This window comes from Streptomyces sp. NPDC079141 (genome assembly GCF_040686775.1).
Lineage (GTDB): Bacteria > Actinomycetota > Actinomycetes > Streptomycetales > Streptomycetaceae > Streptomyces.
The window spans coordinates 115,344-167,953 of sequence record NZ_JBFBLP010000018.1 but is presented as its reverse complement, the minus strand read 5'-3'; the positions used below and the strand labels follow the sequence as shown (position 1 = coordinate 167,953).

The following is a 52,610-nucleotide window of genomic DNA, read 5'->3' as shown; positions in this document are numbered from 1 at the left end:
TCCGAATAGTCCTTCATCGCCATCGGCGGTCTTCTCGCTTCCTCCGGATCAAGCAGATCCAGTATCAGCGTGTCCACCACTCAGGGGGAGGCCCCTGGTGCTCATCTTCTGAGCCCGCCACACACAAGCTTCTTCACACCGGCACCTTGAGCTGGACCGGCTCGGGTGCTCCGACCAGTCAATTCCCTCCATGGAAAGGTAGGACCCTCTCATGCGTGGTGCAGTGATTCACGCCCCGGGCGACATCCGCTTCGAGACCCTTGCGGACCCGAAGATCCTCAAGCCCACCGACGCGATCATCCGGACCGCGGTGACGTGTGTGTGCGGTTCGGACCTGTGGCCGTATCGGGGTGCGGAGCCGACCGAGCAGGCGCATCCGATGGGGCATGAGTACGTCGGCTTCGTGGAGGAAGTGGGGTCCGAGGTCACCGCGGTCAAGCCCGGCCAGTTCGTCGTCGGCTCCTTCGCGACCTCGGACAGCACCTGCGCGAACTGCCGCAACGGCTTCCCGTCGACTGCTTGAACCGCGAGTTCATGTCCACTTGCCAGGCCGACTACGTCCGTATCCCCAACGCCCAGGGCACCCTGGTCGCCACCGACGAGATCCCTGACGAGCGGTTCTGGCCCGGTCTGCTGGCCGTCTCGGATGTGATGGGCACGGGCTGGTGGGCTGCCGAGGCCGCCGAGGTCACGCCCGGCTCGACCGCCGTGGTGGTCGGTGACGGTGCGGTCGGCCTGTGCGGTGTGATCGCCGCGAAGGAAATGGGTGCCGAGCGCATCATCGCCATGTCGCGCCACGAGAGCCGGCAGAAGCTCGCCCGCGAGTTCGGCGCCACCGACATCGTCACCGAGCGCGGCGAGGAGGGCGTCGCCCGGATCAAGGAGCTGACCGGCGGCATCGGCGCCGACTCCGTCCTGGAGTGCGTCGGCACCGCCCAGGCCATGAGCCAGGCGCTGCACTCCACCCGGCCCGGCGGCAACGTCGGCTTCGTCGGTGTCCCCCACGAGGTCGCGATCGACGGCCAGGAACTGTTCTTCTCCCACGTCGGCCTGCGCGGCGGCCCTGCCCCCGTCCGCCGCTACCTGCCCGACCTCATCCAGCGCGTCCTGACCGGCGCCATCGACCCCGGCAAGGTCTTCGACCTCACCCTGCCCCTCGATCAGGTCGCCGCCGGCTACAAGGCCATGGACGAACGCCGGGCCATCAAAACCCTCCTCACCCCCTGACCCGACCACGCCGTGTCGACCTGAATCGGCTGACGGAGGGGCGACTTGCCCGCCTACCTGCGGCTCGGCGTGACCAGCTGGGAGCGCCTCCCTCGCCCCCACACGGAACAAGCCGCAACGAGCGAGGGACGGAGCCGAGTGCGGCGAGCACCGCGTTGTCGTATGACGCGCGAGGGGGATGCCACCTGGTGCCGTGGGGCTGGCCTCGGCCCGCTCCCGGCTCTTCAGACGTCCTTGATCTGTACGCGGTCCCCGCACAGTTTTGACCAGTCGTCACGGTCCGAGGTCAGTACGAGGACGGGCGCCGGGGAGCGGAGCGCCATCGCGGCGACGAGGGCGTCGATGGCGTACTTGTGACCGTGCAGGCCACCGGCGTCGCTCAGCAGCTGCACCGCGGTGAGGCTGTCCGCCTGGGTGACGTCCTGGACCTGGAGCCGGGAGAGCATCCAGTGCAGCCGGGCGGTATCCGTCTTTCCGTAGACGGCCTCCACCACCGTCAGAGCCGATACGAGGACCGGCACCCCTACGCGCCGAGCGGCCTCGATCCGGGTGATCATCTGGCGGTCGTTGCGCAGGAGCAGCGACAGTGCCTGGGAGTCGAGCACCAGGGACCTGGCCGCGGGCTCTTTCATGCGGCGCTGTCGTTCGACGCGTAGGGCGCCGGTGCGTCACCGAACAGTTCGCGCTGCGCCGCCTGGACTTCGGCCTCGTTCAGCAGCTCGTGCTCGGCTTCGTAGGCGGCCACGATCTCGGCGAGGCCGTCCATGGCGAGTTGATGCCGGACCGCTGCCGTCACGTACGCGGACACGCCGCGCTTGCCGGTACGCGTGCGCAGAGCACCGAGGAGTTCCGAGGGCATCGAGACGGAGATGTTCTCCGTGCCGCCAGGGCGTGGTGACTTCATGAGGACCAGTCTAGTACAGGAACTATTACATCGGGTGGAATGCTGTGCAGCCCGCATCCGGCGGCGTAGTCTCGGCGCCATTGGATCTTCTTGTACTTTGTCGCGGCTCCCGTGCTGGGATGGTGCTGGGATGCGCCTATGAACCTGCAGGTCAGGGCCTTGTGGCCGAGTTCCGCTTCAACGTCTGACGGGCTGACGCCGTGATCGGCTGAGGTGCTGGTCAGGCAGTAAACCCCAGGTCAGGGGCCAAGATCTTAGGGTCTGGCCCCTTCCTGTTTTCTCCGGCGAACTAGGGGCGCACCTGCGGCCCGGCCGGCGACCGCTACCCGGGCGGCTCGTTCGGCCTGCGGTCCGACACCGCACGGCCACGCTGCTGCACCGAATCCCCTCCGCAACAACGGAAACAGAGGCACCGGACATCGGCTGTGCCCGGCTCAGGAAGGTCCTCCTCGGCTTCCTCGCGCAAGGAACAGTCGTATGGGGAGCCCTCGTCGGCCATGTCGCCCCGTTTCCCGACGGCACGACCATGGACCTCGCCCTGGTCATCGGGGCCGACGGCGCGTGGTCGAGCACTCGACGGGCCCTCTTGGACGTCGTACCCGTCCACCTCGGGACGGCGTTCGTCGACTCGTACATCATTCACGCGGGCCCATGCCCGTACGGACAGGTCCCCCGGCGGTCGGGGGCCCGGCGGCGGGTGCTCGTGGGAGCGGCTCAGTCGGGCTGGGCGGGGGCGCGTAGTTCGACCTGGTAACCGCCCTGCGGGGTGGGTTCGGCGGTGAGGGTGCCATTGAGCAGTTCGGCGCGTTCCTTCAGGCCGATGAGGCCGTGGCAGGCGCTGGGCAGGGCGACGGACGGGCGGGTGGGGGCGGTGTTGGTGACGGTGACGCCGAAGTGGTGCGCGTCGTGCCGCAGGCGTACTTCTGCGTGGGCTCCGGGGGCGTGCTTGCGCACGTTGGTGAGGGCTTCCTGGATCGTGCGGTAGACGGTGCGCTGGGCGGTCGTGCTGATGCCGGGAGGAAGCTCTCCGGTCAGGGTCGTCTCGATGCCGCTGTTGGCGATGAGCTGCTGGAGGCCGGCAAGGGTGGGCTGGGGTGCGAGTTCGGTCTCCTTGCCGCCGGAGGCGCGGAGCAGGGTGACCATGTGGCGGAGTTCGTCGAGGGTGTCCACGCTCAGAGTGCGGATGGTGCGGGCGGCCTGGCGGGCGTCGGGGTCCTTGGCGGCGATCTGGAGGGCTCCGGCCTGTACGGCGATGAGGCTGACCTGGTGGGAGACGACGTCGTGCATCTCGCGGGCCAGCTGGGCCCGTTCGCGGGCGAGGACGGTCTGGGCGTGCAGGGTGCGTTCGTGTTCCCGGGCCTCCTCGACTTCGGCCAGCTGGCGGGCCACGTCGTGTCCGGCCTGCACGAGCTGGCCGAACAGCACGGGGGCCATGGCCGTGGCCAGCGTGTAGACGAACTGGACCAGCGTCCAGGTCCGGTCGCTGGTGAACGCGTCGGACAGGGGCCAGGCGAGGGTGCCTCCCGCCGCGTTCAGCAGGGCGCAGCCAGCCAACAGCGAGCGGTTGCGGGTGGACGCGGCCAGTGTGTACAGGGCGGTGATCGGGGCGACCGCGACGTCCATGAACAGGGTCATGGGCAGGGTCAGCAGGAAGACGGCCAGGGGAAAGCGCCTGCGCAGGAACATTGCCGCGCTGCCGAGGGCTACGCAGGCCCACACCAGGGGGGTTCCCTCGTCGTAGAGGATGATCCAGGCGTCGAGCAGGGCGAGTGCGACGAGGCCCGCGTCGACGGCCCAGGGCGGCACCCGCCGCCACGGTGCCCGGCCCGTGCTCATCGTCCGTTGTCCCGTGCCGCGTCGTCACGCCTCTCGGTGAGCAGTCCGGCCCGCTCGGCGAGCAGTGCGGCCTGGACTCGGCTGGAGACCCGCAGTTTGGTCAGGATTGAGCTGACGTGGTCCTTGACGGTGCCCGCGCTCAGATGGATGCGGGTGCCGATGTCGGCGTTGGACAGTCCTTCCGCGACCAGGACGAGGACGTCGCGCTCCCGGTCGCTGAGCAGGTTCACCCGTGCCACGTCCGCGTCCTGGGGTGCTCCCGCCCCCGGGTGACTGCGCAGCAGTGCGCGTGAGGCTTTCGGGGACATCACCACCCCGCCCGCGGCCAAGGTTCGGACCAGCTGGGCGAGTTGCTCGGGCTCGGTGTCCTTGAGCAGGAAGCCGGCGGCTCCCGAGCGCAGTGCGGTCAGGATGTACTCGTCGGTGTCGAAGGTGGTCAGCATGGCCACGTGCGGCGGTGCGGGCAGAGTCTGGATCTGCCGCAGGACGGTCAAGCCGTCCATGTCCGGCATACGGATGTCGAGGAGTACGACGTCCGGCTGCTCGCGCCGGATCACGTCGGCCGCTTGCGCCCCTTCCGCGGTCGCCACGACCTCGATGCCGTCGGACGCGTTCAGGATCATCCGGAAACCGGACCGCACCAGGGCTTCGTCGTCCACCACCACTACCCGGATCACCGGCGTCCCGCCTCACACTCGTCTGCTCTGTCCTGCATCTCGGCGGCCCGTACATCCCGCATCGGGAGCATCCGCGCTCTGTACGGTGATCGCCTGCCGCCGACGGTACGTCCGGCAGGGTACGTGGTGGCGCGATCACCAGGGACTGTGGACACCTGGCGGGCAGGCTCCAGCCGTTCGGGGGGCTCTCCGGCCCATCGGCAAGCTCCGCGCCGCTGTGCGGCGCGGCCTCATGTGCTGTTCGGGGGTGTGTACGGGGCGGTGCCGGCCGGCTCCATGGCCAGGCCCGCTGACCGGCCGGGGCGCTGGTCAGCCGGTCGGCGGGGTGGTCCCGGCCGGTCGGCGGGGGTGTCAACGCGGTCTGCCGGATGGTCCGCCTCCTGACGGCGCCGCGAGATTGTCCGTATGACACAGATACAGCCGCCGCAGGAAACTTCGGCCCCGCAGGAGAACTCGCCTCCACGGCCCGCGACCTCGCCCCCGTCCGCCGGGAAGGTCGCGGGCGGTCCCTCGACGGGACGTCTGGTCGGGGTGGATCTGGCTCGCGCGTTGGCGGTGTTCGGCATGTACATCGTGCACATCGGTCCGGCGCTGTCGGCCACGGACGGTGTCGGCACCTGGGTGCGGTATCTGGCCGACGGTCACTCGTCGGTCCTGTTCGCCACCCTCGCCGGGTTCTCGCTGATGCTGATCGCCGGCCGCCGTCAACCGAAGACCGGCCTGGCCGGCCGGCAGGCGAAGGCCCGGATCGCGATCCGCGCCCTGGTCCTGCTGGCGTTGGGCACCGTGCTGGCGATGGAGTACGGCGGTGTGATCATCCTCGGCTTCTACGGTGTGTACTTCCTCCTCGCCCTGCCCCTGCTGCGGCTGCGGGCAAGGACACTGGCGATCATCGCGGCGGGGCTCGCGCTCGTCACGCCGCAGCTGGCGTTCGTCCTGAACTCGCTGCTCAGCGAGTCCGTCCAGCAGAGCATCAACGCCTACGACCCCCTCAAGAAGCTCAGCGAGGTCGGTGTGCTCGATCTGCTGCTCACCGGCTTCTACCCGACGATCACGTGGATGTCGTTCGTGGTCGCCGGCATGGCCCTGGCCCGCCTCGACCTGTCGGCAGTCTCCGTCCAGCGGCGCCTGGCCGCGCTCGGTGCCGCCCTGACCGTCGGCGCGTACGGCCTGTCCCTGCTCCTTGCGGGCAAGGACGCGCTCAGGAGCATGGCGGAGGACGGGAAGTCGTCCGCCGGGTTCGAGAAGGCATCGTCCTTCGGCAGCGGGTCCTTCGAGCCCTACCTGTCGGCCCCGGACCTGTTGTCCGCCGGGCCGCACAGCGGCACCACGTTCGACATCATCGGCAGCGTGGGCGTCGCGATCCTCGTGATCGTGGGCGCGACGGTGCTGATGGACCGCCTGCCGCGCCTGCGCCGCCTGACGGCACCGGTCATCGCGGTGGGCACCATGTCCCTGACGGCCTACGTCGGCCACTTCGTCGTGCAGTCCATGCTCGGCGTATCGGCCGGTGAGAGCACCCAGACGTCCTGGGTGCCCGTGCTCATGTTCATCCTCGGGGCGATCGTGTTCGCCGCGGTCTGGTCCCGCTTCCTCCGCCGCGGACCGCTGGAGGCTCTGCTCAACGCCGCCACCAAGCCGGCGAAGTACGTCCGATGAGGCCCGGGCCGAGGCGGTCGGCCGTGCGGGCCGACGCCGAACGGGCCTTGTCCTCAGGCCTGATGCCGTCCTTGAGGACCGGTGCTGCGCCTGACGACGAGTTCGACCGGGACGACGGCGGAGGCCGGCGGTTCGGTGGTGCCGTCGATGCGGTCGAGGAGCAGCCGCAGGGCGAGATGGCCGATCTCGGGGAAGTCGGTTCGCACCGTACTCAGTGGCGGGAGCATGTGCGCGGCCTCGGGGATGTCGTCGTAGCCGATGACACTGACGTCGTCGGGGATGCGGCGCCCGGCCTCGTGGAAGGCGCGCAGCACCCCGAGAGCCATTTGGTCGTTGGAGACGAACACGGCGGTGACGTCCGGGTCGTGGGCCAGGGTGCGGCCGAGGGCGTAGCCGGAGTCGGCGCTCCAGTCGCCGAAGAGCGGCTCGGGAACGGGCGCCCCCGCATCGTCGAGTGTCTGCCGCCAGCTCTCCAGGCGGCGGTCGGCGGGCGTCCAGCCGGCCGGGCCTGCGATGTGGCGGACCGTGCGGTGGCCGAGGTGCAGCAGATACTCGGTGGCCATGCGGGCCCCGGCTGCGGAGTCCGCGGCAACCCAGGGGGTGCCGTCGCCGAGGTCGTTCTCCAGGACGACCAGCGGGGTGTCGATCTCGGCCTGTGCCAGCGCCCTGCCGACGCGTTCCTGCGGGGCGATGGCGATGACACCGTCGGCGCTCTCCGCGCTGAGCCGGTCGACGGCGCGCAGCACCGTGTCCCGGTCGGCGGTGTCGAGGGCGATGGAGCTGACGAGGTAACCAGCCTCCTGGGCCGCCGAGTTGATCGCGGTGAGGATGGAGGCGGGGCCGAAGCGGGCCGCGTCGAAGGAGATCACGCCGAGCATCCGGGTGCGGCCGCTGGCCAGCGAGCGCGCGCTGCGGCTGGGCCGGTAGCCGAGGGTGCGCATGGCGGCCAGGACTGCCTCACGCGTCGCGGGCCGGACCGCCGGGTGGTTGTTGAGCACCCGGGAAACCGTCTGCTTGGACACGCCCGCCAGCTTGGCCACGTCGTCCATCACCGGCCGGGTCCCGGCGAAACTGCGGCGGCTGCGCCCCCTGGCGGACGCCGTGCCGTCGGCGGGGCTTGGGGTCATGGCGGGGGAGTCCTTCGAACTTTCGGCCTGGCCTGGTCGGAGAGGCGATGTGCGCGGTCACAGGATAGGTGGTGCGGGGTGGGCCGACATGGTGGGGCCGCCCCACCCCGCACCGGCATCACGCCACGTTGATCGCCCAGGTGCGGGGCAGGACCCATTGTGCGTCGGTGACGGACACCGTCCCGGCGCCGGCGGCGGACCGTTCGGGCAGGTGGACGCGGGCGCCGGCCGGGAGCGGCAGGATCCGCAGCCGGAGGCCGTCGGTCCGGTCGACGGGCAGCCGGTCGAGGGCGATGTCCCAGGGCCGGTCGGCCTGGAACTGGTCGGCGATCACGGTGCCGTCGGCGTAGGCGCGAGCCACGTCGCCGCTCCAGCGCAGCCGCAGCAGTGCCCCGGCGGGCAGTGCCTCCGGTACATCGACTCGGTACTCGGCGGCTACGGCGTCGTACGCCTCGTCGGCGGGGGCGCTCGCGCGGTCCAGGACACCGGTCGTGGGGGCGGGGGCCGGTCCCGCGTGGCGTACGAGGGTGATGTGCGGGGCGGCGGGGGCGCCGGGTTCGGTGTCGGCCACGACGGTGTACCAGGTGAACACGCCGTCCGACGTCTGCCCGAGCTCCGCGCCCTGCACGCTCAACTGCCGTCGCGGTGCGGGAAGTACGGCGAACGAGGGCCGGGTTCCCGTCGTGTGCACCCGTACCTCGTCGTGGTCGAGGACCACGGCGCCGTCGCCGCACAGTACGAGGCGTTCGGCACCCCAGGCCCGCCCCCGGTACGCGGTGCGCGCCGTCGCGGCGTCCAGGACCAGCAGGCCGATCCGCTCCCCGCCGGCCGTGTCCACCTCGACGAGGGCGTCGGTGCCGGGGCGCAGGCCGGTCACGAGGATGCGGCCGCCCACGGTGACGATCTCGCCGGACGGTGCGCTCACCGAGGTCACCGTGTCGGCCCGCAGGGCGAGTTCGGGGGCAATGCCGTCCGTCGCGGCCAGGACCAGGACCGTACGGCCGTCGTCGTCGACGGTGCACACCGGTTGCGCGGTGGCCCACTCCAGATGCGCGCCCGCCACGTCCAGGTGCAGCGGCCAGCAGAAGTACGCGCCTGAGGGGATCGTGAGCGGGACGCTGGGCAGGTTCAGCTCCGGTGCGTCGTCGAACTCGACGGTGAAGGTCGTGTCCGGGTGGGCGGGGAGCTGTTCGTGCGGCTGGTGGTTGGTGACGAACAGGAAGCCGGAGGTCCCGTCCCCGCGCACCGCCCAGCGCAGCGTGTCCCGGTCGTGCTGGCCGGCGGGCTGTTCCTTCGGCAGGACCGACTCCATGGGGGCGATGCGCTCGCCGAAGTCCGCCAGCATCAGGTGCTGCAGGCGCAGTTCATGGTACGAGGGCCGGACCTGGCCGAACTCGCCCAGCGGGGCCTGGAAGTCATAGGTGAGCCGGGGCAGGTCGTTGGGGTAGCCGGTGGCGTGGGACTCCTGGAGGGTGGTCAGTTCGCCCGCCGGGTTGGTGCCGCCGTGGAACATGTAGTAGCCCTGCCAGACCGAGCCGCAGCCGATCTTGGTGAGGCCCAGGGCGCCGATGTCGGCGGCCTCGACGCGGGGGCGGCGGTGGTAGGCCACGGCCATGCCGCCGCCCAGCTCGCAGGTGGCCCAGGGAAACCGGTCCCGGTACAGGTCCGGGTCGGCGCCGCGCACGGTGGTGGGGCGCAGATCGGCGCCGATGCCCTCGTCGTCGCGTTGGTGGGTGAAGAAGTAGTGCTTGCGGCAGGTGTCGGGCCAGCCGCCGTCCGCCTCGGTCCAGAACGTCTCCGGGTAGCCGCCGTACAGCGGCAGCAGCTCGTCGCCGGGCAGCTGGACGCCGCCCCATGCCGTGGAGGTCCACAACGGCGCGCTCAGTCCCGCGTCCTGCGCCATCCTCTTCAGGGTGCGCAGATGTCCCGGCTGGTCGTACAGCTCGTTCTCGATCTGGATCGCGACGATCGGGCCGCCGTGCGCCCGGTCCAGGCCGCGCAGCTGCTCGGCGATCGCCGCGAACCAGATGCGCACGGGCTCCAGATATGCGGGGTCGTCGGTGCGGGGTGTGCAGTCGCGGGCGAGCAGCCAGTCGGGCAGGCCGCCGTTGCGTACCTCGGCGTGCGACCAGGGGCCGACGCGGGGGATGAAGTCCAGGCCGTGCCGGGAGCACAGTTCGGCGAACCGGCGCAGGTCGCGGTCGCCGTCGAACCGGATGCGGCCCTCGATCTCCTCGTGGTGGATCCAGATGAGGTAACTGGCGACGGCCGTCACGCCGCCCGCCTTCATCTTCAGCAGCTCCTCCTCCCAACGCTCCACCGGGTAACGGGAGTAGTGGAACTCGCCGGAGACCGGGAACCAAGGGCGGCCGCCTCGCGTGAGGTAGCGGCTGGTCACCTCGATCGGGTCCGTGGCTTCGGTGGCGTCGGCGAACGGCAGATGGCCGGTCAGCGGCGGTGCGGCGGGCGCGGGGACGCGCAGGTGGTGGGGAGCGGTGGGCATCAGGACTTCTCCGGTCCGAGGTCGGGGGTGGCGGTCAGGTGTGTCCGGGGGCTGGTGGAACCGTGCAGTTCGAGCAGGACGAGGTCGTTGCGGCCCGGACGCAGGACGGGAGCGGGAACGTACAGGGTGCGCTGGGGGCCTCGGCGCCAGTAGCGGCCCAGATGGAAGCCGTTGATCCAGGCCTGCCCCTTGGTCCAGCCGGGCAGGGAGAGGAACGTGTCGGCCGGGTCGGTCACGTGGAAGGTGCCGTGGTGAAAGGCCGGACCGGTGGTGGCCTCGCCGGTTGCCGAGGAGAGGTCGGGCAGCGTGTCGAGGGGCAGCGGGAGGCAGGTCCAGTTCCGCAGCGCCGCGCCGTCGAACGAGACCGGGCCGAGCAGTCCCTTGGGTGAGCCGATGTTTGGGCCGTAGTTGACGCCGCCCATGTTCTCGACGAGGACGTCGAGGGTGGCGCCGGGGCGGGGCACGCGAACGGGCAGGACCTCGTCGTCGCGCTCGCGTTCGAGTACGCCGACGGGTGCGCCGTCCAGGAACACCTGGGCCCGGTCGGCCACGCCGCCCGCGAAGTGGAGCAGCCCGTCGCCGCCGGCCGGCACCGTGGTGCGGTACAGCGTGAATCCGTGGGCCGCGCCCAACTCGTGCATTGTCAGAGGCAGTTCGCTGTGCCGTGGTGACTCCGCGAAGGCGCGGGCGTGGGGCAGCAGCGGCATGCGGCGGTCCAGCTCCACGACGGTTTCCGGGAGTTTGGCCGACGGCGGCGGGACGGGCTCGTCGGGCACGGGCGCGTACCGGGCGATGACCTCGCGGAAGGCCTGGTACTTGGGTCCTGGGTCGCCGTGCTCGGGCAGCGGGGCGTCGTAGTCGTACGACGTCACCGTCGGGGCGTAGGCGTGGCCGTGGTTGGCTCCGTTGGTGAAGGCGAAGTTGGTGCCGCCGTGGAACATGTAGAGGTTCACCGAGGCACCGGCGGCCAGTAGTTCGTCGAGCATGGCGGCGGCCTCGGCCGCGTCCCGCACATGATGCGGGCCGCCCCAGTGGTCGAACCAACCGATCCAGAACTCGGCACACATCAACGGCGCGTCGGGCTGGTGGGCGCTCAGGGTGGCCAGCGCGTCGGACACCTTGCCGCCGAAGGTGCCGGTGGTGAGCACGCCGGGCAGACTGCCGGCGGCCAGGTGCCCGGGATTGGCCTGGTCGCAGGTGAACAGCAGCTCCTCGACGCCCCGGGTGCGCAGCGCCTGCTCCAGGTGCTTGAGATAGGCGGTGTCGTCGCCGTACGCCCCGTACTCGTTCTCCACCTGCACGGCGATCACCGGGCCGCCGGACGCGGCCATGTGCGGCAGTAGTGGCGGCAGCAGCCGGTCCAGGTACCGGTCCACGGCGCCGGTGAAGCGCGGGTCGCTGCTGCGCAGCCGGATGTCCGGGTCGGCGGTGAGCCAGCCCGGCAGCCCGCCGCCGTCCCATTCCGCGCAGATGTAGGGGCCGGGGCGCAGCAGTACGTACAGCCCCTCCTCCTTGGCCAGGCGCAGGAAGCGCGGCAGGTCCAGGAGGCCGTCGAACACCACGGGGCTGTCGGGCTCGGGCTGGTGGAGATTCCACGGGATGTACGTCTCCACCGCGTTGAGGCCCATCAGGCGGGCCTTGTGCAGCCGGTCCGCCCACTGGTCGGGGTGGACGCGGAAGTAGTGCAGGGCGCCGGAGATGATCCGGAACTGCTCGCCGTGCAGCAGGAAGCCGTCGGACGTCGTCGTCAGAGCGGGCATGCGGGGCCTTCCTCCGGTTCGGGGGTGCGGGTACGGGTTACGGGATCAGCGGGGCCGGGTGGCGCGGATCAGCCAGAGCGTGGCAGCCAGGCACAGCGCCGAGACGACGCCCAGCAGCAGCGGTACGGCCCGGACGCCGGACCACTCGATGGCCTTGCCCAGCGCCGGTCCGGCCACGACACCGCCCACCATGGAGGCGGCGATGACCAGGGCTCCGGCCCTGCGGGCGCGCGGGGCGGCCCGGTTCAGCCAGGGCAGCCCGGTCGGGAAGATCGGCGCGATGAACAGGCCCACGCCCGCGTACGCGTACGGGGCCAGGTCCGGCACGGCGGCGAGGAGCAGGCACACGGTCATGCCCGCGCAGGAGACGGTGATGATGGCCTGCGCCGAAAAGCGCAGCGCGAGCGGGGCCACGAGGAACCGGCCCGCCGTCATCATCAGCCAGTACACCGACGTGGCGGTCGCGGCCACCCCGGCGCCGTAGCCCACGGTCTCCAGGTGGGTCGGCTCCCAGCCGCCGACTCCCGCCTCGATGCCCACGTGCAGCACGTACAGGGCGACGAACATGGTGAGCACCGACGCCAGGCTGCGCCCCAACGCCGACTGCCCTTCGGGCAACTGATCGTCGGAGAGGGGAGTCGGCACCCGGTCGCGAACGCCGCGCAGGAACAGCAGTAGCGGCAGATTGGCGGCGGCGAACGCGAGGAACACCGCTGGATAGTGTTCGGCGCCGACCGCGCCGATCAGAGCCGGGCCGAGGATGGCGCCGATGCCGAAGTGCGCGTTGAGGATGTTCAGCATGGCCGCCGAGCGGCGCCCGAAGCCGACGGCGAACAACTGGTTGAGGCCGTAGTCGATACCGCCGAAGCCGAGCCCCGCCAGCAGCGCCATGACCAGGGCCAGCGGCCAGTTCGGGGCGAACGCGAATCCGACGGCACCGATCGCCATCAACAGATAGGAGCTGCCGAGGATCTTCCGGTTGCCGATCCGGCCGTAGAGCCGGTCGAACAGCAGCACTCCGGCCACGCCGCCGACGAAGTGTGCGCTCAGGCCGAGCCCCGCTGTCGAGGGCGACAGGCCGAACTCGCGGCGCAGCGCCGGGATCGCGGGTCCGTACAGCGCCTGCAGTGCGCCGATGAGGACGAACCCGACGCATGAGGCGACCACAGCGGTCAGGCTGAAGGCGGCAGCCTCGGCCGGGACTTGGTTGCGTGAGGTATGAGTGGCCGACTGGCTCACGCCGCCTCCAGATGACGGCCCGCGATCTCGCGGGCAAAGGACATGATCGTGCCCTGCGGGCTGATGCCGGGGGCGCCCGGCAGCACGCTGGCGTCGCACAGGCGCAGGTTGGAGAAGCCGTGCGGACGGCCCGACTCGTCGCAGACGCCGCCGCGCTCGGGCCGTGCGATGGGGGCGCTGCCCATGCCGTGCACCGACACCAGCTCCCAGTCGGCGGCGCGTACCCGGTCGCAGTAGGCGTCCACGTCCGCCGGACCCCGTAGTGCCTGGACGCTGCTGGTGGGCGGCAGGAGCTCCACCGCGCCCGCGGCGAAGAGCAGTCGGGCCGTGCGCTTGAACGCCAGACGCAGGGCATGGTGGTCGGCGGGCGTCATGGCGTGACGCAGCACTGGTGTGCCGCGTACGACGGCGGCGATGGCCGCGCTGCCCTGCATGCGCACCTGCGTGGTGAACATGCCCAGGTGGTTGCGGTCCGCGAGGAGCCGGTCGACCTCGGCCGGGGCGCGGCCGGCCAGCGCGGCGCCCAGACCGCCGGGCGTCAGATTGGAGGGCATGACGAGGATGCCGAGTTTCGAGTGCTCCTGAACCTGGGCGGTGAACATGGTGCCGCGCACCGCGTCGACAGGGCGCGGGAAGCGGGCGACGGTGCGCAGGTTGAGGTGCAGGGCCAGGCGCCGTCCGGCCGTGCGAGCGTGGATGTTGCTGCGGCGCAGCAGCACCGGCGTGCCGATGGGGCCCGCCGCCAGGAACACGTCGCGCGGACGGTAGCGCACCCGGCGACCCGCACGGTCCACCGTCTCCACGGCGCGCACTGTCCCCCGGTGGTGGGCGATCCGCTCGACGCGCGTCTCGGGGACGATGTGCGCGCCCAGGGCCTCGGCCCGTGGCAGATACGACTCGGCCATGCTCTGCTTGGCCCCGCTGGGGCAACCCGTGGCGCACTGGTTGCGGTGCGCGCAGTCGCGCACCACGCGCTGCGGGTGCTGCCAGCGCCAGCCCAGGGACTCGGCGGCCCGCGCGAGCAGCCGGGAGTCCTCGTTGCCGTCCCCGTGCTCCTGCACGATCATGCCCAACTCCCGTTGGATCACGGCGAAGTGGCGTTCCACGGTGGGTGAGCGGTACCCGTCGTACCCGGACCAGGACGCCCAGCGGTCGAGGACGGTGGCCGACGGCTCCCAGAACAGCCCTCCGTTGACCACGGTGGTGCCGCCCACGACCCGGGCCTCGCCGTACGCGATGTTCGGTGTCCCGAACACGGCGGTCGCGCCCGCGTTGCGGTACAGGCGGCGCATCGACTCGGCGGGGCTCGCCTGTGCCAGCTCGGCGGTGGTCACCCGCGGCCCCTCCTCCAGCACGGTCACCGACCGTCCCGCGCGGGCCAGTTCGAGCGCGGCGACACTGCCGCCCGCCCCGGATCCGACGACCAGCGCGTCGCATTCGACGTCGGCGACGGGGCGTTTGAGGCGGCTCATCGCGTCACCTCCGCCGCGCGCGGCACCGCCCGGCGCAAGACGCGGGCGCCGTCGAGGGCCCCGTACAGGGCCAGCGCCGTGGTGGCCCGCAGCAGTTCGCCGTATCCGGGCCAGGTGCGCAGCCGGGCCAGCGCCGCGCGGGCGTCCTCGGCGGACGCGGCGCTCGGGTGGCGGCCCGTGGCGGCACGGAAGGCCGCCGGGAACAGCCGCAGGGCGGCGGCCGTGCCCCAGCGGTAGCCCGCCGGCATCCGGTTCAGGCTGTCGACGGTGTGCCGCACCGCCCGGTGCAGCGCGTCGGCGGGGCGCAGCGCCTCGTACAGGTGCGCCCAGCACTCCGGCAGCCCCGAGTCGTACAGGGCGCGGTCGGTGAGCTTCACGCGGTCACCTTCTCCTTGACCAGGCCCGACAGCAGGTGGGCCGGACCCTGGTCGAGCACCTCGTCCAGGGCGTTCACGAACAGGTCGACCTCGTCGTCCTGCGCCACCAGGGGTGGCGACACGATGAGCGCGATGAGGCGGTTGGAGCCGAAGAACGTGAGGATGTTGTGGTCCCGGTACAGGGCGGCGATCACGGCGCCGGTCAGGAGCTTGGACACCACCTGCGGGTCCTTCGCGGCCGCCGTGGGCAGCTTCTGCCGTACGGCGTCCGGGAGTTGCGGGCCGGGCGTGAGGAAGACCCCGTGCAGGGCTCCGCGGCCCGCGACCTGCCGCACCAGCTTCCGGTGGCGGGCCGCCACCCGCGCGAGCCCGTCGTCGAGGCGCTGCCCGAGCGCACGGGCACGGCCGGGGAAGTCCTCCTCCACGGCGATCGCCACCGCCTCCAGGGCGGTTGCGGTCTCCTCGCCGAAGCCGTAGTAGGTGGTGCTGTGCAGGGTGGCATCGGCCAGGTTGTCGTACGCCGCCCGGAAGATCGGCTCGCGCGCGATGTAGCCGGAGATGGATGCCTTGCCGCCGCCGAAGGACTTGGAGGTGGTCACGATGTCCGGGACGAGCCCCGGGTGGTGCATGAAGTGGAAGAGCGCACCGGTCTTGCCCCAGCCCGTGTACACCTCGTCGAAGATCAGCACGATGTCGCGCTCGGTGCAGATCCGGCGCACCTCGCGCAGGAATCCGGGGGAGCACTCGCGCAGGCTGGACGCGCTGAACGGCTCCAGGACGACGGCGTACACGTCGCACTCACCGGCGGAACCGGTGTGCCGGTCCAGGGCGAGCAGGAACGAGTCCAGGTCGTCGTAGCCGAAGGTGTCCGTGCCCGGGATCTGCGGGTACGGGAAGTGGATCTCGGGGGACGCGGTCAGGCTGCCCGCGCCGAGCAGCTTGCCGTGGAAGGCGATGTCCGTGTGCAGGACGGTGCCACGCCGGCCGCGGTGGTACTTGTAGGCGAGCTTGACGGCCCCCTCCACCGCCTCCGCACCGGAGTTGGGGAAGTAGCTGATGTTGAGGTCCCCGGGCAGCAGCTGTGCCAGGTTGTGGCTGAGCGCGGCGACGTAGGGGGAGAAGTAGTTCTTGTGCACCTCCATGCGGCGCTGCTGCTGGAAGCGGCGGCGGGCGGCGAGGATGCGGGGATGGTTGTGGCCGTGGCTGAGGACGCCGACACCACCGGTGAAGTCCAGGACGCGGCGGCCGTCGCGCAGGTGGATCCACGCCCCCTCGGCGTGGTCGACCAGGTCCCGGCCGAAGCCGAAGGAGCCGATGAGGGAGACCTGGCTGCGGCTGACGTACCTGCGGTACAGGTCGTGGACCTGCTCGGTGGTCAGCGCTTCCGCCTGGTCCAGGGTCATGAGGTCAGACATCGCCGGTGCTCCCCGCGGTCGTGGCGGACGGGGCGGCGGCGATGCGGTCGGCGACGAGCCGTCCGGCCCGGCGGCCCGCGCGCACCGCGTAGTTGGTGCCGCGGTCCTCGGGGAAGACCTGCGCCATGCCGGAGAGGTAGAGGCCGCGCACCCGCGACTCCAGGGACGGCATGGTGCGCGTGTAGTTCGGCGTGATCACCGGCTGCGCGTACTCGGCACGCCACACGTGGAAGCGTTCCACCCAGCCGCGGTCGAAGGCCGGGAACATCCGCTGGATGTGCGGCAGGCTGTACTCGAAGACCTCCTCGTCGGTCATCCGGTACAGCTCGGAGTCCGTCGGCAGGTACTTGGAGAGGTAGACGACGTGCTTGCCGTCGTAGCGTTCCGGCCGGTCGAGGTTGGTGTGCTCGATGACACCGACGTAGGGGAAGTCGGGGTCGTTGACGTTGAGCCAGTACGTGTCGGACAGCTTGCGCCGGTTCTCCAGGACCAGGCACACGTTGCCGAGGTAGTCGACGGACGACCAGCGGCGCAGCAGCTCCGGCACCGCCGGGTGTGCGGCGTCCTCGTGGTCGATCAGTCCGGCCGCGACCTGCGGCGCGGTGGTGATCAGCACATGCCGGGCCGGGTGGAACTCGCCGCCGGCGCGGACCCCGCTGACCGAGGCGCCGTCGGTGTGCACGGCTTCGGCCTCGACTCCGGTACGGATGTCGACGCCCAGGGACTCCAGACGGCGCCGCAGCGCATCCAGCAGTGCCTCGCTGCCGCCCCTGATGTAGTACAGGGTCTCCTTGCCGGACTTGGTGCGGCTGCCGCCGCGCAGATGCAGCTTCGTCCACATCCAGGTGGCGCCGACCTGGCCCGCGTACTTGCCGAACTTGCCTTCGAGCAGCGGACGCCACACGACCTCGTACACGCGTCGCCCGCCGAGCGAGACGAGCCACTCCTCGGCCGTGCGGGACTCCAACTCCTTCCAGTGCTTGACCTTTTGGGCACGCAGGGCCAGCAGGCCGAGGCGGATCCGGTCCAGCGGCGCGAGCGGCGCGAAGCGCAGGACGTCGAGCGGAGCGGACAGCCGGTAGACGGAGTTGGCGTAGTACACGCCGGTGCGGGTCTCGTGGGCCTCCAGCAGATGGGAGATGCCGAGGCGCTCGCACAGCCGGATCATCTCGGTGTCGGAGGAGAACCAGTGGTGATAGAAGCGTTCGAGCCGCTTGCCGTCCCCGATGTCGAAGCTCGCGGCGAGCCCGCCGACGAGGTCCTCCCGCTCAAGAATGCGCACGCTGCGCCCTTCGGAGGCCAGTTCGAGTGCGGCGGACAGGCCGGTGAAGCCGGCGCCGACGACAAGGACGTCGACGGGGTCGGCCGTAGGGGCGGACGCGGGTGCCTGCGTGGTCACAGGAGGACACGCTCCTTTTCGGAAAGGTCGGAGGAGGGGACGGGGGAGAGGTCGTCGGCGGCGCCGAGCCGCTGCTCGACGACGTAGTCGGGACGGGCCTGGACCTGCCGGAACACCGCGTGCAGGTACTCGCCGACGATGCCGAGGGCCAGCGCGTGGGCGCCGAAGGCTCCGGGGCGGGCCAGCAGGCGCGGATCACGCCGTACGGCCGCGGCGGCGATCCCGCCGGCGAGGACGGCGGTGCCCAGATAGGTCGACAGACGCAGCGGCGCCACGGACCCCGCCAGCAGCCCGCGACGGGACAGGGCGAGCATCTTGCCCAGGGTGTACTTCGATTCCCCCGCGTGCCGTGCGTCGCGGTCGTAGCCGACGCGGGCCTCGGGAAACCCGAACCAGCTGACCGCGCCGCGCAGATACAGGTTCTTGTCCCCGCTCGCGGTGAGCAGCGCCACGACCTCCCGGTCGAGGAGCCGGAAGTCGCCGGTGTCCAGGGCGAGGGTGTGGTCGGACAGGAAGTTGAGCAGACGGTAGAAGCCGTAGGCGGTGGCCTTCTTGAACACGGTCTCGCCGTCGCGGCTGCGGCGCTGCGCGGAGACGACGGACCACCCTTCGCGCCACAGGGCCGCCATGTCGGGGATCAACTCGGGCGGGTCCTGCAGATCGGCGTCGATCACGACGACCGCGTCCCCGTCGGCCTCGCGCAGCCCGGCGAGACAGGCCGCCTGGTGGCCGAAGTTGCGGCTCAGTTTGACCGCTCGCACACAACGTGTGTTCTTCGCGAGGGAGTTGATCAGGTCCCAGGTGCCGTCGCTGCTTCCGTCATCGACGTAGATCAGTTCGCAGTCGAACGTGGCCAATGAGTCGGTGACACGGGTCAGGCGGGCATGGGTGTGGGCGAGTACTTCCTCCTCGTTGTAGCAGGGGACGACCACGCTGAGCTTGGGGCGTCCGTCGTTGAAGACTCGTATGTTCCGCGGCACAGCACACCTTTCGCGCAAGGCACACGTAGGGGATCGAACTGGTGGTACGCGGTACGCCGAAATCGCTTGCTGCGTTTCGGCGCGGCTGATTGTTACCGGTAACAATCAGCCGCGTCAAGATCCTTACAGGTGTGCGGGAGGGGGCGGTCAGGTCCGCAAAGCGCCGAGCGGTACAGGGAGTTGGGCAAGAGGAAAGCAGGTCAGCGGCCTGTGCATGACGCCGGTCCGGGAAGAGGGGTCGGCTGCCCGCGAGCCGGCGATTCAGTGGCGCGGTCGCCACCCGTGCCGACCGGCAGGCAGTCAGCGCGTTATGGCGAACGTTCCGCCGCAACGCCTGACATCACCCCACAGCCGTCAGCGCCCCCTCGGCCGCAGCCACCACCGTGCGCGCCTGATGTGCCACCTGGTGCTCCACCGGCACCCAGCGCAGGCGCAGGGACTTCTCGAAGTCCTCGCACCAGGTGAGGAAGAGGGCGTCGAGTTCGCGGTGGAGCGCCGGGGCGGCGGGGGCGTCCGCCGCCGTCAGCAGTCGCAGGAGGAGGCCCGCCGCGCGCAGTGGCTGGCGGCGGGCCACTATGTCGAGGGCGCAGACGTGGGCCGTCGTCAACCGCTGGGGGTGCCGGCGGGCGAGGGGTTCCCAGGAGTCGGCGACCAGGTCGTAGAGGTCGTCGGCCATCCACTCCAGGACGCGTACGAGCGGGCAGTCCTCGGGTGAGGGCAGGAATCCGCGCGCCTTGTCGAGGACGGCCGTCACCTGTCGTCCGCCGTCCCGTACCAGCCGGGAGAGGTCGCGCAGCGCCTGGGCGGGCTGTGGGTGCGGGGACAGGTCCTCGGCCATGTCCGTTGCCCACAGGGGCACTTCGATGATCGCCGTGACGCCGCCGTAGCGCATCGGTGCGCACCAGGTGGACAGGCCGATGTTCTCGGAGCCGGCCGCCAGCCGGGCGGTGCTGTCCGGTGGGGGCAGGACATGGATCCCCGGGCTCGGGCTCTCCCAGTACAGGGCGTCGTAGGTGCCGTGCTGGACCGGGATGCCGAGGCTGTCCGCCGACGCCTGGAAGGGGGCGGCCAGTTCGGGCAGTGCGCCGGTCAACTGGACCCAGCTGCCGCCCGCGTCGACGCTGTGCAGGGAGCACTGGAGGAACGGCCGCAGTTCGTCGATCACATCGAACAGGGCCTGGCTCTCCGGGAGTTGCCGCGACTCGATCGGCGCCCACTCCGGCTGTTCGGCCGCGACCGGGCGGAAGGCGGTGCGGAAGTACCTCGCCGGTGTGTGGTCGGGACCGGCCGTCGCCTCCTCGATGCCCTTGCTCAGTGCGGCGCCGTCCGGGTCCAGGCACAGGATGATGTTCCAGGTGACGAGGGCGGGGTCGGTCGCCGCGGACGGCCCGTCGCCCCGGGCCACCTGCTCCGCCAGCGCGATCGCGGTCGCGCCGCCGACCGGCTCGTCGGAGTGCGGCCGGGCGACCACCAGGACGTGGCGCGGCCCGTGTCCCACGGACAGCATCAGGATCGGACGACCCGCGCGGGAGGTCCCGATCCGGCGCAGACGGCCGGCCCCCGGAAACCGGGAGACCAGCCGCCGCGCCGACTCGGTGACGTCCGCGACCGTGGGGTAGCGGTCCATCAATGTGCGTCCGGTCAGCCGCCGCCGTTGCCACCGCTGTCGCCGGTGGTCTCCTTCTTGTCCAGCGGACGGATCTCGATCTTGTTCGGCATGCCGTGTCCTCCTGATGGTGACTGTGGCGTGCAGTGATTGTTGTGCTCTTGCAAGAGTTCGTTGATCGGGTCACTGTTGTCAATGTCGGTTGTGGGCGGGGCAGTTGGGGCTGACGAGATTGGCGCGAAGATGACGGTGCACGCGATGCGGCGGCCTCGGATCAAGCCGGAGCACCGCGCCTACCGGACCGTGGACGGCCACATAAGGATCGGCAGCGTCGTCTACGGCATCGGCTCCGAGGTCAAGGACCCCGACGGCTGGGTGTGGACCCTGGTCGAGGCCATGGACGGCACGCGCAGCGCCGCGGACGTCGTCGCCGAAGTGGCCCGCCGCCACCCGGGACTGAGACTGCCGGCCCCGGACATCGCCCAGGCGATGACGGACCTGACCGAGGCCGGGTACGTGGAGGACGCCGGGGCCGCGCCGCCCGCGGAGCTGTCCGAGCGGGAACGCGAGCGGTACAGCAGGGGCATGACGCTGATGCGCTGGATGGACCTCCGGCCGCGGGAGAGCCCCTGGGAGCCGCAGCTGCGGCTGCGCCGCGCCCGGGTTCTGCTGGTCGGGGTGGGCGGTACGGGCGGCGCCGCGGCGCGCGACCTGGTGGCCTCCGGCGTGGGGCGGCTGCACTGCGTCGAACCGGACGTCGTCGAACTGTCCAACCTCAACCGGCAGACCCTCTTCCGCGAGCGCGACCTCGGTACGCCCAAGATCGACGCGGCGGTGGCGGCGTTACGGGCGCTGAATTCGGACACGACGGTCACGGGTGAGAGGCGGGAGGTGCGGGGGCCGACGGATCTGGAGGAGCTGCTGGCCGCCGGGGCGTCGTACGACCTGCTCCTCCTCGGCGCCGACCGCCCCGCCGTGATCCGCAGATGGGCCAACCAGGTCTGCCTGGCCACCCGCACGCCGTGGGCCGAAGCCGGTTACCGCGGGCCCCTGGTGAGCGTCGGCGTGTTCACGCCCGGCCGGGGCGCGTGCTGGGAGTGCCTGCGCGCCGCCGAGATCGAGCGCCGCGATCTGCGGCTCGCGCCCGGCCAGGACGAGGAGGCCGCCTCCCCGCGTATGCCGTGGAACCCGGTCAACGCCGTCACCGCGGGCCTGTCGGGCAGTCTGCTGGCCCATGCCGCCCTCATGCTGCTGTGCGGCATCCCGCAGATCGACCCGGGATGCCGGTTCGGCCTCAACCTCATGGTGCCCGGCGACCCGATCATGCAGCGCGCGGACCGCCGCCCCGACTGCCCCGCCTGTGGAACGGAACCGGGGCCGGGGAACCTGCCGTGACGGACGTCGCGGCCGAGGACCGTCCCCGGATCGAACCGTCGACCCGCGTCCTCCTGCACGACCTGGCGGTGCGGCGGGACCGCGACGAGTGGATCGTGGGCCGTATGACGACCCGGACCTTCGTCGCCCTGCCGGAGGCCGGGGCGCGCGCGGTGGAGCTCCTGGGCGAGGGGCTGAGCGTGGCCCGCACGGCGGAGACACTGCGCGCGGAGACCGGCGAGGAGTTCGAGATTACGGACTTCGTCAGGGACCTGGCCGCTCTGGGGTTCGTGGCACGGATCGGGGACAGCCCGGTCCCGGACGCCGAGCCGCCGCGCCCGTCACTGCCGTGGCTGCGCCCCCGCCATGTCCGTATCGCCCTGCACCCGGTCCTTCCCGTGCTCGTCGGAGTGCTGCTGACGGCTGCCGTCGTCGTGCTGTTCCGCCGTCCCGACCTGCTGCCCGGCTATCGCGACCTGCTGTGGAGCCCGCACGGCAGCCTGGTCCTGGTCACCGGGGCGGCGGCCGGGTGGACGCTGCTGCTGGCCCATGAGCTGGCACACCTGGTCACCGCCCGCGCCGTGGGTGTGCCGGCGAAGATGTCGCTGGGCACCCGGCTGCAGTTCCTCGTCATGCAGACCGACATCAGCGGCATCGAGCTCGCGCCCCGCCGCCACCGGCTGACCGCCTACCTGGCCGGTATCGCCCTCAACCTGTCCGTCGCGTCCGTCCTGCTGCTGATTCTTGCCCTGACGGACCCCGGGCCGACGGCCCACCGGCTGCTGGCCGCGGCCCTGCTGCTGGCGCTGCTGCCGGTGCCCTTCCAGTTCATGGTGTTCACCCGCACGGACCTGTACTTCGTCCTCCAGGACCTCACCGGCTGCCGGAACCTGTACGGCGACGGCCTCGCCTACGCCCGGTACCTCTTCCGGCGGACGGTGCGCCCCGGCAAGACCGCCAAGTCCGGTGACCCGAGCACCCGGTTGCCCCCGCACGAGCGCCGCGCCGTCCGCCTCTACAGCGCCGTCCTCGTGGTCGGCACGCTGGCCTGCCTGACCTTCATGGCCGCCGTCACCCTCCCCGTCGACATCGCCCTGCTGGTCCGCGCGGCCCGGGGCCTGGGACCGGAGCACGGCCTCGCGGGCAATGCCGACGCGGCCGCGGTGCTGGTCACCCTGGGCGGGGTCAACGTCCTGTGGCTGGTCACATGGTGGCGTACGCGCCGGGCACGCAGGTCGGAACGGTTTCGCTAGGCGAAGAGCGGCTCGTACGGCAGGTGGTCGTCGTCCGGCACGCGCGGCACGTAGTCCGGGGCCGTGCGCGCGGCCACGGCCAGCAGCCGGGTGGCGGCCTCCTCCTCGGATACGGGGGCGAGCCCGAGGTCCTGGAGGAGCTGATCGCGCTCGGCGTCGAAGTCCGGGTGGTCGGACCGGACTTCCGCGCCCAGCGCGGCGACTGTGAAGCCCGTGGCCAGGTCCTGCCAGAGGGGCAGTACGGCGATGAGAGTGACGGCCTCGACGAGGTCGGCGCCGATCAGTGTGGCCTGGCCCTCGGAGTCGGCGTACAGGACCGGCCGTTCCTCGTCCCCGGCCTCCCCGCAGAGGAAGTACGTGCCGCCGGCGCCGCATCCGGCTATCGGGTGCAGCGGCCTGCCCGAGGGGAGGACGACGTCCTCGACGGGGTCCCGGAGTTCGATGTCGAAGTCGCCCGGCCAGGCCAGTGCGGCAGCGAGCGACGGGTTCTGCTCGATGCGGCGGAGCACGGCGTCTGATGCGGTCATGGAGGGAAGCTAACAGCGCTCACTGACAACCCAGGCGTCGGACGTCCGTCGGTGCCCGGGCCATGGCCACCGGAACCTGAGTGTCAGTGCCGCCTGCCATGATCCCCCCATGCTCGACGTGAGGGGGGACGCACGATGGACCTGGCCGACCGGCTGATGCGCGCGCTGACCGAACCGGACCTCGAACTGGAGGATTCGGCACCGGACTTGTCGCAGCTGTCCGACGTGGAACTCGGCAGCCTGTACGTGACGGCCTACGGCATGGACGCCTCCTCGTACGCGACGGTGACGTCGAGGCTCGGCCTCAGGATCGTGAACGCGGCGCGCGAGCGGCAGCCGCGCTACACGCCCGACGCGTGCCGCCGGTTGTTCGAGGTGCTCGCCGGGAAGGCGCAGGACGGCTGGACCGATCTCACGCCGGCCCTGGACGCGCTGGAGCGCTGCACGGGCCCGCTGCCCGACGTGTCCGGCCCGGGCGGCGCCCTGGTCGAACTGCTGCTGGCGCAGGACACGGTGCGCCAGCCGTACCCGCTGCTCGCGGTTGCCCGGCACGCGGGGGAGAAGGCGCTGCGCGCGGCCGTGGAGCGGCTCTCCCGGGACGAGGGACCCGTCGTGGCCGACGAGATCGCCGTGGTCGCCGGGCTCGGCCCGGCCGAACATGCCCTGCTGGCCCGGGTCGACCGGGACCACCGGTTCGTCGAGCGTCTCCCGGCGGACGCCTGGCGCGGAGCGGCCGGCATACCGGCCTACGCCGCGTTCGCCCGCCGCGCCCTGGAGGCCGCGGCCGACCGCACCGACGCCATCCGGGCGGGCGAGATCCCCTACGTGGCCGACAAGGCGTTCACGGACCGGGAGGTGCTCACGCTCGGGCAGGCCGCACGGGTGGCGCTGCTGCGCGACGAGCCGTGGCTGCCGGAACTGTTCGACCGGCTGCTGCCCGGCATCGCCCTCGCCCCCACGTCCGCCAGAACCCTCCCGTCACAGGCCCTGCTCTACGAACTCGTCCGCGCCGCCCAGGACTTCCCGACGCCCGAGCTGGTCACCGCGATACGCACCGTACGCCGGACCGTCCGGCACGCCGGGGTGCCCAAGCAGCTGGACAAGATGCTCAAGAAGGTCGAGGCCGCGCTGGCCGAGCGCACCGATGTGGCGCTGCGCCTGCCGAGGCTGGACTTCGCCGACGACGGCGTCCTGCGCAGGGAGGCGGGCGAGTACACGGCCGTCGTCACGGTCACCGACACGGCCGCGCTGATCTGGGAGAAGGACGGCCGCCCGCTGCGCAGCACCCCGGCGCCGGTCCGCCGCGACCACCCGGCGCTGGTCAAGGAGCTGCGCGAGCTGGTGAAGCGGGTGGACGCCCAACTCGTCACCCTGGCACGCGCGTTGGAGGGCGGCTTCACCGTGGACGCCGTCCACGCCTACGGCTGGTGGCGCGCCGAGCTGGCCGGGCATCCGCTCGCCCGGACCGCCGTACGCCGGCTGATCTGGGAGATCGAGGAGGCACCCGGCCAGTGGCGGGCCGTCCTGCCCGAGGCCGAGGAGCACCTGCCCGACGCGCCCGACGACGCCGCCGTACGGCTGTGGCATCCCCTGCGCGCCGAGCCCGCGGCCGTGCGGGCCTGGCGGGATCTGCTCGCCGAGCGGCGCATCCGGCAGCCGTTCAAGCAGGCCTTCCGTGAGATCTACCGGCTCACCCCGGCCGAGGAGGAGACCCGCGTCCACTCCAACCGCTTCGCCGCGCATCTCGTCCACTACCGGCGGATGTTCGCGCTGTTCCGGGCCCGGGGCTGGACGAGCAGGCTGCTCGGCCCCTGGGACGCCGGCGATGGTGACGCGGCCGAGCGCACGCTGGCGGCGGGGGAGTGGCAGGTGTACTTCTTCCACACCTGGGCCGACCAGCCCGGCGGCGACGAACTGGCCTCGACCGACCAGGTGCGCTTCGCCCGCCGGACCGGGGGCGCCTGGCGCGAGACGCCGCTCGCCGAGGTGCCGCCGCTGGTGTTCAGCGAGGCGATGCGCGACATCGACCTCTTCGTCGGCGTGACCTCGATCGCCGCCGACCCGGACTGGACCGACGCCGGCCCCGAACGGCACTACTGGGAACGGGCCTTCGCCACCGACCTGACCGCGAGCGCCGAGGCGCGCCGCGACGCCCTGGAACGCATCCTGCCCCGCCTGAGGATCGCCGACCGATGCACTCTCGACGGCCGCTACCTGATCGTCCGCGGCGATCTGCGCACGTACCGGATCCACCTCGGTTCGGCCAACATCCTGATGGAGCCGGACGGCGCCTACCTGTGCATCGTCCCGACCCGGCGCAAGGGCGACAGCACGGTGTTCCTGCCGTTCGAGGACGACCGGCTCTCCCTGATCCTCAGCAAGGCGATCCTGCTCGCCGACGACACCGGGATCACCGACCCGTCCATCCGCACACAGATCGAGAGAGCTGCCTGACGGGTGCCCCTGGCCGGGCCGAAAGCGCTTCCACCACACCTTGAGCCCGCCTCGCGTGGGGTGCCCATGCTCGGAAGAGACATCCGCGAAGCCCCGTGGAAGAAGCGGCGGCGGCAGCCGCCGCCCATCGGACGGCACCGCCAAGTCGTCCCACACGTGAAGGGAACCGCTCCATGCTCGGGCTTTCCGTGACAGATCTTCCCGACCACACCGACGTCCTCGTCGTCGGCGCCGGCCCCACCGGGCTGGTGCTGGGCTGCGTCCTCGCCTCGGCCAACATCCCCTTCGTCCTCGTCGACAGGGTGACCGAGGGCGGCAACTACTCCCGCGCGGTCGGCACCCTGCCCCGCTCGCTGGAGATGCTCGACCAGGTGAAATTAGGCAAGCGGCTGGCAGACGCAGGAAACCACGCCCGCCGCATCAAACTGTTCTCCGGCGACCGCAACCGGCGGATCGCCGCACTCCAGCTCCACCGGCTGCCCACGGACTACCCCTACGCGACCGTGATGCCGCAGCACCACGCCGAGGAGATCATCCTCACCCGGCTCAGGGAGCTGGGCGCCGACGTCCACCGCCCGGTGACCCTCAGCGGCCTCACCCAGGACGCCGCGGGCGCCACGGCGGTGCTGCGCGGCCCCGAGGGCGAGGAGCGCACCGTACGCGCCAAGTACGTGGTGGGCGCGGACGGTTCGCGCAGCGACGTACGCGAGCAGGCCGGGATCGACTTCCCCGGCACGACCTTCCGCCAGTCGTTCGTCCTCGCCGACATGCGCCTGACGGACGGGCCGCCGGCCAACGAGATCCATCTGTTCTTCTCCCGCCACGGCGCCGTCGTGATGGGGCACATGCCGGACGACGCGTACCGGGTGTGCATCTCCGTCGACCACTGGCCGGGCTCCCAGCTCACCGGCGACCAGGCGCGGGAGCTGCTGGAGCAGCGCAGCCCGAACCGGTACCGGCCCACGATCATCCAGGTGCTGAACAGCTCCCGCACCCTGGTCCACCACCGGATCGCGACCCGGTTCCGCAGCGGCCGTGTCCTGCTGGCCGGCGACGCCGCCCACACCAACAGCCCGATCATCGGCCAGGGCATGAATCTGGGCATGCAGGACGGCATCACCCTCGGCAACGCCCTGGTGGACACCCTGAGTTCGGGTGTGGACTCGCTCGACGCCTACGAACGGGTGCGCCGCCCGATCGCCCGGGAGGCGGTGGGCATCACCCGGCTGATCAACCGCATCGGCACCGAGCGCAACCGGGTGGTCGGCCTGGTCCGGGACTCCCTGCTGCCGATATCGGGCCTGCCCCCGGTCAACCGGCAGATGACCAACCGCCTGTCCCGCCTGGTCGACCGCTGACCCCGGCCGGACGCTCAACTCCGTCCGGCCGCCCGCCCGCACGCCTCCGCATACCCCCGCACCAGCGGTCGCCGCCCGTCCTCCCGGCGCCAGGCCAGGACGTACTGGCTGGGGCCGAGGCCGCGGACCGGGCGGGTCGTGACGCCGCCCAGGCTGATCAGCGGAGCGTTCCCGGTGGCGACCAGGCAGATGCCGAGGCCGGCGACGAGGGCCTCGTAGGTCTCCTCCGTGCCGGCGATCTCGGCGCCGATGCGGGGCGGCCGGCCGGCGCGCTCGTCCAGGGCCAGCCAGAAGTCGCGCAGCGGGCCCGCGGACTGCGGCAGAGCCAGGAACGGCTCGTCCAGCAGGTCCGTGAAGTCCAGTTCCTCGCGCGCGGCGAGCGGGTGGGTGTCGGGCAGGGCGACCAGGCGGGGCTCCTCGGCGACCGCCGTCCAGGCATAGCGGCCGGCGTCGGGGAGCGGCAGCCAGACGAAGGCGACGTCGGCCTCGCCGTCCGCCAGGCCCGCCGTGGGGTCCTCCCAGCTCACCTGGCGCAGGCGCACGGCGGCGTCCGGATGGGCGGCGGTGAAGCGGGAGCGGATCGCGGGCAGCAGGCCGCCGCGCCCCGGGCTCGTGCTCATGCCCACCACCAGCGTGCTGCGGGCCGCCTCGATCGCCCCCGCTCCTTTCGCCCAGGCTGCGAGTACCTGTCTGGCGTGCGGCAGCAGAGCCGCACCGGCCTCCGTCAGCGTCACGCCCCGCGGGCCGCGCCGGAACAGCTCCGCGTCCAGCTGCCGCTCCAGTGCCCGGATCTGCTTGCTGAGCGCGGGCTGGGAGACGTACAACCGCTCGGCCGCGCGCGTGAAGTGCAGTTCTTCCGCCACTGTGACGAAGTAGCGCAGGTCTCGTACATGGACGTCCGTCGTCATAGCCATCGGTTATCACCGTAGGTCTTGGACCGGCGACTCGCCCACGAGACAGGCTTGTTCGCACAAGGTGACGACGAGGAGCTGTGATGAACAAGGTGTGGCTGATCACGGGTGCGAGCAGCGGGTTCGGCCGGGCTCTCGCGGAGGCCGCGCTCGCCGACGGCGATGTGGTGGTCGGTGCGGTGCGGCGGCCCGAGGGCCTCGACGACCTCGTGGCCGCCCACCCCGACCAGGTGGAGGCGCTGCGCCTGGACGTCGCCGACACGGCCGCCGCCGAGGCCGCCGTACAGGATGTCGTCGCCCGGCACGGGCGGATCGACGTGCTGGTCAACAACGCGGGCCGGACCCATGTGGGGGCCTGGGAGGAGACCACCGAGCAGGAGCTGCGCGAGCTGTTCGACCTGCATCTCTTCGGCCCCGCGGCCCTCACGCGCGCGGTGCTGCCGCACATGCGGGAGCGGCGCTCGGGGGCGATCGTGCAGATGAGCAGCATGGGCGGCCAGATGTCCTTCGCGGGGTTCTCGGCGTACAGCGGGACCAAGTTCGCGCTGGAGGGCATGTCGGAGGCGCTCGCGGACGAGGTCGCCGAGTTCGGCATCAAGGTGCTGATCGTCGAGCCGGGCGCCTTCCGCACCTCCCTGTTCGCGGCCGGCCGGGCCGGCGCCAGCCCCGACAGCGGGCTCTACCCCAAGGTGAGCCGGACCCGCGGTTTCGTCTCCGGCGGTGACGGCGGCCAGCCCGGCGACCCGGCGAAGGCGGCGGCCGTGATCCGTGCCGCCCTGGTGGCCGAGGACGCCCCGCTGCGGCTGCCGCTGGGCGAGGACGCCGTCACCGCCGTCCTCGGCCACCTCGACCAGGTGCGCGAGGAGGTCGTGGCCTGGGAGAAGCGCACCCGGGCGACGAACTTCGACGACTGACGGCTGAAAACGGCTGTTGCGCAAGGGCCTTGTGTCGGTGCAGGGCCCTTGTGCAATTCCTGTGGAGGCCTCAATCTTTCCGCTGGCACACAGAGTCCGCACAGCAGCGCCCCAGGTTTTGACATGATCACGTCCACCCTGGGGTGGACTTCGTCGTGCCTGCACCACCCCCCACCAGCGCACCACCGATTGAGGAGGACCCCTCAGATGGCAGTGATGCGTCCTACCCGGCGAAGAATGGCCGCGATCAGCGCGGCGGCCACCGCGGTGCTCACCGCGGGCCTCGTCTCCGCCCTCCCCGCAGGTGCCGCCCCGGCCGCCGACGACGGCCGAGTCCAGTACGCGGGCGCGGCGAACGCCGTGGCCGACAGCTACATCGTGACCCTCAAGCCCGAGGCGGCCCGCGCCGGTTCGGCCGAGGGCCGCGCGCTCGCCCAGAAGTACGGGGCCGACATCGAGCGCACCTACAAGAAGGCGCTCAACGGCTACGCGGTCGAGGCCTCCGCGGCCGAGGCGAAGCAGTTCGCCGCCGACCCGGCCGTCGCCTCCGTCGTGCAGAACCGCACCTTCAGCATCGCCACCACCCAGCCCAGCCCGCCCTCCTGGGGCCTGGACCGGGTCGACCAGCGCAACCTCCCGCTCAACAGCTCGTACACCTACCCGGACTCCGCCGGGACCGGCGTGACGGCGTACGTCATCGACACCGGCGTCCGCATCAGCCACGGCGACTTCGGCGGCCGGGCCTCCTACGGCTACGACGCCGTCGACAACGACAACACCGCCCAGGACGGCCACGGCCACGGCACGCACGTCGCCGGCACCGTCGCCGGCACCTCCTACGGCGTCGCCAAGAAGGCGCGGGTCGTCGGCGTCCGGGTGCTCAACAACAGCGGTCAGGGCACCACCGCACAGGTCGTCGCCGGTATCGACTGGGTCGCCCAGAACGCGGTCAAGCCGGCCGTCGCCAACATGTCCCTCGGCGGCGGCGCCGACACCGCGATCGACACCGCCGTACGCAACGCCATCGCCTCCGGCGTCACCTTCGCCGTGGCGGCCGGCAACGAGTCCACCAACGCCTCGACCAGGTCTCCCGCGCGCGTGACGGAGGCCATCACGGTCGGCGCCACGACCTCGTCGGACGCGAAGGCCAGCTACTCCAACTACGGCTCGGTCCTTGACCTGTTCGCACCGGGCTCGTCGATCACCTCCGCGTGGAACACGAGCGACTCCGCCACGAACACCATCTCCGGTACGTCCATGGCGACGCCGCACGTGGCCGGCGCGGCCGCGCTCTACCTGGCCGACAACCCGACGGCCACGCCCGCGCAGGTCTCCTCGGCGCTGACGACGGCGGCCACCCCGAACGTCGTCACCAGCCCGGGCACCGGCTCGCCCAACCGGCTGCTGTACGTCGGCGGTGGTACGACCACCCCGCCCGGACCGCGCTTCGAGAACACCGGCGACTACGCGATCAGCGACAACTCCACGGTCGAGTCCCCGGTGACGGTGTCCGGCGTCTCCGGCAACGCGCCCTCCGCGCTGGCGGTCGAGGTCCACATCGTCCACACGTACATCGGTGACCTCCAGGTCCAGCTGATCGCCCCCGACGGCTCGGCCTACACGCTCAAGGGCTATGGCACCGGCGGCAGTTCGGACAACATCAACACCACGTACTCGGTGAACGCCTCCTCCGAGGTCGCCAACGGCACGTGGAAGCTCCGGGTCAGCGACAACGCGGCGCTGGACACCGGGCGGATCGACGCGTGGGCGTTGCAGTTCTGACGCCCATCGGCTGACCGGAGGCTCTTCGGACCCTCCGGTCAGTCGTACTCGTCCTCGCCGTAGGGCCTGGGGTCGGTCACCCAGCCGGCGGCGAGGACGAGCCGCGAGTGGCGGTGCAGGGCCAGGAAGCCGAAGGGGCGGTCGAAGCAGGCCTCGACCTTCGTGATCAGCCAGCGGAGTTGAGGGACTCCGGACGCGGCCATCGGCATGGCCGTCACCGCGGCGGCCTCGAAGCCCCGCGCGCCGAACCGGGCCATCGCCGACTGCCGGGCCGCCTCGACGCACAGCGGGAACGCGCTCACCCCGGGGAAGTGGCCGGGCACACGCGTGCTCGCCGTCGTCAGCCCGAACAGCCCGTGCTGCTCCAGCAGATCGTGGTTCGCCCGCACCTCGTAGGCCACCGTTCTGACCTGGAGGGTCGGCGGCGCGGGCCGCACGGAACGCTCCCGCACCACGCGCAGGCCGGGGCCCACGTCGCCGTGGGGGAGCTGAGAGCCCGGCACGACCCGGTGCCGGCCGGCCAGCAGGTCCACGCCCGCGCCGAGCACCTGACCGGGGGTCATGCCCTCCTCGCCGAGCAGGAGATGGACGTCGAGGGCGTTGTTCCCGAGCACCTTCAGCTCGGTGACATGGCCGGCAGAAGTGTCCGCCACCCCGACCCGGTCCAGCAGCTCGCTCCTCCGCTCCAGGCCCAGCACCACGCGCTCGCCCCACGGCCCGCCCTCCGGCTGCCACGGGTTCTCGCGGAAGGGGCGCAGCCACCGCGTCCGCATCGCCAGCGCACTGGCCAGGACCATCACGGTGCTCTCCGACACCTCCACCGGCATCCGCTCGATCAGCCCGCCCGTCCGCTTGGCGGCCCAGGCGTCGAGCGCCTTCCGGTCGGCGGCCCCGTCGCCCGTGAGCACCCCGCGCGCGTCCGCGGGCAACCCCGCCTCCCACCGCTCGCTCAGTTCCAGCGCCCGGCTGGTCCACATCCCGAGCGCGGCGTCCAGGCCGCGCGTCGAGCCCAGACCGGCGAGCAACTCCCGTGCGGCTCCCGCCGTCCGGTCCGCGGGCAGGCCCACCGCTTCCGCCAGCTCCGCCCGCGCCCGGCCCGCCGCGCCGTCCGCGAGGAAGGCCAGCAGCGGCCAGACCCCGGCCGCGGAGAAGACCGTGTTGTCCTCGGCGGCCCCGGCCCACCGCGCGGTCAGCGCGTTCACCGCCCGGATCGTCGCGTTTGCCACCCGCATTCCGCCCCCACCCGCACCGCGCTTACCATGCCGCGTGCGCTCAGTCGTACGTCAGTTCTGGCTTGTCCCGGCGCCGCCGGCCGAAACAGGAGCACGGTACTCGTGTCCACACCCCCGCCCCCAGGGCCCCACCAGCCGCAAGGACCGCAGGGGCCGTACGGACCGCCGGCGCCTCAAGGCCCGTACGCCCAGGGCCCGTACCCGCCGCCCTACTTCCCGTACGGCTACGGCCTCCCCGTGCCCCCTCCCGTCAACGGCGTCGCCATCGCCGCCCTGGTCCTCGGCATCCTCTGCTTCCTGCCCGCGGTGGGACTCGTCCTCGGTCTGATCGCGCTGCGGCAGATCAAGAAGAAGGGCGAGCGTGGCAAGGGGATGGCCGTGGCCGGATCCGTGCTGTCCACCCTTGGGCTCGCCCTGTGGACGGTGTCCCTGTCCACCGGCTTCGCCTCCGACGTCTGGGGCGGCCTGAAGGACGCCGCGAACGAGGACGGCACCGCCTACGCGCTCGCCAAGGGCGACTGCTTCGACTCGCCGTCCGGCTCCCTGGAGGGCGCCACCTACGACGTCGACGAGGTGTCCTGTGCCGGCCGGCACGACGGCGAGGTGTTCGCCGTGGTCAAGCTGCCCGGCGGGCGCTTCCCCGGCGACGACGAGGTGACGCGGATCGCCGAGGACAAGTGCTACACGCTGGAGGCCGAGTACGCCATGGACTCCTGGGCCGTCCCGGACGACGTGGACGTCTACTACCTGATCCCCTCCAGCCAGAGCTGGCGCTTCGGCGACCGCGAGATCACCTGCCTGTTCGGCAGCACCGACACCAAGGGCACCCTCACCGGCTCGCTGCGCAGCGACGAGCGGACGCTCGGCGCGGACCAGGTCGCCCTCCTGGAGGCGCTCAACACCGTGGACGACGTGCTGTTCGAGGAGCCGGAGGACTACCCCGAGGACGACCTGCCCGCCAACACGGACTGGGCGAAGGACGTCGAGGCGGTGCTCGGCGAGCAGGTCGAGGCGCTGCGCGGGCACACCTGGCAGGGCGAGGCCGAGCAGCCCGTCGCCGACCTGGTCGCGGACATGGAGGACGCCCGCAGGTCCTGGGCGAAGGCGGCCGCGGCCGACGACGTGGACACGTTCTACGAGCACTACGACGCCGGATACGAGTACGTCGACGGCTCCACCACCGTCACCGCCCGCAAGGCTCTGGGGCTGGCCACCACCGTGCCGTCGTACGAGGACTACGACGACGGCGGGAGCGCGGAGGCGGGCGGCGACGGCATGGATGTGTGATCGCGGCTATAGCGGGGAGAAACTGCCTGCGTAAAGCCCTCCCGGGGCACAAGTCATCACATCGAGTGATTCTCTGGCCTTTGCTTGCATGGCACAACCCACGGTTGCCAGGCTGTTGCTGTCTGTACAACCTGATGGGAGCGGCCAGTGACATTCGGTGAGCAGCCGGCGTACCTGCGCGTCGCGGGTGATCTCCGCAAGAAGATCGTCGACGGTTCGCTGCCACCGCACACCCGCCTCCCGTCCCAGGCCAGAATCCGCGAGGAGTACGGCGTCTCGGACACCGTCGCCCTGGAGGCGCGCAAGGTGCTGATGGCCGAGGGGCTGGTCGAGGGCCGCTCCGGCTCGGGGACGTATGTGCGCGAGCGGCCGGTGCCGCGCCGGATCGCCCGCTCCGGGTTCCGGCCGACGGGCGGGGCCACGCCCTTCCGTCAGGAGCAGGCCGACGGCGAGACGCGCGGCACCTGGGAGTCCAGCAGCGAGCAGGCCGAGGCCAGTGGGTCGGTCGCGGAGCGGCTCGGCATCCAGATCGGCGACCGCGTGATGTGCACGCGGTATCTCTTCCGGGAGGCCGGCGAGGCGATGATGCTCTCCACCTCCTGGGAGCCGCTCGCCGTCACCGGCCGCACCCCCGTGATGCTCCCCGAGGAGGGTCCACTGGGCGGCATGGGCGTCGTCGAGCGGATGCGCGCCATCGACGTCATCGTGGACAACGTCACCGAGGAGGTCGGCGCCCGCCCCGGTCTCGCCGAGGAACTCCTCACCCTCGGCGGGGTCCCCGGCCATGTCGTCCTGGTCATCCAGCGCACCTACTACGCCTCCGGCCGCCCGGTCGAGACCGCGGACGTGGTCATCCCGGCGGACCGCTACCGGGCCTCCTACCACCTGCCGGTGAAGTAGCGCACACAGTTCCGGGAGTTGCCCCCGTCTTCACCCCAACCAAAGCCCCGCGCCCGGGCGTTGGAATCTGGCCGTTCTCGCAGGTCGTCGCGGATGTGTGCACCATGCCGCTGACCGGACCCGTCGAGGTCAGCGCACGGCGCATTCGACGTCGTGCGCCCCCTGCGTCCTGGCCGGTTGCGTACCTCTTTGTGAAAAGCCGTATTCGCTGCGTAAAGGTTAGGCGTAGGCTCGGGCATATGCGGATTGCGGTTTCCTTAGCGGGCGGGGTACGGCACGGGCCGCGAACGGGCCCTGTGCGAGCCGGGGCGGGAAGGGGCGGTGGGGCGCGATGAACGACGGCACGATCACTCTCCCCTGGCTCGTCATACGGCAGGACGACAACGGCAATCGCTACCGCGTCGGCCGCTACGCGACCCGGGCCGAGGCCCAGAAGATCGCCGACAGCCTCGACAACCGCGGACACAAGCAGCTGTACTGGGTCGAGCGGATCGGCGCGAACGGCACGGCCACCTCGAACTGAGGCCGCCGCCGGGTCCCGTAGGCTCCGGCGCATGACGGAACGGATCGTGGTGGTGGGAGCGGCCCTCCTCGCGGACGGACGCCTGCTCGCCGCCCGCCGCAGCGCCCCCGCGGAACTGGCCGGGCGCTGGGAGCTGCCCGGCGGCAAGGTGGAACCGGGCGAGGAGCCGGAGGCGGCCCTCGTCCGGGAGCTGCGCGAGGAACTCGGCGTGGACGCGGAGGCGGGCGACCGGATCCCGGGCGAATGGCCGCTCAGGGCGCCCTACGTCCTCCAGGTCTGGACGGCCCGCCTGCGCCCCGGTTCCCCCGACCCCAAGCCCCTCGAAGACCATGACGACCTGCGCTGGCTTGCGCCGGACGAGATCTGGGACGTGAACTGGCTGGACCAGGACGTGCCGGCGGTCCGGGAGGTCGTTGCCGCGCAACGGCCGCGCCGTCCGGGCTCGTAGGCGCCCCCTCTTTGCGCCATTCGTGCCACTGTGCGCCCACCCAGGCGGTACTGCCCCCCTGATATCGGGTATGTGCCCATTAACCCCACGAAAAAGGACAGTCCGTGGGCTCGTGGCCTGGGAAGTGATCGGCGTGATCGACACCGAAGGCGACTGCGCCGAGTGGACCTTCTCCGCGGAGCCGGGCGCCGTACGTGCCGCCCGCGCCGCGGTCCGCGGCCGACTGCACGACTGGAACCTCGACAGCCTCGCCGATATCGCGACCCTGCTGGTCAGCGAACTGGTCACCAACGCCCAGCGGCATGCCACCGGCCCCATCGGCGTCCGCCTCGTCCGTCCCGCCCGCCTCGGTGACGTCCTGCTGGTCGAGGTCTCCGACCCGCTGCCCGACCCGCCCCGCGAGCGCGTAGCCCACCCCGAGGACGAGAACGGCCGCGGCCTCCAGCTCGTGGCCCACTCCTCGCGCCGCTGGGGCACCCGCCCGGGCACCGCGGGCAAGACGGTCTGGTTCGAGCTCACCGTGCCCTGAGGGCGCCGATCCGGCTGTACGCGGACCCCGGCCCTGTCCAGCGAATGGTTCAGGCCACTGGCAGTTGTCGGAGTGCGTGATTCGACTGCGTGTTGGCTGGTTAGAAGACTGGAAGTGTTTCCGTGGTCCGGTCCAAAAACGATCGGGAACGTGCTGTGATCGTGAACACCGTGTTGTGCGGCGCCGTAGTGCTGGATACTGCGGGCAGCCGCCGCCGGTGACCGGTGCCGGACGCGGTGAGCTGGAGGGGACGGTTCGCGTGAGCGAGATACCAGCGAAGGCCACGGAGTCCGAGGACCCGTCGGGCGGCGCGAGGACGGGCGCCGCGGCTGCCGCCGTGGCGGACGCGACGGCTGCCTCCGGTGATACGGCGACCGTCTCCGGCGACCGGCCGTCCGTCGACGTCATGTGGCAGAGCAGCCCGCCCGGCTCCATGTACGACTACATCCGCGTCGCGTCCTTCTCCATCGGCCCCGACGGGCTCGTCGACCAGTGGAGCCTGCGCGCCGAGCAGCTCTTCGGCATCCCCGCCGGGCGCGCCGTCGGCATGGACCCCATCGAGGCGTTCATCGACCCCGACCGGCGCGAGCAGGGCCACCGCAAGATGGCCGAGATCCTCGACGGCCGGGAGTGGACCGGCGTGGTCCCCTTCCGCAAGCCGGACGGCGAGACCGGCGGACGCGGTGACGAGGCGCTCGCCGAGGTCTACGTCATGCCGACGCGGACCGAGGACGGCGAGAAGGCCGCCGTCTGCATCGTCGTCGACGTCCGTACACTGCGCGGGATCGAGACCGACCTCGCCGCCGCTCAGGCGATATTCGGTCAATCTCCCTTCGGCTTCCTGCTGATCGACACCGAGCTCCGGGTGCGCCGCGCCAACCAGCGGTTCGCCACCGTGTTCGGCGGCACGCCCGACGACCACCGCGGCCGCGGCGTGCACGACTATCTGCCCAGGCCCGAGGCGGAGCGGATCACCGCGACCCTGCGCCGGGTCCTGGAGACCGGCGACTCCATCACGGACATGCATGTCACCGGCTTCGTGCCGGACTCCGCCGAGCGCCGCCACTGGTCGATCAACCTCTACCGGGTGCACAGCGGCTCCGGCCGCCCCATCGGCATCGCCTGGCTCGGAACCGACATCACCGCCCGTCGCGCCGCCGCCCGCGAGGCCGCCGCCGCACGGCGCAATCTCGCCCTTCTCAACGAGGCCGGCGCCCGCATCGGCAACTCCCTCGACCTGGAGACGACGGCCCGCGAACTCCTCGACGTCGTCGTCCCCGGCTTCTGCGACCTGGCCACCGTCGACCTCTACCAGGGCCTCCTGGCCGGCGACGAGACCCCGCCGGGCCTCGCCGACGGCAGCGCGGAACTGCGCCGCGTCGCCTTCGCCAGCGCGGTCTCCGACGTGCCCTTCGTCGGGGGAGGCGCACCCGTCGCCGTCGGCGCGGTCCACCACTTCCCCTTCAACTCGCCCTGCGCGGACGCCCTGCGCACGGCCCGCCCGCAGTACATCCCGGCCGAGGAGGGCGGCCTCGTGCAGTCCACGCTGGCCGTGCCGATGGTCGCCCACGACACCGTCGTGGGACTGGCGCAGTTCTCCCGGACCAAGGGCAGCGAGCTGTTCGGGGACCGGGACCGGGATCTGGCCGTGGAGCTGGCGGCGCGGGCGGCGGTGTGCATCGACAACGCGCGCCTGTACCGCAGGGAGCACGAGCGGGCGCTGATACTGCAACGGTCGTTGCTGCCGCCGGGGGACCCCGTGGCCTCCGGACTGGACATCGCCTGCCGCTATCTGCCGGGGAACTCCTCCGCCGACCGGCCGAGCGAGGTGGGCGGCGACTGGTTCGACGTCATCGAACTGCCGGGCCACCGTACGGCGTTGGTGGTCGGCGATGTGATGGGCCGCGGTCTGCGCGCGGCGGTGGCGATGGGTGAACTGCGGTCCGCCGTCCGCACGCTGGCCCTGCTGGACCTCGAACCGGCCGAAGTCCTGTCGGCGTTGGACGAGATCGCCCGCGGCCTCGGCGCGCCCGGCGGTGTCCAGCAGGCCACCAGGGCGGCCCGCCGCCCCCGCGAGGCCGATCTGTCCGAGGTGTACCTGGCCACCTGTGTCTACGCGGTATACGACTCCGTCACCCGCCGCTGCACCTTCGCCAACGCCGGCCATCTGCCCCCCGTACTCGTCGAACCCGGCGAGGACGCGCTGATGCTCGACGTGCCGCCGGGCATGCCGCTCGGCGTCGGCGGCGAGCCCTTCGAGGAGGTGGAGGTCGAACTCCCCGAAGGCGCCCTTCTCGCGCTCTACACGGATGGACTGGTCGAATCCCGCGACCACCCCCTGGACGAGGGCCTCCAGGCGTTCGTAGGAGCGCTCACCGACCCCACCCGCCCGCTGGAGGACGTCTGCGACCACGTCCTCAACACCCTGGACACGCACCATGGCGAGGACGACATCGCCCTGCTGATGGCCCGCGTCCAGGGCCTGCCCGTCGACTCCGTCGGCGACTGGACGCTGCCGCGTGAGCCGCGCAGCGTGGGCCGCGCCCGTGAGTACGCCCGCGGCCGGCTGCTCGGCTGGGACCTGGAGCCCCTCGTCGACACGACGGAACTCCTGGTCAGCGAACTGGTGACGAACGCGCTGCGCTACGGCGAGGGCGAGATCAGACTCCGGCTCCTGCTGGACCGCACCCTGGTGTGCGAGGTCTGGGACGCCGGGCTGGTCCAGCCGCGCCGCCGCCGCGCCCGCGACACCGACGAGGGCGGCCGAGGCCTGCAACTGGTCGGCCTCCTCAGCGCGGCCTGGGGCTCCCGCCGCACCCCCCGCGGAAAGACCGTGTGGTTCGAACTCCCGCTGCCCGACGGCGAGACGGGGCTCACCGATCCGGCGGAGGCGCTGCTGAGCCTGTTCTGAGGTCGCCTTCGCGCCGGGCGCGGGAGTACGGTCCGCCGAAGCTCGCCGGCGCTCCGCCGTCCAGGAGGATCCCGCCGAGGGCGGCACCCGACAGCGGATGCCCGTGCAGGCGTACGTCCTGCTCGGCGAGGTCCCGGGCCCGCCGGCCCAGGGTGTCGGCCGTCCGCAGGTCGGCGAGGACGGGGGAGCCGAGCAGCCGCTGCGCCTCCGCGAGCAGGACCCGCGCCGGGCCGCCGACCGCTCCCCGGTGCGTGGCGATGCAGTCGTCCGCCGCGGCCGTGGCACTCCGGGCGACCAGCGACGCGGCGGCCCCCACCACCCCGGCCCGCCCGCCGGCGAGCGGCGCGACCCCCTCCACGATCCGCCGCAGCGCACCGAGCGGATCGTAGGGCCCACCGGTCACCTCTTCCCGTACGGCGGCCAAGGCGGCGTCCGCGTGCGCGATCCGGGCGTGCAGCTCGCCCACGGGCACATCCCCGCGCGGCTCCCGCGCCCCGGCGATCTCCGCCTCCGCGCCGGTCAGCGCCGGTGCCACGAGGTCCGCTGCCGCCGCCAGTTCGACGGCGAGGCGGTCGATCCCGTCGACGAGTACGGCGGCCTGGGCGACGGCACCCTCGGCGGCGCGCAGACTGCCGATCGCGCGTTCCGTCTCGCCGCGGTCGGCGCTCTGCCGGGACTGGTTGAGCCGGGAGGTGGCGAACACGAGCCGGTCCTTGGCCTGTTCGACGTACCCGGTCACCCCGGCGACGGCGGACGGACCGTAGCGCTTGCCGAGATCGACGAGGCTCGCGTCCGCGCCGCCCGTGCGCGCGGCCGACTCACGGAACCAGGTCTCGGCGACCCCCAGGGCCTCGCCCACGCCCCCCTCAAGCCCCCGCAGTTGATCGAACCCGGCGGCCTCCGCGTCCAGCCGCCGCCCCACCTCCTCGCAGCGGCCGACGATCCCGGCGAGCGCGTGCCGACGGCTGCTGTCGTCCTCCGGGACGCCGTTGTCGTAGCGCCGCCGTATGTGGAAGGCGGCGGCCAGCTCGGCCTCCGCGTCCCGTACGGCCCGCGCCCAGGGTGCGACGGCGTCGGTGCCGGAGAGGGCCTCGGTGAAGGAGAGCTCCTCGCGGCTGGTGCGCACCCAGTCGTCCGCCTCGACCAGCAGGGCCACGGACCGTTCGTCGAGTTCACCGGGCGCCGGACCGGGCACCCGGACGGGGGCTCCGCCGGGCGTCGTCCGGCTCCGGGCCCGGCGGGTGCGGCGCACGTACCCGTACCCGGCGACGGCCACCGCCGCGACCCCCGCGACGAGCGGCAGTACCAGGTCGGCGGCGGACGTGTCGTCCTCCTCCTGAGCGGCGGCGCTCGCGACCGGCCCGTCCCCGGTGACCGCAACCGGATCATCGACACGGGACGTCATTCCCGGCAGCATCAGCCACACCACAGCGGCCAGGACACCCAGCACGGCATGCCCCACCCGCACGGATATGGGGGAGCCGACCCGTCGGGGCCGTCCCCGGAACATGGATGACGTCACATTTCGGAGCGTATGAGCCGGAATGCCGCGGCGCGACCGGGATGGGCCCGGGGTGGGGCCGAGGGAACAGAGCGAGAGATGAGGGAACGGACAGGATGAACAGCCCGGGGCAGGAGAAGACGCCAGAGGCACCCGCAGCCGCCGACGGCGAGGACGCCCCACAGGGGCCACCCGCACCCGACGACGAAGGCAGCACGGATGGTGCGGGTGGGAACACTCCCGCCGCAGGCGAAGCCGAGGCGACCCCCCGCTCACACCCTTGGCGGCGCTGGGCCGTCCGTACCGCCCTCGCCGCCGCCCTGGTCGTCCTCCTCCCCACCCTCACCGCCGCCCTGGCCCTCCGCCTCAACTACACCGGCGACCCGAAGGACGGCACCTACACCAGGAACCGCGACGCGATCTGGCTCGGTCACGCCTGGGTCGACGGCCGCAAACGCGACGCCGACGTCACGGCTCTCGCCCGCCGCCTGAAGACGACCGGCATCCGCGACCTCTATGTCCACGCCGGCCCGCTGAGCCACGACGGCACGCTTCCCGCCGCCAAGTACCCGAGGGCCCGCTGGTTCCTCAAGGCCATGCACCGCGAGGCCCCCGGAATCCGCGTCCAGGCCTGGCTGGGCGACAAGCTCGCCAGCGAGGGCCCGAACGGACTGCACCTGGAGAACCCCACCACCCGCGAAGCCGTCGTCACCTCCACCCGTCAGATCCTCGACGTCGGCTTCGACGGCGCCCACTTCGACCTCGAACCCCTGCACTCCGGCGACCAGGACTACCTCACCCTCCTCGACGCCCTCCGCAAGGTGACCCGCGCGCACGACGTCCCCCTCTCCGTCGCCGCCCACCAGATAGACCCGCTGCCCGCCCTGCACTCCGTCGCCGGCTTCCTCACCGGCCACCCCAAGTGGTGGTCGCAGGAGTTCTTCGGCCAGGTCGCCCGCCGCGTCGACCAGATCGCCGTCATGTCCTACGACACGGCCATGCCGCTGGAGAGCCTGTACGGCGGCTATGTCGCCCAGCAGACCTCCCTGGCCCTGGAGGTCACCCCGCAGGGCACCGATCTGCTGATGGGCCTGCCCTTCTTCCACGAGAGCGACATCGGCCACCACGAGTCCGCCGAGACCGTCTCCGCCGCGGTCCGCGGCACCCGCCTCGGCCTGTCCCGCACCGACCCCGACCGGGAACGCTTCGGAGTGGCGCTCTACGTGGACTTCGCCGCCAGGGAGGCGGACTGGACGGCGTACCGCGAGGGCTGGGTGCCGTAGCCGTCCTGTCGCTCAGACGTCATGCGTGCTTCGCCTGAACGGGGGTTTCCGTTTGTTGTGAACTGGCTGTGAGCGCCACTACCGTCCACGGATGCGAGCGCTACTCACCAACAAAGCCGCCAGGCGAGCTTTGCGCCCGATCGTCGAGCTGATCGACAAGCGCATCGAACGCCAGGTCCGCCGCCACCTCCAGGTCGCCTCGAAGGACTCCCTCCAACAGGAGCTGAAGACGCTGCGCAACCGCCAGCGCCCCCTGGAGCTGTTCTTCGACGGCACCGGCCGCGGCGCCTCCCGGCTGCCCTCCGCACCTCACCTGAACCGCACGATCCGCGAGCTGACACAGGTGAGCGGGGACAAGGAAGGCGCCGAGCGCACTGTCGCCCAGGCCTTCCGGCTGCTCATCGCCATGGAGGCGCTCGGCGTCGGCCGGATCGCCGGCGGCACCATGAACATCTGCGGCAAGCTCTCCGCCGTACCCCTGCTCGACCCGCCGAACGACGAGATCCTCGAAATCGGCACGCTCTACGGCATGTTCGGCGCCGCCCTGATCCGGATGATGGAGCGCGCCGGCCGCGACCCGCGGCTGACCATCGTCGACCCGCTCGCCGGCACCCAGCTCCAGCCCGGCGCCACCATGGGCACCGACGCCTCCGGCACCCCCGTGCGCGAGGCCGCCGTCCGCACCAACCTGGCGCTGGCGGGCGCGGCCGGCGCCGCCACCCGCATCCAGCAGGGCTTCTCCGAGGACCCCGAGGTACGCGCCCTGGTCGCCGACCGGTCCTACGGCGTCGTCATCGTCGACGGCGACCACTCCGCCGCGGGTGTCGCGGCCGACCTGGAGTGGGCGGAGCAGATCGTCGCGCCCGGCGGCATCGTCGTACTCGACGACTTCGGGCACCCCAAGTGGCCGGGCATCAAGGAGGCGTTCGAGAAGCACATGACCACCGAGACCCGCTTCACCTTCCTGGGCCAGGTGGCGCACTCGGGTTATCTGCGCGCCGCCTCCTGATCCGGTCGCCGAGCCACACCAGCGGGTCGTACTTGCGGTCCACGGCCCGCTCCTTCAGCGGGATCAGCGCATTGTCGGTGATCTTGATGCCTTCGGGGCAGACCTCCGTGCAGCACTTGGTGATGTTGCAGTAGCCGAGGCCGTGTTCGTCCTGGGCGGTGCTCTTGCGGTCCAGGCCGGCCCCGGCGGCGGCGTCCAGCGGGTGCATGTCCAGCTCCGCCACCCGCATCAGGAACCGCGGCCCGGCGAAGGCCTGCTTGTTCTCCTCGTGGTCGCGGACCACATGGCAGGTGTCCTGGCACAGGAAGCACTCGATGCACTTGCGGAACTCCTGCGAGCGGTCCACGTCCTCCTGCATCATCCGGTACTCGCCCGGAGCGAGCCCCTCCGGCGGTACGAACGCCGGGACCTCGCGCGCTTTCCGGTAGTTGAACCCGACGTCCGTGACCAGGTCCCGGACGACCGGGAAGGCGCGCAGCGGAGTGACGGTGATCGTCTCCTCGCGGGTGAACACCGACATGCGCGTCATGCACATCAGCCGGGGCCGCCCGTTGATCTCCGCCGAGCACGAACCGCACTTGCCCGCCTTGCAGTTCCAGCGCACGGCGAGATCGGGCGCCTGGGTGGCCTGGAGCCGGTGGATGATGTCGAGGACGACCTCGCCGTCGTTGACCTCGACCTCGAAGTCCTTGAGGCCGCCGCCGTCGACGTCACCCCGCCACACCTTGAAGCGGGCCTCGTAGCTGCTCACTCGTAGAGCTCCTCTTCGGCGAGGTACTTGACCAGCTCCTCCTTGTCGAAGAGGGCGAGCAGGTCCGGGCGGATGGGGTCGGTGGTCTCACGGGTGAGGTTGATCTGGCCGCGCACCGGGTCGGTGGCCGCAAGACCGCCGGTGGGGTCGGCCAGTTCGCACAGCAGGTTGATGTTGCGCCACTTGCGGTCCATCGTCGGATGGTCCTCGCGGGTGTGGCCGCCGCGCGACTCCGTGCGCTCCAGGGCCGCCCGAGCCACGCACTCGCTGACCAGCAGCATGTTCCTGAGGTCCAGGGCGAGATGCCAGCCCGGGTTGAACTGCCGGTGCCCCTCCACCCCCGCCCGGCGCGCCCGTTCCCGCAGCTCGGCCAGCTTCTCCAGGGCCTGCGCCATCTCGCCCTCGCGGCGGATGATGCCGACGAGGTCGTTCATGGTGTGCTGGAGTTCCTGGTGGAGGGTGTACGGGTTCTCCGGCGTCGCCCCCTCCTCGGGGCCCTCCGCCGAGAACGGCCGCAGCGCCTCCGCCGCCGCCGAGTCGACCTGGGCGTCGGCCACCTCGGGCCGCTCGAAGGCGAGGGCCGCCGTGTACTCGGCGGCGTGCCAGCCCGCCCGGCGCCCGAACACCAGCAGGTCGGACAGGGAGTTCCCGCCGAGCCGGTTGGAGCCGTGCATACCGCCGGCCACCTCGCCGGCCGCGAACAGCCCCGGCACCCCGCGCGCCGCCGCCGTGTCCGAGTCGACCGCGATGCCGCCCATGACGTAGTGGCAGGTCGGCCCGACCTCCATCGCCTCCGCCGTGATGTCGACGTCCGCCAGCTCCTTGAACTGGTGGTACATGGAGGGCAGCCGGCGCTTGATGACCTCGGCGGGCATCCGCGTGGACACATCGAGGAAGACCCCGCCGTGCGGGGAGCCGCGGCCCGCCTTCACCTCGGCGTTGATCGCGCGGGCGACCTCGTCGCGGGGGAGCAGCTCAGGGGGGCGCCGGTTGTTGTCGGGGTCGTCGTACCAGCGGTCGCCCTCCTCCTCGGACTCGGCGTACTTCTCCTTGAAGACGTCCGGGACGTAGTCGAACATGAACCGCTGGCCCTCGGAGTTGCGCAGCACCCCGCCGTCACCGCGGACGGACTCGGTGACGAGGATGCCCTTCACCGACGGCGGCCAGACCATGCCGGTCGGATGGAACTGCACGAACTCCATGTTCAGCAGGGGCGCCCCGGCGAGCAGCGCCAGCGCGTGCCCGTCGCCGGTGTACTCCCACGAGTTCGACGTCACCTTGAAGGACTTGCCGATGCCACCGGTCGCGATCACCACGGCGGGCGCTTCGAGGACGAAGAAACGGCCGGTCTCACGGTCGTAGGCGAAGACACCGGAGACTCGGCCCGCGGCGGAGCCGCTGGTGGATGCTGTGTCCTTGAGCACGCGCGTGACCGTGCACTCCTGGAAGACCTTCAGCCGTGACTCGTAGTCGCCGGTCTCCTTCATGTCCTGCTGCTGGAGCGAGACGATCTTCTGCTGGAGGGTGCGGATCAGTTCGAGTCCGGTCCGGTCGCCGACGTGCGCCAGGCGCGGGTACTCGTGGCCGCCGAAGTTGCGCTGGGAGATCCGGCCGTCCTTCGTACGGTCGAACAGGGCGCCCCAGGTCTCCAGCTCCCACACCCGGTCCGGGGCCTCCCGCGCGTGCAGTTCGGACATCCGCCACTGGTTGAGGAACTTCCCGCCGCGCATGGTGTCGCGGAAGTGGACCTGCCAGTTGTCGTGCTCGTTGACGTTGGCCATCGCGGCCGCGATGCCGCCCTCGGCCATCACGGTGTGCGCCTTGCCGAACAGCGACTTGCAGATCACCGCCGTACGGGCGCCGCGTTCGCGGGCCTCGATCGCCGCCCGCAGCCCGGCGCCACCGGCGCCGACCACGACAACGTCCCACTCCTGGCGGTCGACCACGGACATCAGAACAACCTCGGATCGTCGAAGGCACCGGACGCGACGAGATACACGTAGAAGTCGGCGAGCGCCACGCTCACCAACGACGACCAGGCAAGCAGCATGTGACGGGCGTTCAGCTTCCCCACGAACTGCCAGGCCTTGTACCGCACGGGATGCTTGGAGAAGTGCTTGAGCTTGCCGCCGACGATGTGCCGGCAGGAGTGGCAGGACAGGGTGTACGCCCAGATCAGCACGATGTTGACCAGGAAGACGAGGGTGCCCAGGCCCATGTGGCCCCAGTCGTAGTCCTCGTCGCGGAAGGCGAGCACGGTGTCGTAGGTGAGGATGCCGGCGACCGGGATCGCGGCGTAGAAGAAGTACCGGTGGATGTTCTGCAGGATCAGCGGGAAGCGGGTCTCACCGGTGTACTTCTTGTGCGGCTCGGCGACCGCGCAGGCCGGCGGGGAGGCCCAGAAGCCCCGGTAGTAGGCCTTGCGGTAGTAGTAGCAGGTCAGCCGGAAGCCGAGCGGGAAGATCAGGATGATGATCGCCGGGGAGATGCCCCACCAGCTGCCGAAGATCTCCCAGTTGGGGCCCGCCTCCATCGGCTCGCAGTTCTCCGCCAGACAGGGGGAGTAGAACGGCGAGACGTAGGGCGCGGCGTAGTAGTCGGCGTTCGCGAAGGCCCGCCAGGTCGAGTAGACGATGAACGCGAGCAGACCGGCCGCGGTGGCGGCGGGCGCCAGCCACCAGCGGTCGGTCCGCAGGTGCGGGGCGGCGATCGCGGCACGCGTGGCGGTGCGTACGCCGCCGCCCGGGGGATGGGGTTCTGTGGATGGGGGTTCCGTACCAGTGGCCAACGTTTGACTCCGGTCGGGTTCGGGTTCGGGTTCGGGTTCAGGGGGCGTGCCGGTCCCGGGCGCCGAGACCCTCGTCATCCGTGTCGATCCACAGAGAGTCGTCGTACGGGGTGTCGGGGATGGTCACGAGGTCGGGGCGCTTGGGCGCCGCGGGGGCGGAGGCCGCCGCACGCAGCAGGGCCACGCTCTCGCGCAGGTGATCGCAGTCGGTGCGGACGCGGCGGACGTCCAGCCCGCCACTGCCCAGTTGCTGCTCCAGCCGGCTCACCGACCTGCTGAGGTCGTCGAGGCACCGCTGGACTGATGTCAGGTCGTCGTTCACGGACATGACGTGACCTCACTTCCGTCGGCCGTGCGGCCGTGGGTGGCAACGTTCATGCGCCTGCGAGTGTTGCGCGTCACACCTGTCGCTGTGAAGGGACGTGCACCGATTGGCCGAGGCGCGTGGGTGCATCCCGCGGTGCGTTGCGCCGCACGGGTGGGGTTCCCGGCGTCCCTCGCCGTGTCGCCGCCCGTTGCCGAACCCTTTCCTCTTCAGTGGCCGCATAGATGTGATCAGCTCCATATACCGCCAAAAGTGATCATAACGCCCGCGGCTCCCGGAGGTAAGCAGAGATGTCCTACGACGGCCCCGGACCGCGCGCGGTGATGCGTTCGGTCGTTTTCCTTGCCGCGAGCGCGCTCGCGGTGCCCGCACTGGCCGGCTGCGGCTCCGAGGACCAGGCGGGCAAGCCCCTCGCCGAGCAGGACATCGCGCCCGCCGCCCGCTCCCTGGTCGCCGACGGCGGCACCCTGCGCTGGGCCGTGGACGCCGTACCGGAGACCCTGAACACCTTCCAGGCGGACGCCGACGCGACCACCACCCGCGTCGCCCAGGCCGTGCTGCCGTCGATGTACCGGCTGGACGAGTACGGGCGGCCGGAGATCAACCCCGACTACCTGGAGTCCGCGAAGGTCGTCGAGACCGAGCCCCGGCAGGTCGTGCTGTACAAGCTCAACCAGCAGGCCGTCTGGAGCGACGGCCGCGAGATCGGTGCCGCCGACTTCGCCGCCCAGTGGCGCGCCCTGTCCGGCAAGGACAGCGCCTACTGGACCGCGCGCAACGCCGGCTACGACCGCATCGAGCGGATCGAGCGCGGCGCCAACGACCTGGAGGTCAAGGTCACCTTCGGCCGCCCCTACGCCGACTGGCGCTCGCTGTTCTCGCCGCTGTACCCGAAGGACGTCATGGGCACCCCGGACTCCTTCAACGACGGGGCCCGGCGCAAGCTCAAGGTCACCGCGGGCCCCTTCGCGGTGCGGAAGATCGACCGCAAGGACGACGAGATCACCCTCGCCCGCAACCCGCGCTGGTGGGGCCACCAGGCCAAGCTGTCCGAGATCGTGCTGAAGGCCGTCCCGCGCGACGAGCGGGCCGCCGCCCTCGCCGCCGGGAAGCTCGACCTGGCCGAGATCGACCCGGAGACGGTCCAGCGCATCGGGCTCGCCGCCCGCGCCAAGGGCGCGAGCGCCCCGCTCCAGGGCAGTTCGCCGCTGTACGGCCCCGGCAGCGAGGTGACCGCCGCGGACGCCCTGCACTCCTGGGCCGTCGCCAAGGGCTCCGACGAGGAAGCCGCGGACGAGGAGATCAGCGCACGCAAGAAGCAGCGCAAGGCGGTCACCAAGTACGAGCGTCAGCAGCAGGCCCTCCAGGGCTTCGAGGTCCGCCGCTCCCTTGAGCCCGCCTACACCCAGCTCGCCCTCAACGGCGCCGACGGCCCGCTCGCCGACGAGCGCGTCCGCCGGGCCGTCGCCCGCGCCCTGGACCGCGAGGAGCTCGCCGGGCTCGTCCTGAAGCCGCTGGGGCTGCCCGCCGAGCCCGTCGGCAGCCATCTCGCGCTCTCCGGCCAGGCCGCGTACGCCGACAACAGCGGCGCGCTCGGCGGCCAGGACACGGCGGAGGCGCAGGCGCTGCTGGCGGACGCCGGGTGGGAGCTCGGCGGTCCGCTGAAGGAGACGAAGAAGGGGGAGAAGGCGGCCGGGTCGACGGGGAAGAAGTCCAAGGCGGCCGGGAAGGAGTCGGCCGGCGGCGACGACGGCACGTACATCGTCGGCCAGGACGACAAGGCACCAGCCGAGGCCCCCCGCGAGGCCGACCGGGAGAAGAAGAAGCACGGCCTGAAGCAGGGCGGGGCGCCGGGCGCCTACGCCCCCAAGGGGACCGCCGCCCCCGCGGGCGCCGCGGCCGGGGCGCTGGCCAAGGACGGCAAGCCGCTCACGCTCCGCTTCGTGCTGCCCTCCGGCCCCGGCTCGGAGACGCTGCGGACGGTCGCGGAACGCATCCGGCGCATGCTGGACCGGGTGGGCATCCGCACCGAGCTGTCGAAGGTGGCGGACGAGAGCTACTTCAAGGACCACGTCGCGTCCGGCGAGTACGACCTGGCGCTGTACTCCTGGCCCGCCTCCGCCTTCCCGGCGACCGACGCCCGCCCGATCTACGCCAAGCCGGTCCCGGCGGCGGACGGCTCCCTGAACGTCGAGCAGAACTACACCCGTGTCGGCACCGACCAGGTCGACCAGCTCTTCGACCAGGCGATCTCCACGCTGGACGAGGGCGAGAGCAAGGGCCTGATCCGCAAGGCCGACTCCCGCATCTGGGCGGCCGCCGGCTCCATCCCCCTCTACCAGCGCCCGCAGCTCACCGCGGCGAAGAAGAATCTCGCCAACGCGGGCGCCTTCGGCTTCCAGACGCCGGTCTACGAGGACATGGGCTTCCTGAAGAAGGGCGCGCGGCCGGGGGCGGCGGGGCCGACGAAGAAGTAGGGTGCGGGACCTTCGGACGGGGTGGGTTCAGCACCCTTAAACCCACCCCAACCTGCACAAACGTATCCCGGCGCGCTCTTGCACCCCGGGCCCCGTACCATGGGGTGAGGCCGTGGCGTGTCCAGCCCGGCAGGGCCCGCGTAACACAGACGTACGCGAGAGCCGTCCTCACCACTCCGGGAGAACGCCGCAATATGGCCACGCGCCACGACATCCGCAACGTCGCCATCGTCGCCCACGTCGACCACGGCAAGACCACCATCGTCGACGGCATGCTGAAGCAGGCCGGTGCCTTCGCCGCCCACCAGCTCGACTCCGTCGACGACCGCATGATGGACTCGAACGACCTGGAGCGTGAGAAGGGCATCACGATCCTCGCCAAGAACACGGCGGTCAAGTACCACCCGAAGGACGGCGGGGAACCGATCACGATCAACATCATCGACACCCCCGGCCACGCCGACTTCGGCGGCGAGGTCGAGCGCGGTCTGTCGATGGTCGACGGTGTCGTGCTGCTCGTCGACGCCTCCGAGGGTCCGCTCCCGCAGACCCGCTTCGTGCTGCGCAAGGCGCTCCAGCAGCGCCTGCCCGTCATCCTGTGCATCAACAAGACGGACCGCCCGGACTCCAGGATCGACGAGGTCGTCAACGAGACGTACGACCTCTTCCTGGACCTGGACGCGGACGAGGACCAGATCGAGTTCCCGATCGTCTACGCCTGCGGCCGTGACGGCGTCGCCTCGCTGACCAAGCCGGAGGACGGGACCGTTCCCGCGGACTCCACCAACCTGGAGCCGTTCTTCTCGACGATCCTGGAGCACATCCCGGCCCCGACCTACGACGAGGCCGCCCCGCTCCAGGCCCACGTCACCAACCTGGACGCCGACAACTTCCTCGGCCGTATCGCGCTGCTCCGGGTCGAGCAGGGCGAGCTCCGCAAGGGCCAGACCGTCACGTGGATCAAGCGCGACGGCACCATGTCCAACGTCCGCATCACCGAGCTGCTGATGACCGAGGCGCTCACCCGCAAGCCCGCCGAGGTGGCCGGCCCCGGTGACATCTGTGCCGTCGCCGGTATCCCGGACATCATGATCGGTGAGACCCTCGCGGACACCGAGAACCCGATCGCCCTCCCGCTGATCACGGTCGACGAGCCGGCGATCTCCATGGTCATCGGTACGAACACCTCGCCGCTGGTCGGCCGTGGCGCCACCGGCAAGGGCGCGGACGCCAAGGCCGTGGTCAAGGACCGCAAGGTCACCGCCCGTCAGGTCAAGGACCGCCTGGACCGCGAGCTGATCGGTAACGTCTCCCTCCGCGTGCTCGACACCGAGCGCCCGGACGCCTGGGAGGTCCAGGGCCGTGGTGAGCTCGCGCTCGCCATCCTGGTCGAGCAGATGCGCCGCGAGGGCTTCGAGCTGACCATCGGCAAGCCCCAGGTGGTCACCAAGGAGATCGACGGCAAGGTCCACGAGCCCGTCGAGCGCATGACCATCGACGTGCCCGAGGAGCACATGGGCGCGGTCACGCAGCTCATGGGCGTCCGCAAGGGCCGGATGGACAACATGTCCAACCACGGCTCCGGCTGGGTCCGCATGGAGTTCGTCGTGCCCTCGCGCGGTCTGATCGGATTCCGGACGGAGTTCCTGACCCAGACCCGCGGCACCGGCATCGGCCACTCGATCCACGAGGGCTTCGAGCCCTGGTTCGGCACGCTCCAGACCCGTAACAACGGCTCGCTGGTCGCCGACCGCTCCGGTGCCGTCACGGCGTTCGCGATGACGAACCTCCAGGAGCGCGGTGTGCTGTTCACCGACCCCGGCACCGAGGTGTACGAGGGCATGATCGTCGGCGAGAACTCGCGCTCCGACGACATGGACGTGAACATCACCAAGGAGAAGAAGCTGACGAACATGCGGTCGTCCTCGGCCGACTCGTTCGAGGCGATCGTCCCGCCGCGGAAGCTCTCGTTGGAGCAGTCCCTGGAGTTCTGCCGTGACGACGAGTGCGTCGAGGTGACCCCGGAGGCCGTTCGCATCCGCAAGGTCGTGCTCGACCAGCGTGACCGCGCCCGCACCGCGAGCCGCGCCAAGCACGGCTGATCTTCCGGCACTTGAGCCCGGGTCCCCCCGATCATGGGGGGATCCGGGCTTTTTGCAACCCGTTTTTTGACCCCCTCCTGTCCGAAATGCGGGGATGCTCGCCCGATAGCCATGTAACACGTCCGTTTCGCGGCTTCTCCGGGCGAACGCTTTGTCCAGATTTTGGAAGGTCTACGCGCCAGCTGTGACTGAATTGAGATTTAAAGACAGTGGTCGGTAGTTGGCACATGGCAGATAGTTAGCCGCGTAGCGCTCGGGTCAATGGGTCTCGCGCTGTGGGGACAGCGCCGGCTCACGAGCACCAGGGGGTGTCTGACCCTCCGTCAGGGGTGTCGGAGGAAAGACACGTACCCCCTCTTGTCGGTGAACGCGTTGAGTCACGAGGAGGAACCCATGTGCGGTGTCACACGCACCAGGTGGGTCATGCCGTCCGATTTCGTCGATCGACCGTCCGCGTCGGGCAGTTGCCGCTGAGGCAGTCGACGGCGGGCTAGCGCCGCCGTTCAACTACGCGCGTCCGGCTGCGGATTTCCCGCGTGCCCCGGGGTGCCCCGACGTTTCTCCATGATCCGATCTGCGATCCCGCATACCCTGCGCCGGTCGCGAGTTCGGCACACCCACACCTGTGAAACGGACGAACTGTGACAAGTCCTATCGACATTGAGGGCGGCGGAGGTTCGGTCGTCGTCGACGGCGAACCAGGGCCGAAAGCAAATCCGGAGGAGGCCAAGAAGCTGGAGGGCCGCTCTCCCGGCCAACTGGCGTGGACCCGCTTCAAACGCGACCGCGTGGGCGTCATCTGCGCCTGGGTCGTGCTCGGTTACTTCGTGATCTCCCTACTGGCTCCCCTGATCGCCAAGCTGTACGGCAAGAACCCGTACACGCTCTACGGCCAGGATCCCGAGTACGCGACCGAGAACCCCATCCTGGACGAGTTCGGCCTGCCGCTGGGCTACTTCGGCGGGATCTCCGGCGAGCACTGGTTCGGCGTCGAGCCGCAGTTCGGACGCGATGTCTTCACCATGCTGCTGTACGGCATCCGCACCTCGCTGTACATGGCGCTCGGCGTCACCACGCTGCTGATGCTGACCGGCGTCACCGTCGGCCTGATCGGCGGCTACTTCGGCGGCCGTACCGACTACTGGCTGGGCCGGGTCACCGACTTCTTCCTCTCCTTCCCTCAGCAGCTGTTCTTCATCGCCTTCATGCCGGTGGTGACCGCGTTCTTCGTGGACCCGCGCGAGGAGACGCCCACCTACTTCCGGGCGCTGGCCATCCTGATCGTGCTGTGGCTGCTGGGCTGGATGAGCATGGCCCGCCTGGTGCGTTCGACTGTGCTGTCCCTGCGGGAGAGAGAGTTCGTCGAGGCCGCCAAGGTGGCCGGCGCCTCGCCCTGGCGGATCGTCCGCAAGGAGATCCTGCCGAACGTGGTCTCGCCGATCCTGGTGCAGTTCACCTACCAGCTGCCCAGCACCATTCTCACCATCGCGTTCCTCTCCTTCGCGGGCGTCGGCTTCGTCGAACCGACCCCGGACTGGGGACGCATGTTCGCCACCGGCGCCGATGTCGCCGAGCAGGACCCGGCGTTCATGTTCTTCCCCGGCGTCGCGCTGGTGACCTTCGTCCTGTGCTTCAACCTCCTCGGAGACTCCGTACGGGACGCGTTGGACCCCAAGTCCGGGCGGTGATTCACGTCCGAGGGCGGGTGGGGGCTGCCACCCCCTGCGTCGGCCTGCGGCCGAGTCAGGCAGTGCTCAGCAGTGCTCAGTGGATAACAAACCGACAGGCAG

General features: G+C 71.3%; 41 protein-coding genes and 1 pseudogene. 19 read left to right on the top strand and 23 right to left on the bottom strand.

Annotated elements, in window-relative coordinates; genetic code table 11:
• Nucleotides 1-211: 211 nt before the first annotated feature.
• Nucleotides 212-1,227, top strand: a pseudogene (locus AB0Q90_RS35295) (zinc-dependent alcohol dehydrogenase family protein).
• A gap of 224 nt (nucleotides 1,228-1,451) precedes the next feature.
• On the opposite strand, the gene AB0Q90_RS35290 reads toward AB0Q90_RS35295, so the two are convergent.
• The 4 genes from AB0Q90_RS35290 to AB0Q90_RS35275 form a co-directional block, all read right to left on the bottom strand.
• A complete protein-coding gene (locus tag AB0Q90_RS35290) occupies nucleotides 1,452-1,859 on the bottom strand; it encodes a PIN domain-containing protein (RefSeq protein ID WP_363161882.1) in 408 nt (135 codons plus the stop codon).
• Nucleotides 1,856-2,131, bottom strand: coding sequence for a hypothetical protein (locus AB0Q90_RS35285; protein ID WP_363161881.1), 276 nt, complete (start codon nucleotides 2,129-2,131; stop codon nucleotides 1,856-1,858). The genes AB0Q90_RS35290 and AB0Q90_RS35285 overlap by 4 nt, the downstream gene beginning before the upstream one ends.
• Nucleotides 2,132-2,845: 714 nt before the next feature.
• Nucleotides 2,846-3,967, bottom strand: a complete 1,122-nt coding sequence (locus AB0Q90_RS35280; RefSeq protein WP_363161880.1) for a histidine kinase — start codon at nucleotides 3,965-3,967, stop codon at nucleotides 2,846-2,848.
• Entirely contained in the window at nucleotides 3,964-4,632 is a 669-nt protein-coding gene (locus AB0Q90_RS35275) for a response regulator transcription factor (RefSeq protein WP_363161894.1), read from the bottom strand. Before AB0Q90_RS35275 ends, AB0Q90_RS35280 begins: the two co-directional genes overlap by 4 nt.
• A gap of 417 nt (nucleotides 4,633-5,049) precedes the next feature.
• Here AB0Q90_RS35275 and AB0Q90_RS35270 point away from each other — a divergent pair, with 417 nt between their 5' ends.
• The gene (locus AB0Q90_RS35270) at nucleotides 5,050-6,303 is read left to right on the top strand and encodes a DUF418 domain-containing protein (protein WP_363161879.1); all 1,254 of its coding nucleotides are present in this window, start codon (nucleotides 5,050-5,052) and stop codon (nucleotides 6,301-6,303) included.
• Between the two features lie 53 nt (nucleotides 6,304-6,356).
• Here the strand turns inward: AB0Q90_RS35270 and AB0Q90_RS35265 are convergent, their stop codons facing one another.
• From AB0Q90_RS35265 to AB0Q90_RS35215, 11 genes are all read right to left on the bottom strand, one after another.
• Nucleotides 6,357-7,430 carry a LacI family DNA-binding transcriptional regulator gene (locus tag AB0Q90_RS35265; protein WP_363161878.1) on the bottom strand — a complete coding sequence of 358 codons (1,074 nt, stop codon included), beginning with the start codon at nucleotides 7,428-7,430 and terminating at the stop codon, nucleotides 6,357-6,359.
• A gap of 118 nt (nucleotides 7,431-7,548) precedes the next feature.
• Nucleotides 7,549-9,933: a beta-galactosidase gene (locus AB0Q90_RS35260; RefSeq protein WP_363161877.1), complete on the bottom strand. Its 2,385-nt coding sequence runs from the start codon at nucleotides 9,931-9,933 to the stop codon at nucleotides 7,549-7,551.
• Nucleotides 9,933-11,693, bottom strand: a complete 1,761-nt coding sequence (locus AB0Q90_RS35255; protein WP_363161876.1) for a beta-galactosidase family protein — start codon at nucleotides 11,691-11,693, stop codon at nucleotides 9,933-9,935. Before AB0Q90_RS35255 ends, AB0Q90_RS35260 begins: the two co-directional genes overlap by 1 nt.
• A gap of 45 nt (nucleotides 11,694-11,738) precedes the next feature.
• Nucleotides 11,739-12,869 carry an MFS transporter gene (locus AB0Q90_RS35250; protein ID WP_363161893.1) on the bottom strand — a complete coding sequence of 377 codons (1,131 nt, stop codon included), beginning with the start codon at nucleotides 12,867-12,869 and terminating at the stop codon, nucleotides 11,739-11,741.
• Nucleotides 12,870-12,928: 59 nt separating this feature from the next.
• Nucleotides 12,929-14,404, bottom strand: coding sequence for a GMC family oxidoreductase (locus AB0Q90_RS35245; protein WP_363161875.1), 1,476 nt, complete (start codon nucleotides 14,402-14,404; stop codon nucleotides 12,929-12,931).
• Nucleotides 14,401-14,781 carry a hypothetical protein gene (locus AB0Q90_RS35240; RefSeq protein ID WP_363161874.1) on the bottom strand — a complete coding sequence of 127 codons (381 nt, stop codon included), beginning with the start codon at nucleotides 14,779-14,781 and terminating at the stop codon, nucleotides 14,401-14,403. The genes AB0Q90_RS35245 and AB0Q90_RS35240 overlap by 4 nt, the downstream gene beginning before the upstream one ends.
• A complete protein-coding gene (locus AB0Q90_RS35235) occupies nucleotides 14,778-16,196 on the bottom strand; it encodes an aspartate aminotransferase family protein (RefSeq protein ID WP_363161873.1) in 1,419 nt (472 codons plus the stop codon). The genes AB0Q90_RS35240 and AB0Q90_RS35235 overlap by 4 nt, the downstream gene beginning before the upstream one ends.
• Nucleotides 16,189-17,595, bottom strand: coding sequence for an NAD(P)/FAD-dependent oxidoreductase (locus AB0Q90_RS35230; protein WP_363161872.1), 1,407 nt, complete (start codon nucleotides 17,593-17,595; stop codon nucleotides 16,189-16,191). The genes AB0Q90_RS35235 and AB0Q90_RS35230 overlap by 8 nt, the downstream gene beginning before the upstream one ends.
• The gene (locus AB0Q90_RS35225; RefSeq protein WP_363161871.1) at nucleotides 17,592-18,575 is read right to left on the bottom strand and encodes a glycosyltransferase family 2 protein; all 984 of its coding nucleotides are present in this window, start codon (nucleotides 18,573-18,575) and stop codon (nucleotides 17,592-17,594) included. Before AB0Q90_RS35225 ends, AB0Q90_RS35230 begins: the two co-directional genes overlap by 4 nt.
• Nucleotides 18,576-18,915: 340 nt before the next feature.
• Nucleotides 18,916-20,202, bottom strand: a complete 1,287-nt coding sequence (locus tag AB0Q90_RS35220; protein WP_363161870.1) for a M14 family zinc carboxypeptidase — start codon at nucleotides 20,200-20,202, stop codon at nucleotides 18,916-18,918.
• A gap of 14 nt (nucleotides 20,203-20,216) precedes the next feature.
• Nucleotides 20,217-20,348 carry a hypothetical protein gene (locus AB0Q90_RS35215; protein WP_363161869.1) on the bottom strand — a complete coding sequence of 44 codons (132 nt, stop codon included), beginning with the start codon at nucleotides 20,346-20,348 and terminating at the stop codon, nucleotides 20,217-20,219.
• A 76-nt stretch (nucleotides 20,349-20,424) separates the two neighbouring features.
• Between AB0Q90_RS35215 and AB0Q90_RS35210 the strand changes: the two genes are divergently transcribed.
• Together AB0Q90_RS35210 and AB0Q90_RS35205 are read left to right on the top strand one after the other, a co-directional pair.
• Entirely contained in the window at nucleotides 20,425-21,576 is a 1,152-nt protein-coding gene (locus tag AB0Q90_RS35210; RefSeq protein ID WP_363161868.1) for a ThiF family adenylyltransferase, read from the top strand.
• Nucleotides 21,573-22,808, top strand: a complete 1,236-nt coding sequence (locus AB0Q90_RS35205) for a hypothetical protein (RefSeq protein ID WP_363161867.1) — start codon at nucleotides 21,573-21,575, stop codon at nucleotides 22,806-22,808. The genes AB0Q90_RS35210 and AB0Q90_RS35205 overlap by 4 nt, the downstream gene beginning before the upstream one ends.
• Here the strand turns inward: AB0Q90_RS35205 and AB0Q90_RS35200 are convergent.
• Nucleotides 22,805-23,335: a hypothetical protein gene (locus tag AB0Q90_RS35200; protein WP_363161866.1), complete on the bottom strand. Its 531-nt coding sequence runs from the start codon at nucleotides 23,333-23,335 to the stop codon at nucleotides 22,805-22,807. The two genes, AB0Q90_RS35205 and AB0Q90_RS35200, sit on opposite strands and share 4 nt — an antisense overlap.
• A gap of 135 nt (nucleotides 23,336-23,470) precedes the next feature.
• On the opposite strand from AB0Q90_RS35200, the gene AB0Q90_RS35195 reads away from it, so the two are divergent.
• Both AB0Q90_RS35195 and AB0Q90_RS35190 read left to right on the top strand, forming a co-directional pair.
• Nucleotides 23,471-25,789 (top strand): DUF4132 domain-containing protein, encoded by a 2,319-nt coding sequence (locus AB0Q90_RS35195; protein ID WP_363161865.1) that lies wholly within the window; start codon nucleotides 23,471-23,473, stop codon nucleotides 25,787-25,789.
• Nucleotides 25,790-25,977: 188 nt separating this feature from the next.
• Nucleotides 25,978-27,147 (top strand): NAD(P)/FAD-dependent oxidoreductase, encoded by a 1,170-nt coding sequence (locus AB0Q90_RS35190; protein WP_363161864.1) that lies wholly within the window; start codon nucleotides 25,978-25,980, stop codon nucleotides 27,145-27,147.
• A gap of 14 nt (nucleotides 27,148-27,161) precedes the next feature.
• Here AB0Q90_RS35190 and AB0Q90_RS35185 read toward each other — a convergent pair whose 3' ends face one another.
• Entirely contained in the window at nucleotides 27,162-28,061 is a 900-nt protein-coding gene (locus AB0Q90_RS35185) for a LysR family transcriptional regulator (protein WP_363161863.1), read from the bottom strand.
• Between the two features lie 80 nt (nucleotides 28,062-28,141).
• On the opposite strand from AB0Q90_RS35185, the gene AB0Q90_RS35180 reads away from it, so the two are divergent.
• Nucleotides 28,142-28,972 (top strand): oxidoreductase, encoded by an 831-nt coding sequence (locus tag AB0Q90_RS35180; protein ID WP_363161862.1) that lies wholly within the window; start codon nucleotides 28,142-28,144, stop codon nucleotides 28,970-28,972.
• Nucleotides 28,973-29,179: 207 nt separating this feature from the next.
• Nucleotides 29,180-30,754: a S8 family serine peptidase gene (locus AB0Q90_RS35175; RefSeq protein ID WP_363161861.1), complete on the top strand. Its 1,575-nt coding sequence runs from the start codon at nucleotides 29,180-29,182 to the stop codon at nucleotides 30,752-30,754.
• Nucleotides 30,755-30,792: 38 nt separating this feature from the next.
• On the opposite strand, the gene AB0Q90_RS35170 is transcribed toward AB0Q90_RS35175, so the two are convergent.
• Nucleotides 30,793-31,986, bottom strand: coding sequence for a serpin family protein (locus tag AB0Q90_RS35170; RefSeq protein ID WP_363161860.1), 1,194 nt, complete (start codon nucleotides 31,984-31,986; stop codon nucleotides 30,793-30,795).
• A 102-nt stretch (nucleotides 31,987-32,088) separates the two neighbouring features.
• Here AB0Q90_RS35170 and AB0Q90_RS35165 point away from each other — a divergent pair, with 102 nt between their 5' ends.
• From AB0Q90_RS35165 to AB0Q90_RS35140, 6 genes are all read left to right on the top strand, one after another.
• Nucleotides 32,089-33,273, top strand: coding sequence for a DUF4190 domain-containing protein (locus tag AB0Q90_RS35165; protein ID WP_363161859.1), 1,185 nt, complete (start codon nucleotides 32,089-32,091; stop codon nucleotides 33,271-33,273).
• A gap of 147 nt (nucleotides 33,274-33,420) precedes the next feature.
• Nucleotides 33,421-34,173 carry a GntR family transcriptional regulator gene (locus tag AB0Q90_RS35160; protein ID WP_363161858.1) on the top strand — a complete coding sequence of 251 codons (753 nt, stop codon included), beginning with the start codon at nucleotides 33,421-33,423 and terminating at the stop codon, nucleotides 34,171-34,173.
• A gap of 331 nt (nucleotides 34,174-34,504) precedes the next feature.
• Nucleotides 34,505-34,696 (top strand): SPOR domain-containing protein, encoded by a 192-nt coding sequence (locus tag AB0Q90_RS35155; RefSeq protein WP_363161857.1) that lies wholly within the window; start codon nucleotides 34,505-34,507, stop codon nucleotides 34,694-34,696.
• 31 nt (nucleotides 34,697-34,727) lie between these two features.
• Nucleotides 34,728-35,144 carry a (deoxy)nucleoside triphosphate pyrophosphohydrolase gene (locus tag AB0Q90_RS35150; RefSeq protein ID WP_363161856.1) on the top strand — a complete coding sequence of 139 codons (417 nt, stop codon included), beginning with the start codon at nucleotides 34,728-34,730 and terminating at the stop codon, nucleotides 35,142-35,144.
• 70 nt (nucleotides 35,145-35,214) lie between these two features.
• Entirely contained in the window at nucleotides 35,215-35,673 is a 459-nt protein-coding gene (locus tag AB0Q90_RS35145; protein WP_363161855.1) for an ATP-binding protein, read from the top strand.
• A 259-nt stretch (nucleotides 35,674-35,932) separates the two neighbouring features.
• Nucleotides 35,933-38,584, top strand: a complete 2,652-nt coding sequence (locus AB0Q90_RS35140; RefSeq protein WP_363161854.1) for a SpoIIE family protein phosphatase — start codon at nucleotides 35,933-35,935, stop codon at nucleotides 38,582-38,584.
• Here the strand turns inward: AB0Q90_RS35140 and AB0Q90_RS35135 are convergent.
• On the bottom strand, nucleotides 38,547-40,094 hold the full coding sequence (locus AB0Q90_RS35135) for a hypothetical protein (protein WP_363161892.1): 1,548 nt from the start codon (nucleotides 40,092-40,094) through the stop codon (nucleotides 38,547-38,549). The genes AB0Q90_RS35140 and AB0Q90_RS35135 overlap by 38 nt on opposite strands.
• A 107-nt stretch (nucleotides 40,095-40,201) precedes the next feature.
• Here AB0Q90_RS35135 and AB0Q90_RS35130 point away from each other — a divergent pair, with 107 nt between their 5' ends.
• Together AB0Q90_RS35130 and AB0Q90_RS35125 are read left to right on the top strand one after the other, a co-directional pair.
• A complete protein-coding gene (locus tag AB0Q90_RS35130) occupies nucleotides 40,202-41,368 on the top strand; it encodes a hypothetical protein (RefSeq protein ID WP_363161853.1) in 1,167 nt (388 codons plus the stop codon).
• Between the two features lie 91 nt (nucleotides 41,369-41,459).
• Nucleotides 41,460-42,377 carry a class I SAM-dependent methyltransferase gene (locus tag AB0Q90_RS35125; protein ID WP_363161852.1) on the top strand — a complete coding sequence of 306 codons (918 nt, stop codon included), beginning with the start codon at nucleotides 41,460-41,462 and terminating at the stop codon, nucleotides 42,375-42,377.
• Here AB0Q90_RS35125 and AB0Q90_RS35120 read toward each other — a convergent pair.
• From AB0Q90_RS35120 to AB0Q90_RS35105, 4 genes are read right to left on the bottom strand one after another with little or no spacing between them, the layout of a single operon-like run.
• Entirely contained in the window at nucleotides 42,325-43,128 is an 804-nt protein-coding gene (locus AB0Q90_RS35120) for a succinate dehydrogenase/fumarate reductase iron-sulfur subunit (RefSeq protein WP_363161851.1), read from the bottom strand. The two genes, AB0Q90_RS35125 and AB0Q90_RS35120, sit on opposite strands and share 53 nt — an antisense overlap.
• Nucleotides 43,125-45,080 carry a fumarate reductase/succinate dehydrogenase flavoprotein subunit gene (locus AB0Q90_RS35115; RefSeq protein ID WP_363161850.1) on the bottom strand — a complete coding sequence of 652 codons (1,956 nt, stop codon included), beginning with the start codon at nucleotides 45,078-45,080 and terminating at the stop codon, nucleotides 43,125-43,127. The genes AB0Q90_RS35120 and AB0Q90_RS35115 overlap by 4 nt, the downstream gene beginning before the upstream one ends.
• A complete protein-coding gene (locus AB0Q90_RS35110) occupies nucleotides 45,080-45,916 on the bottom strand; it encodes a hypothetical protein (protein WP_363161849.1) in 837 nt (278 codons plus the stop codon). Before AB0Q90_RS35110 ends, AB0Q90_RS35115 begins: the two co-directional genes overlap by 1 nt.
• A 37-nt stretch (nucleotides 45,917-45,953) precedes the next feature.
• Nucleotides 45,954-46,244, bottom strand: coding sequence for a hypothetical protein (locus AB0Q90_RS35105; protein ID WP_363161848.1), 291 nt, complete (start codon nucleotides 46,242-46,244; stop codon nucleotides 45,954-45,956).
• 287 nt (nucleotides 46,245-46,531) lie between these two features.
• On the opposite strand from AB0Q90_RS35105, the gene AB0Q90_RS35100 reads away from it, so the two are divergent.
• The 3 genes from AB0Q90_RS35100 to AB0Q90_RS35090 all read left to right on the top strand — a co-directional run bounded on the left by AB0Q90_RS35100 (nucleotide 46,532) and on the right by AB0Q90_RS35090 (nucleotide 52,508).
• Nucleotides 46,532-48,718 carry an ABC transporter family substrate-binding protein gene (locus AB0Q90_RS35100; protein WP_363161847.1) on the top strand — a complete coding sequence of 729 codons (2,187 nt, stop codon included), beginning with the start codon at nucleotides 46,532-46,534 and terminating at the stop codon, nucleotides 48,716-48,718.
• 194 nt (nucleotides 48,719-48,912) lie between these two features.
• Nucleotides 48,913-50,820 (top strand): translational GTPase TypA, encoded by a 1,908-nt coding sequence (typA, locus tag AB0Q90_RS35095; protein WP_363161846.1) that lies wholly within the window; start codon nucleotides 48,913-48,915, stop codon nucleotides 50,818-50,820.
• A gap of 641 nt (nucleotides 50,821-51,461) precedes the next feature.
• The gene (locus AB0Q90_RS35090) at nucleotides 51,462-52,508 is read left to right on the top strand and encodes an ABC transporter permease (protein ID WP_363161845.1); all 1,047 of its coding nucleotides are present in this window, start codon (nucleotides 51,462-51,464) and stop codon (nucleotides 52,506-52,508) included.
• Nucleotides 52,509-52,610 lie beyond the last annotated feature (102 nt).

Coding starts and splice junctions, on each gene's coding strand:
- AB0Q90_RS35245 (WP_363161875.1), bottom strand. CDS start 14,404: ATGAGCCGCCTCAAACGCCCCGTCGCCGACGTCGAATGCGACGCGCTG.
- AB0Q90_RS35200 (WP_363161866.1), bottom strand. CDS start 23,335: ATGACCGCATCAGACGCCGTGCTCCGCCGCATCGAGCAGAACCCGTCG.
- AB0Q90_RS35265 (WP_363161878.1), bottom strand. CDS start 7,430: ATGACCCCAAGCCCCGCCGACGGCACGGCGTCCGCCAGGGGGCGCAGC.
- AB0Q90_RS35130 (WP_363161853.1), top strand. CDS start 40,202: ATGAACAGCCCGGGGCAGGAGAAGACGCCAGAGGCACCCGCAGCCGCC.
- AB0Q90_RS35185 (WP_363161863.1), bottom strand. CDS start 28,061: ATGGCTATGACGACGGACGTCCATGTACGAGACCTGCGCTACTTCGTC.
- AB0Q90_RS35220 (WP_363161870.1), bottom strand. CDS start 20,202: ATGGACCGCTACCCCACGGTCGCGGACGTCACCGAGTCGGCGCGGCGG.
- AB0Q90_RS35235 (WP_363161873.1), bottom strand. CDS start 16,196: ATGTCTGACCTCATGACCCTGGACCAGGCGGAAGCGCTGACCACCGAG.
- typA (WP_363161846.1), top strand. CDS start 48,913: ATGGCCACGCGCCACGACATCCGCAACGTCGCCATCGTCGCCCACGTC.
- AB0Q90_RS35150 (WP_363161856.1), top strand. CDS start 34,728: ATGACGGAACGGATCGTGGTGGTGGGAGCGGCCCTCCTCGCGGACGGA.
- AB0Q90_RS35270 (WP_363161879.1), top strand. CDS start 5,050: ATGACACAGATACAGCCGCCGCAGGAAACTTCGGCCCCGCAGGAGAAC.
- AB0Q90_RS35135 (WP_363161892.1), bottom strand. CDS start 40,094: ATGTTCCGGGGACGGCCCCGACGGGTCGGCTCCCCCATATCCGTGCGG.
- AB0Q90_RS35170 (WP_363161860.1), bottom strand. CDS start 31,986: ATGCGGGTGGCAAACGCGACGATCCGGGCGGTGAACGCGCTGACCGCG.
- AB0Q90_RS35155 (WP_363161857.1), top strand. CDS start 34,505: ATGAACGACGGCACGATCACTCTCCCCTGGCTCGTCATACGGCAGGAC.
- AB0Q90_RS35260 (WP_363161877.1), bottom strand. CDS start 9,933: ATGCCCACCGCTCCCCACCACCTGCGCGTCCCCGCGCCCGCCGCACCG.
- AB0Q90_RS35100 (WP_363161847.1), top strand. CDS start 46,532: ATGTCCTACGACGGCCCCGGACCGCGCGCGGTGATGCGTTCGGTCGTT.
- AB0Q90_RS35210 (WP_363161868.1), top strand. CDS start 20,425: ATGACGGTGCACGCGATGCGGCGGCCTCGGATCAAGCCGGAGCACCGC.
- AB0Q90_RS35125 (WP_363161852.1), top strand. CDS start 41,460: ATGCGAGCGCTACTCACCAACAAAGCCGCCAGGCGAGCTTTGCGCCCG.
- AB0Q90_RS35255 (WP_363161876.1), bottom strand. CDS start 11,693: ATGCCCGCTCTGACGACGACGTCCGACGGCTTCCTGCTGCACGGCGAG.
- AB0Q90_RS35290 (WP_363161882.1), bottom strand. CDS start 1,859: ATGAAAGAGCCCGCGGCCAGGTCCCTGGTGCTCGACTCCCAGGCACTG.
- AB0Q90_RS35195 (WP_363161865.1), top strand. CDS start 23,471: ATGGACCTGGCCGACCGGCTGATGCGCGCGCTGACCGAACCGGACCTC.
- AB0Q90_RS35115 (WP_363161850.1), bottom strand. CDS start 45,080: ATGTCCGTGGTCGACCGCCAGGAGTGGGACGTTGTCGTGGTCGGCGCC.
- AB0Q90_RS35285 (WP_363161881.1), bottom strand. CDS start 2,131: ATGAAGTCACCACGCCCTGGCGGCACGGAGAACATCTCCGTCTCGATG.
- AB0Q90_RS35175 (WP_363161861.1), top strand. CDS start 29,180: ATGGCAGTGATGCGTCCTACCCGGCGAAGAATGGCCGCGATCAGCGCG.
- AB0Q90_RS35180 (WP_363161862.1), top strand. CDS start 28,142: ATGAACAAGGTGTGGCTGATCACGGGTGCGAGCAGCGGGTTCGGCCGG.
- AB0Q90_RS35145 (WP_363161855.1), top strand. CDS start 35,215: ATGTGCCCATTAACCCCACGAAAAAGGACAGTCCGTGGGCTCGTGGCC.
- AB0Q90_RS35280 (WP_363161880.1), bottom strand. CDS start 3,967: ATGAGCACGGGCCGGGCACCGTGGCGGCGGGTGCCGCCCTGGGCCGTC.
- AB0Q90_RS35105 (WP_363161848.1), bottom strand. CDS start 46,244: ATGTCCGTGAACGACGACCTGACATCAGTCCAGCGGTGCCTCGACGAC.